The following is a 46671-nucleotide window of genomic DNA, read 5'->3' on the forward strand; positions in this document are numbered from 1 at the left end:
AGATTGCCTCCACTTCTTTGGTTGCTTTGCAATACAACATCCTTTCGGTTGTAAAGAGGTTTACAGCATACGAAACGATGGGCAAACTTTTTCAAGACATAACCAAAGACTCTTTGGAACTCTCGGTTACTGACAGAATATGGGGAGCCCTTCAGGAGATTGTTATAGCTATAGCGAACCTCTTCGGATTACTCGATGAGGAAATATACGATGCTATTATCAACAGATCTGAGGAGCTGGGCCATATATGCGATATTTACAAATTAAAACTGGCAAGTTGAACTTGCGAAACATGAACTGTTTACTATATCAACGCCACTCAGATTGCACAAGAAATTGGTTTGGGCAACCGTACGAATACCATTCTTCAGTCTGCTTTCTTCCGTATCACCGGTGTAATCCCTGTTGATCTGGCTATTGAGCAAATGAAGAAATTCATTGTGAAATCTTACGGAAAGAAAGGTGAAGATGTTGTTAACAAGAACTACGCAGCAGTAGATCGCGGTGGCGAATACAAACAACTTCCGGTTGATCCGTCATGGGCTAATCTTCCTGATGAAGATGCAGAAGTAAATACCGATCCGGCATTCATCAATCAAGTTGTTCGTCCTATCAATGCTCAAGATGGTGACTTGTTACCAGTTTCAGCATTCAAAGGAATTGAAGACGGAACATGGCAACAAAGCACTGCTAAATACGAAAAACGTGGTGTTGCAGCATTTGTACCTGAATGGGAACCTGAAAACTGTATACAGTGTAACAAATGTGCATACGTTTGTCCTCACGCTTGTATTCGTCCGTTCGTTTTGGATCAGGAAGAACAAAAAGAAGCCAGCTTCACTACTTTGAAAGCTGTAGGTAAACAATTTGCCGACATGACTTTCCGTATTCAGGTAGGTGTACTCGACTGTTTGGGTTGCGGTAACTGTGCAGATGTTTGTCCGGGTAATCCTAAGAAGGGTGGTAAAGCTCTTGTTATGAAATCTTTGGAATCTCAATTGGCAGAAGCTCCAAACTGGGAATACTGTGTTGACAGCGTAAAAACCAAACAACATTTGGTAGACGTTAAGGCAAACGTGAAAAACTCTCAGTTTGCAACTCCGTTGTTCGAGTTCTCAGGTGCATGTTCGGGTTGCGGTGAAACTCCATACGTTAAACTGATTACTCAGTTATTTGGTGACCGCGAAATAGTAGCTAATGCTACCGGATGTTCATCAATCTACTCTGGTTCAGTTCCATCAACTCCTTATACAACAAACGACAAAGGACAAGGTCCTGCATGGGCTAACTCATTATTCGAAGACTTCTGTGAATTCGGTATGGGTATGGAATTAGCTAACGAGAAAATGCGCGCACGTATTGCACGTATCATGACTGAAGCTCAGGATTCTGACTGCTGTTCTGATGAGCTGAAAGCATTATTCAAAGAATGGATTGAGAATATGCTTGATGCTGATAAGACTAAAGAACTCACAGAAAAAATTACTCCTCTTGTTGAAGGATGTGATTGCAAATACTGCAAAGAAATCGCTTCATTGAAACACTTCCTGGTAAAACGTTCACAATGGATTATTGGTGGTGATGGCGCTTCTTACGATATCGGCTTTGGTGGTCTTGACCATGTAATTGCCAGCGGTAAAGACGTGAATATTTTAGTACTCGATACAGAGGTTTACTCTAACACCGGCGGACAGTCTTCAAAATCAACACCAGTAGGTGCTATTGCTAAGTTTGCCGCTTCAGGTAAGAGAATCCGTAAGAAAGATCTTGGTATGATGGCTACAACATACGGTTACGTATATGTTGCTCAGATTGCGATGGGTGCTGACCAAGCTCAAGCTCTGAAAGCAATCCGTGAAGCAGAAGCATATCCCGGACCATCTTTGATTATCGCTTACTCACCTTGTATCAGTCATGGTTTGAAAGCTGGTATGGGTAAAGCTCAACAAGAACAAGAAGATGCTGTAAAATGCGGCTACTGGCACTTGTGGCGTTACAACCCTGCTTTGGAAAATGAAGGAAAAAACCCATTCTTACTTGATTCAAAAGAACCAAACTGGGATGATTTCCAAAACTTCCTGAAAGGCGAAGTACGTTATATGTCATTAATGAAGCAATATCCTGCTGAAGCTACTGAATTATTCAACGCAGCACAGGAAAATGCAAAATGGAGATATAATAACTACAAGCGTTTGGCTAACCAAGCTTGGGGAACTGAAGCATAATAGTTCTATAAATAAAAAAACCGGCTTCTAAGCCGGTTTTTTTATTTATTCAATTTTAAAAAAGCCTCTGCACAGCGATAGCCTTCATCATAAAAAGTCGTCAGCTTGTTTACATTCCGTTCTATGCGATCAACATTCACCGGTTCGAGAGGACGAATTACTTGAACGCGACCTTCTTTCTCTAAGGCTTCAACCATCTCAAGTTGTTTATTATAACAAAGCGAACGATTATTGAGAGCCTCACGAATTCTAGGATATTTTCGATAAATAAACGAAGGCACCCTTATGTCTTTGGTTTCTTTACGATACCCTTTATTACGTGTTAAAACAACAACATGAGATGCATACCCTTCATCCATGGCGCGTTGCAAAGGGATGGAATCTACAATTCCTCCATCCAGCATGGGAATTTCATCAACATACGTAATGGGGCAAACAAAAGGCAGACTGCTTGACGCACGAACAATGTCTATCAATCTCTTCTTATCACTTTTTTCCTCAAAATAATTGGCCTCACCTGTCAGGCAATTCGTAGTAACCATTTCATAACGTTCGGGTGATGAAAAGTAAGCATCGTAGTCATACGGCAAAATGTGTTCGGGAAACTCAGTAAACAACAAATCAAAATCCATTATATTACGTTTCCTCAGTAAATGTCGCAAACCGATGTAATTGTATTTATCGAGCAAATCGATGTTACTATATTTGGCTCTACCCCTTTGGCGAGATATATACGATAACCCGTTACATGCTCCGGCAGACACACCTATCGTGTATGGGAAACGAATCTGATGATCCATGAAACAATCCAGAACGCCGCATGTAAATACTCCACGCATACCACCACCCTCAAGAACCAGAGCAGTGTCATTGTTTATTGTCATAGTGTTATTTGTCTATTTTATCTCTTATGATAAGCATTGAAGGAGTTTCTCTAAGTGAATTTTCCTCCTCAACCAGTTTATTATATACTTCATGGCTTACCACCAATAAGCCTTCATCGCTGAACAACAATTCATTAGTACTACTAAATTGATGTTCAACAATGGTTTCAGCGTATGAAGAAGTGAGCGTCTTTGTTTGCTCAATAAAGCTATCATCATGCGTATTGAAAAGATATAAATGAATAGGAATGCCGCGTTGCGCAACTGTTTTCACAAAAGGCAGCATAAACAAATCCATTGTTCCTCCCAGAATGAACGAAACAGGACCGTCTGTTTTATCCTTATTAATAAAGATGGCAACCGGACAATCCACACTGCCTAATACATCTTCTATCTTATCTCGAAAGAGGGAGAACCAATAAACCCCTCTCCCTGTTGGAGAATCTGCCCGATAGCGCGTTCCGGCGCCCAATAGCAACATATCCGGATTTTCATCTTTTACAAATTGAGTGATTTCCTGCACTAATTTATCGGTTACCCTGTAGCGGTTATCAATATTCAGATTCAACTCTTCCGCCCTGACATTAACCAAAGCGAAGCTATCTTTTTCATATTGCTCGGCATTTAAGGGATTTACATCAGTACCCACCGTATAATGCGCGGCTATAATCTGATGCTTTTGAAGTCTGTCACCAAACAAAAGAGCAAAAACAGATAACAGATTCCGACCTGACTCGGGATGCCCAAAGCAAAAAATAAGCTTTCGTTTTTGACTGAGTTTTTCTTCTCTGCGCGAGAAATAATTTTCTACCAAATGCAACAGAGGAGTGGTCATAAATGTAGTTACCAATGCCATAATAACCAGAATAACAAAAATAGAGGGCGGCAACACTCCCATTTCATAACCAATATTGAGAGCTACTAATTCCATCAATCCGCGCGTGTTCATCAGCGTACCGATTGTAAGACTATTCTTCCATGATTCGCCAACCAGACGCGAAGCAATAGCACAACCTCCTAGCTTACCCACAATAGCCACCGCAATTAACAGAATGCATACACCCCACAAAGCCGGACTATTAATCAAACCGATTTCCGTACGCAAACCTGTAAATGCAAAAAACAAAGGTAAGAAAAAGACCAATGCAATATCTTCCACCTTTTCCATCATCACTTTACGGAAACCCATATTGGGAGGCATAACCACGCCTGCCATAAAAGCACCGAACAAAGCATGAATACCCAAGATTTCTGTCAACGTTGCCGAGATAATAAGTACCAATAATATAAAGCTCACGAACGGCTTAGTTATAACTTCCTGACTGGCATAGGCCACGCCCAACTTCCTCAAAAACGGTCGGACTACAAAGAACATAATGACAATATACAAAAGGGTAAGACCTACCGTGTAAAGAGCACCAACAAATGTTCCGGCTTTAGCAATGGCAATGACCACAGCCAACAAACACCAAGCCGTTACATCATCGTTTGCAGCCGAGGCGATAGATAAAATCCCCACAGGTGTTTTCGTCATGTTCCTCTCTTGCAGTATTCTTGCCATAACAGGAAAAGCCGTTATGCTCATGGATATACCTATAAATAAAGAAAAGGGCAGAAAATCTGTTTGATTGGCTGCATATTCTTCATAAATCCAGAAAGAGGCAACAGTCCCTAAAAAGAAAGGAACCAAAATACCGGCATGGCTTATCACAAGGGTTTCATTAATCTTATTTTTTAATATAGAAAAATCAAGTTCCAGACCGATAACAAACATGAATAGAATCAACCCAATTTGGCTCAGCAACTCCAGATTAGTTAAAGATTCACTTGGAAAAAGAAATTGATACGCTTCGGGAAAGAAATAACCTAATAAAGAAGGGCCCAATACGATACCCGCAACAATTTCGCCTATTACGCCCGGTTGATGAATGTGTTTAAACAAGTAACTAAAGAAGCGCACGGCTAGTAACACCACAATGATCTGTAAAAGTAAAACTGCCAGCGGATGATGCAAGTTCTCTTGCATAAATTGCAGAAAAAGGTCAAAAGGTGAATCCGTTCTATCAGGAACATGATGAGACGAATGACTGGCAAATGCCATTCCTTCTCCAACAGAAAGATAAATTAAAGTACCGAAAAGCAGTAACATCAAAGCGTATATAATATAATTCCTTTGGGCCTTTTGCATACGAATAACTTTTTAAGTTTACTTTTGGTAACAAAATAACTAAATAATTAGTTTGCTTTCACCTAATAATGCAATAAATATTTCATAAAAAACAAGTTTACCAATAATGAAGAAGCCATATCTTTCCCCCAAAGAAAGATATGGCTAACATACGAAAATGAAATCTATTAATAACTCACGGATAAATTAAGTTCCTGAATCTCTTTCGCAGAGACTGAAAAACCATATCCGCTCTCTAGTTTATTTCTAACCAACTGAGCCACTTTTATTGCATCCTCTTTGCTTACAAAAGGTTTGTTGTGGCCAACAGCCGGAACAAAAGGTTGATAAATAAGCATCTCATCTTGATGAAGAATCTTATAGCCGAATCCGCCTTCATGAAGTTCAACCACTTCAATTGTATAATAGTGATCCGGACCGTTCTTACTAAACTTCCACCAACAAAACATGCCTACAACCATAGTGAGCAAGATGAGGGTAAAAGCCAATCCTTTTTTAGTCTTCACGATTTTCATAAGGTGAAAGTTCATACATATCATCTAACCGATAGCTGCCCGATGCTCCGGCAACTACAAAGCCTCTGTTATTTAGCGTGAAAGCAGTAGCACCTGAACGTGAGGAACCTTGAGAGCCGGAATTTAGTAAGGCGAAAGGAGTATAACCATCATCACTATCACCCGACCAAAGATCCGTATCGGGATCATAAACCCAATAATCACTTTTCAAACTTCCTGTGGTTCCTGTAGTGACATATCCTTTGCTATCAATAACAAAAGCCACTGCCCCCGATCTGACTATAGCATAATCGTCATCATAATCTTCATCCGTATTGGTGTCGGCAATGTCTCTCAAGCGAGTAAAAGTAGAGCCGTCAAAAGACCAAAAATCGTCGGGATAACTACCATTGTTAGTACCAAAGCCGAAGTATGCTTTATTGTTGATGACAAAAGCCGTACCGTACTGGCGCTTATCACCGCCAAATCCCGTCACAACCGTCCATTGCGAGCCACTAGCTGCATTCGGATCGAACTTATAAAAGTCCTTGTACCAGTTGCTTGTGTCATAACCGGTACCTAAGTATCCATAATTACCTAAAGCAAATCCCAATGCACCGTAACGTGCTTCTTTAATGAAGTCATCTTTTTGAGTCCACGAATCAGAATCCGGATTATATTCCCATGTATCTGCCAAAGGCCTAGAGTCAATATCAATTCCCGTAGAAACATACCCCTTTCCGTTTACGGCAAAACCAACAGCTGCACTTCTGTAACCTGCTTCAGTTGGCATATCGGCACATTGTGTCCAATAACCATTGCCGCCCTCAACAGGTGTATATTTCCATAAATCCCTTAATTTGGTTGGGCTCGACCCTCCTTTATATCCACAACAAATATAACCTTCATTGTTAATAACAAAACTGGCAGCCTCCGTACGAGCCGGACCGTCTAATGCCGAACGGCGGTACCAAACACCTACCGTATACTCATCATCTTCTGTACATGAGCTAACCAAAGAAGTGCCGATACAAGCGAAGAGCACAAAAAGTATCGTTTTTGAAGTTGCATTCCAAATACTTACATTCATCTTTTAATGCGGTTTAATAGTTAATTATTGAGCGGCAAATGTAAGAGTCAAAGGTGCAGATAAAAAAAAGAATCGACGAACAGTGTTTTTTCATCTACTAAAAAAATACAGTCGATAAAATAGGGTGATTTGTCGATAGTATTTTGTCACCATACAACAAATAGCTTCTTTTGCCGCACTAAAACCTCAACTAAAATTAGAATGAAGCCAGGAATTTGGATTATTACATATTTGTTTTGTTTACTATTAGCCTCCTGCAGAGATGAAGCGTCTTCTGCAGGAGGAAAATGGGTAGAAAGTTCTTTTTATAATATACAGACCGACACGTGTACTGTGTTGCTCAGCACCATTCTTGCCGATTCGGTTGCTACATCGGGCGACTCGATTTGTCAGATAGGCCATTACAGGGGTACAACATGGGGGGATATTCAAGCATCATTCTATGCTGAATATAGCGCACCTTCGGTCAGCCTCAACGAAGAAACGACTTATCGGTTTGACTCCATCACCATCATTATGAATCCGAGCGGAAGCTATCTGGGCGACACAATCAGTACGCCACAACACATATATATGCACAAGTTAACGTCAAACATGGCGCTTGATAAAGACGGATACCTATACAACACAACCAGCTATCCGTACGAAGCAACTCCTTTTGCTACTCTCACCTTCAAAAATCAACCGGTGAAGAAGAAAAAACTGGAGCTGCGACTTCCCGATGAATTTGGGCAGGAATTGCTGGGCTTAATGAAAGACCAGTCCATTTACTTCAGGTCGCAAGATTACTTCAGAAGTTACTTGAAAGGAATTGCATTTGTTCCCGATAAAGCCGACAAGTGCATCAGCGGATTTGGTGTAAGCGATTCGAGCATGTATATTAAATTGTATTACAGCCAAATAACGTCTTCGATAACAAACATGAGTACGGTGTTCACTCCCAGTTCAACATTGAAATACAATAAGACCGTACAAGATCGCAGCAACAGTATCTTGGCAGACATCGTGCCGGGATCCAACAATGCTTTATCATCCAATAAAACCGAGCATCAGGCTGTTGTTCAAGGCTTGGTAGGTAATTATATTAAAATAGAATTTCCCCACCTCAACAATCTGTTATTGCAAGGTGATATGGTGACGATAGAAAGTGCCATGCTGTACCTGTATCCCATTGACGGGACGTATGATACTGAAATGCCACTGCCTTCCTCGCTCAGCATGTATACCCTTGATGATAGCAACGTGGCACAAGAAGCGATAACCGATTCGTATGGAACAAGTGTGCAAGACGGAAGCCTGGTTTCCGACAAAAGTGTTGCCAACGGAACCTATTATACATTTGACATCACCTCATTCCTGCAAGATAATCTGGGAACATTCGGCATGAACCGACAAAACCTGATGCTGATGCTTCCCAACAGTGAATTCAGTACCACACTAAACGGCGTAACTTTTGGCGACCAAAACCGTGAGCACAATAAGTTGAAATTAGTGGTATTATATAAAATATACAACGAATAATGAAGTACATATTATTTTTATTGACTTGGTGTGTTCCCACACTAATGGTAGCCCAAAATACAACTAATTCGCCTACATCGATGTTCGGTATCGGCGAGGTAACCACTGGTGATGGCGGACAATATGCCGGTATGGGGGGAGTAGGCATTGCACTTCGGGGCAACAGCTTTCTCAACTTAACCAATCCGGCTGCCCTGACAGAAATCGACAGCTTGAAATTCACCATTGAAGCCGGCGTAATGGGAGCATACAAAAAATATACTCAATCAGGAATAGGCAATAATTCAACAGTAGGTAATCTCAATAATCTGGCTGTAGGCTTTCGGATTTTACCCCGTTGGTACGGAGCTTTATCCATATCGCCTATTAGCAGTGTGGGTTATGCTATTACATTGGATCAACAAGTGGAAGGAACCAACGGTGGCATTATCTCTTCTTACTTTGAAGGTGACGGCGGACTATCCAGAATAAACCTAAGCAATGCTTTCTTAATCGGCAAGAATCTTTCGTTGGGAGCCAACCTCTCGTATATAACCGGTACCATTACCCAAACAGAAACTCAAGGGAGCGCTACCCGGGAAGAGACTTCGCGGAAGACAGCCTGCTATGCCGATTTAGGAATGCAATATAAATACAACCTGAATAAGAACAACGCATTCATATTGGGTGCTACCTACGGATTTAAGCAACAATTATCTCAAAAGAATGAACTGTCGGTTAGCAGCACCAGTGATGATACAACGATTGATAAGTCCGAGCATTCCGTTAAGCAGTACATGCCTCAATTCATCGGGATCGGCTTGAGTTATAACACACCCAAGTGGACTCTCTCGGGTGACTACAAATGGATACAATGGGATAAAATGGAATCATCGCAAAGCATTGTAAGCTATGCCAACCAAAACCTCCTTAAGCTTGGTTTGGCATACACATTGGGAAATCCTTACCGAACTCCCATTAAGTTGATGCTAGGAGCAGGCACCAGCAATTCATACGTTGTTATAAAGAAAAACGAACCGCAGAATTATTATATCAGTACAGGAGCGGCTTTTACGCTTAAAAACAAAAACATCTTTTCCTTTGGGGCTAAATACAGCGACCAAACCAAAGTCAACACAGGCATGCCACGCGAGCAAAGTTTATCATTCTACCTGAACATCTCTTTTAGCGAACGTGCATACCGTGGTAAACTGCAATAAAAATGTAGTTTTCTCTTCATTTTTATGTAAAAAAGACAGGATTAAAAGAATTTCCGTGTATCTTTGTCGCATAAATAAACATAATATATCAAGAGAGAATGAAGAATATAGTATTAATTGCAACACTGGGCTTGTTAAGCCTCAACACAGTTGCACAAGAGCCTAAAAAAGAAGAAGGTTTTGTTTTCAGCACAGTAAAAGAGAATCCAATTACATCCATCAAAAACCAGAACAGATCGAGTACTTGCTGGAGTTTCTCGAGCCTTGCATTCTTGGAATCAGAGCTTCTCAGACAAGGTAAAGGTGAGTATGATTTATCAGAAATGTTCGTTGTACACCACACCATGGCCGATCGTGCAGAACGATACGTGCGTCTTCACGGTGACAACTCTTTCTCTCCGGGCGGTAGCTTTTATGATGTTGTTTATTGCATGAATAACTACGGACTGGTTCCTCAGGAAGCCATGAACGGAATTATGTATGGTGATACTCTTCCCGTGCACAATGAACTTGATGCTGTTGCCGAAGCTTACGTTAATGCTATTGCCAAAGGCAAACTTACCAAGCTTACTCCGGTATGGATGAATGGTTTGAATGCTATTTATGATACTTATCTGGGCAAATGTCCCGAGAAGTTCTCTTATAAAGGAAAAGAATACACGCCGCTTACTTTCGCTAAATCATTGGGATTGAATGCTGATGATTATGTATCCCTGACTTCATACACCCATCATCCTTTCTATAAAAAGTTCGCCATTGAAATTCAGGACAACTGGAGAAACGCAGAATCGTGGAACTTGCCCATCGATGAGTTTATGACGGTTATTGAGAATGCGGTAAACAATGGTTATACGGTAGCTTGGGGAAGTGATGTGAGCGAAGATGGTTTTACACGTGACGGCATTGCGGTTGTTCCTCAGATGAACCGCACAGACCTCACCGGTTCTGACATGGCTCGCTGGACAGGACTTACCATGGCCGACAAACGCAAGGAGTTAACCTCTAAGCCCATGCCTGAAATGGAAATTACTCAGGAAATGCGTCAAAAGGCATTCAACAACTGGGAAACAACAGATGATCACGGCATGCTCATTTATGGCATGGCCAAAGATCAAAACGGAAAAGAATACTATATGGTTAAAAACTCTTGGGGAACCAATAACAAATACAAAGGAACCTGGTATGCTTCCAAAGCATTCGTAAAGTATAAAACAATGAATATATTAGTTCACAAAGATGCTTTACCCAAAGAAATTGCAAAGAAATTAGGTTTCAAATAAGGCATAACCACCTTTCCGGAAAACCTCGTTATCTTTTTAAAAAACCTCTTTATGTTTTTGAAAAACATAAAGAGGTTTTTTCTTATTTGCCTAAGCACATTTTACTAATGTAATCGTTGAACTTTTCTTTGTAGTTATCGCCCACCGGAATATAAACATTCCCCTCAAAAATAATCCTTAATCGTGATATTTCCTGAATCTTGTGCAGGTTAACAATATAAGAACGATGCACCCTCATAAACATGCTGGCAGGTAATCGCTCTTCCAGTTTGCGCATGCTCAGTAAGGTCATCAGCGGTTTGTCCTCGCCTTCCAGATAGATGCGCACATACTCACTCATGCACTCAATGTATTTTATTTGGTTGACGTTGATTCTGATAATTTTATAATCAGACTTTACAAACAACGTACCGTCAGGATTAATCACGTTTGAATCATTATCGGCTGCTCCTCCACCCGAACGGTATTCCAACTGTTTACGAGCCTTGTCGACCGACTTCAGGAAATCCTTAAAACTGACAGGTTTTAAGAGGTAATCAACCGCATCAAGTTTGAATCCTTCAACGGCATATTCAGAGTATGCCGTAGTAAACACCACCAAAGGACTGCTTACTAAAGAACGCACAAAATCAAGCCCGTTTAAATCGGGCATGTTGATATCGACAAAAATAAGATCCACATCTTCCGATGCAATTAATTGCATGGCTTCAAAAGCATCCTGACAGGCACCTACCTGGTGCAGAAACGGAACATTAGATATATAGCCGGCTATTTGTGCCAATGCCAGCGGTTCATCATCAATGGCAATACATTTTATCATGCTGTGATAGGTATTATCAATAGTACATTATAACAATCGGCTACTTCTTCGATAGACAAAACATAATCTTCACCATAAAGCAGGCGTAACCTTTTTCTAATATTCTCAAGTCCAATGCCACAGTGCTTCCCGTCGCCCTTCTTCCAGTTGCTGTTTGAACATTGAAACAGGAGTTGCTGATCTTCCACTTGCATGCAAACATGAATAAAGGAATCTTTTTGGTAACTCACTCCATGTTTAAACGCATTTTCAATAAAAGAGATAAAAAGCAAAGGAGGCACTTCAATATTGGGCAGCTCACCCGGCATACTTACTTCAATACTCACTTTGTCAGTATACCGAAGGCGCATCAGTTCTATGTAATTTATCAGGAATTTAATTTCCCTGGAAAGGCTGACTGTTTTATTGCTGGATTCATAAAGCACGTAACGCATCATTTTAGAAAGTTCCAGAATACTAGTCTTTGCCTTCTCTGAATCAAGATCAACCAATGCATGAATATTATTGAGCGTATTCATAAAAAAGTGAGGATTGATTTGATACTTCAGATACTCCAGTTCCGACTGTAGATTATGTCTTTCCAACTCTTTCATCATTTCCTCGTCACGCAGAGATTTAAACATAAGCTTTACGGCTATATTAAACCCTACAATTAAAATGGAAAGAATAAAATGACTGTAGAAAGGACCCGGAAAGAAAGGAAAAATGAAAAACCTCTTTCTCAAGTCTTTCTCACCTTTACGGTCCGGTCCGGGTAAAAGCTTACGAGGTCCTTCGGGGTGTTGGTCTTTCATTTCATCCGGTGCGGGTTCGTCCATCTTATCGGGCATGGGCATTTGCGTAGCCTTTTCGCCCCCCATGCGTTGCCAACTTCGCTCGGCACGAGGATGAAATCGGTCTTCGGGTGTCTCTATAAACCTTCTGCCTACAAAGTTCAATCCCAGCATGGCAACAATTACCGCTACGACTAACACGGTATATGTTACGTATTTTTTTCGTAACAGATAACGCGCCAGAAACCAGTTATTGATGACAAACACGCCAAATAACGGTAAGATTCCCAGCCATATGGAAGAAATCATGCGCCAATTTAGTGATGATTCCTTGCCCGAATAAAGGGAAAAATAATTCCCGATAATGGGCAAAAGAAAAATCAAAAACCAAATCACCGCATAGATCAGGTTCTCTAAAAAAAGCCTTTTCCTAAACTTCATAACTACATAAACCAATGTACAAAAGTAATTCTACCCCGTGAAGCTCACAAAAGGAATCGACAAACCGAATGTTTTTATCGTCAGACTGATTAAACATACCTCAGAACAACTATCGCCAACCGGGCTGTCCGCCGCCACCTGTGCTCACATTGCCCACCTGCGTTACCATAGAGCTGCTGGTAAAAGTAGACAATTGAGTTCCCGCTGTGTAAGTTCCGGCAGTGTAAAGTCCGTGAAAATCTGTTCCGCCGGAAACTGTACCTCCCGAATAAATGGTATAACTAGTACCGGCAGTGAGAGAAGGACTGCTAAACAGCAAAGTCATTTGTGAATAAGTTCGGGGAATTTTGCACACTAAAACAGTCTCGCCTGTTGAAGAAACTACGCTGAAATATTGATTCGAAGTGCCGGAACCTCCATATATTAAGGAACGCTGCGTGCTGGCCGACGAAGTAGGCGTACTAGTTGCTCCACCGAACCCCACCAAAGTTCCTCCGGTTATTTTAAATGTGTTTTGATCGCAATCAATGCCTTCTTCTGGACTAGTAGTACCCGAAGACACAATCAATCCGCCCGATATGGTTAATGGCCCGTTAGAGTCAATACCGTCATTATTGGAACTATAGCAATAAACCGAGCCACCCGTTATAACAATACCACTTGCCGCATTGATGCAATCGTCATAAGCAGTAACCTCCACCGTTCCGTCGTTAATAGTCAATACACTTTTACTCTCAATGCCTTCGCTGGAGTCTCCTCCTTTGGCTGTTACATTAATAGTACCCCCGTTAATAGTCACATTACCATATCCCTTAATACCTTTGGCCGATGCCGCTTTGGTCGTTACAGTAACCGTACCGTCGTTAATAACCACAGCACCTTCGTCGCAGTTTATACCTTCGTCAGTAGACGTAACCTGAACCGTGCCACCCTCAATTAATATAGCCTCGTTGGTATGGATGCCATCGGTTGCAGCTGCGGCAACCGTTAATTGCACCCCCTGACGAATCAATATATAATCATCGCTACACACAGCGTGTTTGTATTTACCGGATACGGTGAGACTACCGCTCCCACTGAAGATAAGCTGCCCTTCACTAAAAAAACATCCTTTCTGGTCTTCCGTGCTGGTAGGGTAAGACGAGCTGTCGGTCAACTTATTAACAGTTCCTTCCGTAAGTACGGCAAAAACCCTCTTGTGCGATTGAATGTTTATAGCCGGTCCCGAAGTAGAGGTTATATCCACGCCGTTAAAGTTCAACTTAAACTTATAATCGCTATAAATTTTCAAAGAACCGGCCGTTGTGGTACCACTCAATACGTATTCAACCCCTTCAATAGTCGAAGTGATCACCACATTGGCACCCGATTGTGATACCGTGACCCCACTCGCAGTATTCGTTACGCTGGCAGTGGTGCCCGAATAAACAATACCAACCACCGTGCTGAATGTAGCATTCTCAACCAAATCATCATCCGAAGGTTCTGTTATCACTTCACCCGAAGTGTCGCCGTTTTCATCCGTCATCTCATCGGTATCACTGGTACAACCTAAGCAAAGAGCGCCTGCCAGCGTCATCATGTAGCATACAATTACATATCTTTTCATCATACTGAGCTTTAAAATTTTAGTGAATAACCTAGTCCCAAAACATGTCCGTCATCTTCATCATCATCCGTTTCCGACTGGTATCGGTAAAACAAATCGAGCTTACTACGTTTATTAATCTTGTATTCAGTACCCAACGTATACCTTGTTTTTTCCAGATCATTACCCTGCGGATTATTCAAGGTGTGATAAAACTCCACCGAAGTATATGGAGTCAGTTTTGATTTGGGCAGATTATAAGCAAGCTGTAACCGTGATCGCATAATCTTCTTGGGATTTGCCCGAGAGGCGGTTTCAGACACCCCCACCCGATAGGTTTGCTGGTATTTTTCGCGCAAAGAAAGTTCTATTCTATTCCATACATAACTGCCGGTTGCATAGAAGCTATACCGATGTCCTACCTCCCATTCTCTTTTCGGATGATTATAGTTAATCAAGTTATAAGCACCGCCCAGCTTCAAATAAGAGTTAACTGAATATGAAAGATCAACGCCTGCCGACCATCGGTCAATGGTTCCTACATCGTTTCGCGTTCTGAACTCCCCTTCAAAAGAAGCGTCGAAGCCCGGAAATATTTTCTTTTTCACCTCCAGACTTGTCCATATACCAAAGTCACTATCCTGAGCACTTACCATGGGAGCAACGAACCAAAGCAAGCCCGATAAAATCAAAAGAAACTTATTCATTTTCACGTGGTATTCTAGTTACTGTATCAATGGTATTTATCTCATCACAAAGCGGTTCATAGTATATTTTTACCATGGCACTGTCACGCAAGAAATCAATATGCCCCACTTCAACTTTCAGGATCGGGAGTCCCGTTCGTTGCTTCAAGTCATCTAACAACAAAGCTGCATTCTCCGGTTTAATAAGTTCAATGCGGTCATATTGAATCAGTTTGCAGGAGATGTGTTTTAGCCATCGATTGCTTTCACTCACCCAAATGCTGAGAATAAAAATTAAATTCGTAGCAACCAACTCGGTATAACTTATTTCCACAGCCAAAGCGTTGATGACTGAAATGGCAATAATCACAAATAAGTAAGTCATCTCCCTGATGGGAACCGATTCCGTTCGGTATCTGATGATGCCGAAGATGGCAAACAGCCCTAGTGCAAAGCCTATTTTCAGTTTAACGCTGCCAAGCAAAAAAATTAAAAAGAATACGCTGATGCTTATTAACGTAAAGGTGAAGTAATAGTCGCGTCTTTTGCTTTTCGAGTAATAAAAGAACTGAATGATACCAAATATCACCAGCATATTAAAGGCAAACCTCAACAGCAGTTGCATGAATCCCGCACCATCGAGCAGCGGTGCCTCCAGCAAAGTTATATCCGTAAAATCTTCCATGGTCTAAATTGTTATTTGATTTTGTATTTGTTCTATTTTCCTTATTCTGGGTTTAAAGCGATTATACTTCAAAGCCGGGTTAGTGAGCACAGAGCCCAAACAATACTTACTGATGCTCACCGGCAGCACATGCATTTGATGCAGAATCTCTTTTACCGGAGAGAAATGATTGCCATCTCTTTTTAACTCAATGATAGCTACCTGATCCATCGCGGCCTGTTGTCCGGTAAGCAAGTCTTGAAAGCACACGTTCGTGTCAATGGTTAAACGCTCTGTCATTTGTTTGTTAACAAGCGTTATGCGGTTGAAGGAATTCTGCAATTTACCAGAGAGTTGCGATAAGCTGTACCAAGCATATTTCTGCAGGAAATCCTCGGCGCCTTCTTCCCGCATGTTAAGCAAGCTACTTACGAGTATTCGTTTCTTGTCCGTGCGTCCTTTGTTATTCTTATTTTTCACTTCGAGGAAAGTCAGTCCGGAATCTTTATAGGTGCGTACCCGTATCTTTTCACGAACGGTTCTTCCATTTTGATGAGCCATAAACATGTCTCTCCCTTCAGTGTCCAAGTACGTTGTTTCATAAGGCATGTTCCGTCGACACGTTATTTCCTGAATCCTATAATCTTTCTGCAATGAAAGAAGGATAGCAGGCAACAAATCAATGGAAGTAGTGTACTTCGTATCAATGCGGTTCATTAAGCGAACGGCATTCATCTCTTCAAGTGACACCGGTTCAAAGTGAGTAAGCAAAGGATTTAAGTAGTCTAAATGCATAAGTTCCATATTACAATCGTGTTACGAAACTATGGAGAATAGTTCTGATTAAAAAAACGAATCAATCAACTGCTCTATTTTATAAACGAGTTGGTTGTTTTATCCGCTAAATGTCGCGGCAGCAGCAGAATAAAAAGATGTTGAGGAACATGGTTCTTGCTCATAACAGACCCATTTGTGCATTTTTAAAGCATATTTCTTTGCAGAATCAACTGATTGCGTAAATTTGCAGGATAATACTAATACTTATAACATGAGTTTGAAAATTGTTGTACTGGCAAAACAAGTTCCCGACACACGAAATGTAGGGAAGGATGCCATGAAAGCCGACGGAACTATTAATCGCGCGGCACTTCCTGCTATCTTCAATCCGGAAGATCTCAATGCATTAGAGCAGGCTCTCCGTTTAAAAGATGCCCATCCGGGGTCAACTGTTACTATCCTCACCATGGGTCCGGGCCGGGCCGCCGATATAATTCGTGAAGGATTATTCAGAGGAGCAGATAATGGTTATTTGCTAACCGACAGGGCATTTGCCGGTGCCGATACCTTAGCCACATCTTATGCATTGGCTACAGCTATCAAGAAGATCGGTACCTGTGACATTATCATCGGTGGACGCCAGGCGATTGATGGTGACACGGCACAAGTTGGGCCCCAAGTAGCTGAGAAGCTGGGAATGCCCCAAATAACTTATGCAGAAGAGATTTTAAAAGTGACCGACAAAACAATCACAGTAAAACGACACATTGATGGTGGAGTAGAAACCGTAACAGGCCCTCTGCCAATGGTTATAACCGTAACAGGATCGGCAGCTCCTTGTCGCCCCCGAAATGCCAGACTCGTGCAAAAGTATAAACATGCCAAAACAATTACCGAGAAACAACAAGGTAATTTGGACTACACAGAATTGTATGACAAACGCGACTATCTAAACTTGGTTGAGTGGAGCGTTGCCGATGTACAAGGTGATTTGGCACAGTGCGGACTCTCCGGTTCACCCACCAAGGTGAAAGCTATTCAGAACATTGTATTCCAGGCCAAAGAGAATAAAACGATTGGTAGCAATGACCGCGAAATTGAAGAACTAATTGTTGAACTGTTAGCTAACCATACCATTGGCTAAACTCCTAATTACTGAGAAATATGAATAACTTATTTGTATATTGCGAAATAGAAGACGGAAATGTAGCCGATGTAAGCTTGGAACTCCTTACCAAAGGTCGTTCGCTAGCTAACGAATTGAAATGTCAGCTGGAAGCTGTTGTAGCCGGAACTAATTTAAAGAACATTGAAAAGCAAATCATTCCTTATGGTGTTGACAAACTACATGTTTTTGACGCCAAAGGTTTGTACCCTTATACTTCATTGCCCCATACCTCTATATTGGTCAACTTATTTAAGGAAGAACAACCTCAAGTTTGTTTGATGGGTGCTACGGTTATCGGTCGTGACTTAGGCCCTCGTGTATCGTCGGCCCTAACCAGCGGATTGACAGCCGACTGTACCGCTCTGGAAATTGGTGATCACGAAGATAAAAAAGAAGGAAAGACTTATAAGAACCTACTTTATCAAATTCGTCCCGCATTTGGCGGCAACATTGTAGCAACCATTGTCAACCCCGAACATCGTCCGCAAATGGCTACTGTTCGCGAAGGTGTGATGAAAAAACAAATCCTTTCTGACACTTACAAAGGAGAAGTCATCAAACACGACGTGAGTAAGTATGTTGCTCCGACCGACTTCATCGTTGAAGTGATAGAACGCCACGTAGAAAAAGCAAAAAATAACTTGAAAGGATCACCTATCATCATTTCGGGCGGATACGGCGTTGGCTCTAAAGAGAATTTTGACTTGCTGTTTGAATTGGCCAAAGTGCTGAATGCAGAAGTTGGTGCCAGCCGTGCTGCTGTGGATGCAGGTTTTGCCGAACACGACAGGCAGATTGGACAAACCGGAGTCACTGTTCGTCCTAAGTTATATATTGCCTGTGGCATTTCGGGACAGATTCAACACATTGCCGGTATGCAGGAAAGTTCAATGATTATCTCCATTAATAACGATGAAGATGCACCGATCAATACCATAGCCGATTACGTAATCAATGGTACGGTGGAAGAAGTTATACCGAAGATGATCAAGTTTTACAAACAAAATTCTAAGTAATCATGGCTAATTTTTATATCGATACACCGGAACTCAAGCACCACTTGAATCATCCGTTAATGAAAAGAATCGTAGATCTGAAAGAAAGAAACTACGCAGACAGAGAAAATTACGAATACGCTCCTGTTGACTTCGAAGATGCAATGGACAGCTATGATAAGGTTCTCGAAATTGTGGGTGAAATTTGTGGTGATATCATTGCGCCCAACGCCGAAGGTGTTGATCACGAAGGCCCTTCCGTTGCCGACGGTCGGGTGACGTATGCAAACGGAACTTTTGCTAACCTGGAAGCTTGCCGCAAGGCCGGTTTAATGGGTATGGCTATGCCCCGACGTTTTGGCGGACTTAACTTCCCCGTTGTGCCTTACATCATGGCGGCAGATATTGTGAGCCGCAGTGACGCAGGTTTTGAAAACTTGTGGGGACTTCAGGATTGTGCCGAAACGATTTATGAATTCGCTAACGAAGATCAGAAGAAACGCTATATAACCCGTGTTTGTCAGGGAGAAACCATGTCAATGGACCTGACGGAACCCGATGCCGGTTCCGACCTGCAATCGGTTATGCTCAAAGCTACTTACAGTGAGAAAGACGAATGCTGGTATCTGAACGGAGTGAAACGTTTCATTACCAACGGTGACGCCGACATTCACCTTGTATTGGCACGCTCGGAAGAAGGTACTCATGACGGTCGCGGCTTGTCTATGTTCATTTACGACAAACGAAACGGCGGAGTGAACGTGCGTAGAATTGAAAACAAGATGGGTATCAAAGGATCACCTACTTGCGAGCTGGTTTACAAAAACGCAAAAGCAGAACTTTGCGGTGATCGTAAACTGGGTCTTATTAAATACGTTATGGCGCTGATGAACGGTGCCCGTCTGGGTATTGCCGCTCAATCGGTGGGATTATCGCAGGCCGCTTACAACGAAGCATTGGCTTATGCCAAAGACCGCAAACAGTTTGGAAAAGCAATTATTGAATTCCCGGCTGTTGCTGAAATATTGTCTTTGATGAAAGCTAAACTCGATGCGTCACGCACCTTGTTATATGAAACAGCTCGTTATGTAGATGTTTATAAAGCTCTCGACGATATTGCCAAAGAACGTAAACTAACTCCAGAAGAACGTCAGGAACAGAAAACATTCTCTAAGTTAGCCGATAGCTTTACTCCTCTTGCCAAAGGAATAGGCAGTGAGTTTGCAAACCAAAATGCATACGACTGTATTCAGATTCACGGTGGTTCGGGTTTCATGAAAGATTATGCTTGTGAGAGAATTTACCGTGACTCACGCATCACTTCCATTTACGAAGGTACTACGCAATTGCAGGTGGTTGCAGCCATCAGATACGTTACGACCGGTGCTTATTTAGCTAAAATCCGCGAATATGAAACGGCACAGGTAGCTCCTGAGTTTGAAGGATTAAAGAATAGATTGAAAGAGCTGGCAAATAAATACGAGGCTATTGTGACTAAAATCACTGAAGAGAAAGATCAGGAACTGATTGATTTCGCCGCTCGCCGTTTAGTAGAAATGTCGGCCCATCTTATCATGTCTCACCTAATGGTTCAAGATGCAAGCAAGAACGATTTGTTTACTGAATCGGCTCATGTTTACGTAAGATTCGCTGAATCTGAAATAGACAAGCATGTTACTTTCCTTAGCAAATTCGACAAAGATGATTTAGCTTACTATAGAAAGTAAGCTTCTAATCACCGCTATATAAGGGCACTCTCTTCTGTTTTTGAAGAGGGTGCCCTTTCTTTTATAATTAAACATATACAAACAACCCATAATAACAGTTAATTTATAGTCGCACATATATCAATACTGAATTTAATACGCTTTATTTGCATACAACTTAACACAAGTTGAACCTTAAACATTACGCAATTATGAAGAGTAAAGGTTGGCTATTTGCCATTTCACTCTCTGTTATGTCGTTAAACGTATGCGCAGAGCAGTGGATAAGAATTAACCAACTCGGCTACTTGCCTCAATCCAGAAAAGTTGCAGTCTTTATGAGTGAAGAGAAAATTGAAATTAAAGAGTATGCTTTAATTGATGCATTCACCGGAAAAGTTGCAAGAACATTTGCCACCCCCCTGGCAAAAGGGAAAAACGGAAAGATGGAGAGCACGTACCGATTGGATTTCAGCGACTTTAATCAAACCGGAACCTATTATCTGAAAGCAGGGACAACTCAATCTCCCCGCTTCAGTATAGATCCGGGCGTTTACAATGGAACTGCCGATTTTTTGCTGAACTATATGCGTCAGCAAAGATGCGGCTATAATCCGTTTCTAAAAGACAGTTGTCATGTACATGACGGCTACATTGTTCATCACCCAACGAAGACCGGTCAACACATTGATGTACGCGGGGGTTGGCATGATGCAACCGACTATCTGCAATACACCACCACTTCTGCAAACGCTATTTATCAAATGATGTTTGCGTACCAACAAAACCCCGAGGCATTTGCCGATGCATATAATGAAGCGGGACTAAAAGGGAGCAACGGTATACCGGATATTGTAGACGAAATCAGGTGGGGGCTCGACTGGTTAAACAGAATGAATCCTGAAAAGGGGGAATTTTATAATCAGATTGCCGACGATAGAGATCATACCGGCATGCGTTTACCCAACAAAGACTTGGTTGATTACGGTTATGGCCCGGGAAAAGGACGTCCTGTGTACTATTGCAGCGGAGAGAAACAAGTTCGGGGTAAATTCACCAACGCAACGACCGGTATTGCAAGCACAACCGGGAAGTTTGCCTCTTGTTTTGCGTTAGGAGCAACCATCATGCGGAAGTATGACCCTGCCTTTGCCGATGCATTGGCAATCAAAGCTCACGACGCATATCAAAGTGGAATGGAAAAGCCGGGCGCCTGCCAAACGGCTTCCGTGCTATCTCCTTATATTTACGAAGAAGACAACTGGACGGACGACATGGAACTGGCTGCTGCCGAGTTGTTCCTGACTACAAAACACAATCAATTTCTGGAACAGGCCATTGAGTACGGAAGAAAAGAGCCTGTTACGCCGTGGATGGGTGCAGACAGTGCCAAGCATTACCAATGGTATCCTTTTATGAATATGGGACATTACCGATTGGCGAGCACAGCAAACCAACGTGTAAGCAACGAATTTATCAGGAACATGCGCTCGGGCATACAGCGAGTGTACGAAAAAGCCAAAGAAGATCCTTTCCTGTTTGGCATTCCCGGCGTATGGTGTTCCAATAACCTGACCGCCGCCATGCTTACTCAGTGCCGGTTGTACAGGGAGGTAACAGGTGATTTAACCTATGAGGAGATGGAAGCCTCCCTGCGCGACTGGCTGTTTGGCTGTAATCCGTGGGGCACAAGTATGATAGCCGACCTGCCTCTTTGGGGTGATTACCCCAGCCAACCGCACTCGTCGTACTATACCGCCCGGTTAGGAAACACGTCGGGAGGACTGGTTGACGGTCCGGTGTACGCAACTATATTCAAAGGTTTAAGAGGGGTGCATTTGGATGGCGGAGAATCATACGAACGCTTCCAGCCCGAGAGCTTGGTTTACCACGATGACACGCACGACTATTCAACCAATGAACCCACGATGGACGGTACTGCTTCGTTAACCTATTACTTGTCGGCCTTGCAGAAAGACGGAATTAAGAGCGGTCATACATTAAGCAATAAGAATACGTTCATCAACGGAGGAATCATTCGTACGGATACAACCAGCAAACAAATCACATTGATCTTTACCGCAGACGACAAAGCAGACGGAGCGGCAGATATCAGAGAGATTCTTCGCAAAGAGAAAATAAAAGGAAGTTTCTTCTTCACCGGACGGTTTTACAGAACATTTCCGGAGGTTGTCTCTCTTTTAAGAAACGACGGTCACTATCTAGGCGCTCACAGCAACGCACACCCTCTTTATTGCTCTTGGGAAAAAAGAGACTCCACCTTAATCAGCAGGGAGGAGTTTGAAAAGGACTTATTGGCTAACTACGAATTAATGAATCAGGCAGGCATTGCATACACGGACGCTCCTTATTTTGTTCCTCCTTACGAACACTATAATGCAGAAATTGCGTCGTGGGCCAAGAGTATGGGTATACAACTGATTAACTTCACACCGGGCAGCGGAACAAATGCCGACTATACCACCCCGGAAATGAAGAACTACAAAAGCAGTGAAACCATCTATAAACAAGTGCTATCCAAAGAAAAAGAAAAGGGACTGAACGGTTACATCATACTGATTCATTTAGGAACCGATGACAAACGTACCGACAAGTTCTATAAAAACGGCATGAGGAAAATGATTTCGAAGCTAAGAAAAGAAGGGTATGTTTTTACCGGACTAGCAGAAGCTTTAAACAGATAATGTTTGTTCACCAAGATACTAGTCTGTATTTATTCCCCCAAAAATACAGATAATAGAAGAGGTTCGGGCTTGTGAAAGTCCGAACCTCATTGCATTTACCTTTATTATATAGCGTACGAGGAAGTTATTGATGCAGCAGACTGATAAAGTTATCAATATCCTCGTCCGTCGTATCAAAAGAAGTAACCAGTCGGATTTCATTGTTCGCTTCATTCCAGAAATAGAAATAATAGCTTTGCAATAACCGGTCAATCGTTGCACGAGGCATGGTCAGAAACAGCTGGTTGCTTTCAACCTTTTGTGTAAAGCACACACCCGGGTATTGCTTCAATGCATCGCACAACCGCTGAGCCATTGCATTGGCATGCTCTGCGTTCTTCAACCACAGGTGGTCCGTTAAGTAAGCCGTAAACTGACAGGATAAATAGCGCATTTTCGATGCCAGCTGAGCCGATTGCTTACGAACGAACGCAGCACTAGCTTTTAGCTCTTCGTTGAAGATCACAACGCACTCACCCATCATCAAGCCATTTTTGGTACCACCGAAACTCAGTACATCAATGCCGCAGTCGGCTGTGATTTCCTTTAGCGAAGTCTTTAAATAAGCACATGCATTGGCAATGCGGGCACCATCCATGTGAACATACATTCCATGTTCATGGGCAAGAGACGTAAGCGCCTTCAATTCGACGGGCGTATATACAGTACCTAACTCAGTACACTGAGACAAGTAAATAGCACCGGGTTGCGAATGATGCTGATCGCCAAAACCATGCAAATAAGGACGTATTAATTCGGGGGTAAGCTTACCGTCGGGTGTGAGCACCGGACGAATTTGTGCGCCTGTGTTTTTTACCGGTGACCCGCATTCATCAACATAAATATGCGCCGTTTCGGCACATATAATGGAGTGAAACGGTCTAACCATAAGCTGTAAAGCAACAATATTGCTACCCGTACCGTTAAAAACAAACAGGGATTCACACGCTGGTGTGAATGATTCTTTTAGCATGGCAACCGCCTCATCGGTCCACTTGTCACTACCGTATCCCAACGCATGGTCCTCATTGGCACGTTGCAAAGCATCCATCACTAAAGGATGCACTCCCGAATTATTATCAGATGCGAAACTTCTCATACTCTTTCTTTAAATTTAGTGCAAAGAAAGAGATTTGTTCTCAGAAAAGGAAAACTTTAACCGATATATACGTTAACACATAAGTAAACACATACGTCTTCGCCCTCTTCTTTGAATTCGATCTTATTCTCACGGGCCAACCAACCAATTGCAGCTCCCAGTTCTTTATCACTTAAACCTGATTTTTCTTGTAAGGCAGCACAACTCCAACACGTGTTATCACTGAGCAGTTTCCAGATTTTGCCTGCATTATGACCAATATCATTCTTATTCATTTCCGAGATTATTATTAGGTTAAACATGTAGTTAGTTAATTCTCGCACTGTAAAAATAACAATAATAGATCAGAAATGTTATTACAATAAAGCTAAAAAAGCATTTCAATAGAAAAGATTAACAGTATAACACATTTCATTAAAAAAGCCGCTCCCTGAAATCAAGGAGCGGCTTTTATTAAATATGGTCGGGAAGATTACATCATACCGCCCATGCCTCCCATACCGGGAGCACCCATAGGCATATCTGCTTTATCTTCTTTCTTTTCAACAATGACACATTCGGTAGTTAAGAACATTCCTGCAATTGAAGCCGCATTTTCCAAAGCAACACGAGTCACTTTCGCTGGATCAACAACACCGGCAGCATACATATTTTCATAAACATCTGTACGAGCATTGTAACCGAAATCACCTTTGCCTTCGCGTACTTTCTGTACCACTACAGCACCTTCTTTACCTGCATTGGCCACAATCTGACGAAGAGGTTCTTCGATGGCACGCTTAATAATTTCAACTCCGGTTGTTTCGTCGGCGTTGTCACCTTTAAGACCTTCCAAAGCATCAATAGCACGGATGTAAGTTACACCACCACCAGGAACAATACCTTCTTCAATAGCTGCACGAGTAGCACACAGAGCATCGTCAACACGGTCTTTCTTCTCTTTCATTTCAACCTCAGAAGCAGCTCCTACATAAAGTACCGCTACACCGCCCGACAATTTAGCCAAACGTTCTTGCAGTTTTTCTTTATCATAATCAGAAGTTGTTGTTTTGATCTGAGCTTTGATTTGGTTGATACGTGTTTCGATATTTTCTTTAGCTCCTGCACCGTTTACAATAGTGGTATTGTCTTTAGAAACAGTGATCTTATCACAAGTTCCCAACATTTCAAGCGTTGCTTGTTCAAGCTTCAACCCTTTTTCTTCGCTAATTACCAATCCGCCGGTAAGCACTGCAATGTCTTCAAGCATTTCTTTTCTGCGATCACCAAATCCGGGAGCTTTCACTGCACAGATTTTCAATTGAGAGCGCAAACGGTTAACTACCAATGTAGTAAGAGCTTCGCTGTCAACATCTTCAGCAATGATCAAAAGCGGACGGCCAGTTTGTACTGCCGGTTCCAAGATAGGAAGCATGTCTTTCAAGTTAGAGATCTTCTTGTCGTATATAAGAATATACGGTTTCTCCATTTCACACTCCATTTTCTCTGTATTAGTAACAAAGTAAGCAGACAAATAACCGCGATCGAACTGCATACCTTCTACTACACCAATTGTAGTATCAGTACCTTTAGCTTCTTCAATCGTGATAACACCGTCTTTTGATACCTTACGCATAGCATCGGCAATGAGCTTTCCAATAGTAGGATCATTGTTGGCCGATACAGTTGCTACTTGCTCTATCTTATCATAATTGTCACCAACCTTTTCTGATTGAGATTTGATAGATTCAACCACTTTAGCTACAGCCTTGTCGATACCGCGTTTCAAGTCCATTGGGTTTGCACCGGCAGTAACGTTCTTCAAGCCTTCGGCTACAATTGACTGAGCAAGTACTGTTGCCGTTGTTGTTCCGTCGCCGGCATCGTCACCGGTTTTTGAAGCAACTTCTTTCACCAACTGAGCACCTGTATTTTGGAATGCGTCAGATAATTCAATTTCTTTGGCTACTGTAACACCATCTTTGGTAATGTGTGGTGCACCAAACTTTTTCTCAATGATAACGTTACGTCCCTTAGGACCTAAAGTTACTTTTACTGCGTTTGCTAGTTCATCAACTCCTTTTTTCAAGTGATCACGAGCTTCCAGATTGAATAATATTTCTTTTGCCATAATATCTTTATACTTTTATAATTTACATTTCTGATGATTAACCCAAAACCGCGAGTACATCGCTTTGACGCATAATGAGGTATTTTGTGCCATCAACTTCAAGTTCTGTTCCGGCGTATTTACCATAAAGAACAGTGTTACCTTCTTTTAAGACCATTTCTTCATCTTTTGTACCGTGACCTACCGCCACTACTTCACCTTTCAAAGGTTTCTCTTTTGCTGTATCAGGAATAATGATACCACCAATTGTTTTTTCTTCTGCAGGTGCAGGAAGTATAAGCACTCTGTCTGCTAATGGTTTAATGTTCATAGTTGTACCTTTTTATATTAAAATTAAAACTACTATTATTTTATAATTTCTGCCGTGTGAGACAGACAAAACATATTAAGCGAAAACTATGCCAGAGGCGAATGTCAGTCCGTTTTGGGGTATTAAACTGACAATTTGACGGTATGATGGTAGGAAACAATTTGTTTCGCACGAAGAAACTCAGAGTTTGCAACGATGAAACTATTGGAACTTGACTTACTCCTCTTTATCTTTGCTTTTGGTAATCCAAGACGGAATAACTAAAAATCCCAGCAAAAGATACAAATAGTAAGTGATGATTCTCCATACAAAAGCCACAATCAGGGCAACTCCCGCAATAGGAAAGAAACTTTCATAGTATTCTTTAAACATGTATTCGCTCACGCCGCTTCCGCCGGGAGTGGGCGCAACGGTCATCACAATCCAGAGTATCAATTGACGGGCAAACGCAAGCAGATGTCCGTTTTGCTCACTAAAGGCAAACAAAAGAGCATTGACCACCGCAAACCGGCAAATCCATGCCAAACAAGTACTGCCCATTGCTTTGAACCAAAAGCACATTGATTGATTGCTCAATTCGCCTGAACTTAAAGCTAAGTCAGTGGCAAACACTTCTATTTTGTCTTTCCACCTGCGCAAAACAGGCAGTTTAGCAATAAGCTGCAAGAGGGACTTCACGTAATTAGGACGTTTAAATAGGGCCACGAACAGAACGACTGTCCACAAAAGAACCACGGAATAAGTGGCAATAAAAAGTAATTTAATGCTCGACGAGAACAAGTTGGACGCTCCAAAAAGCTCGTCGGCCGAGAAGAAAAGAAAGATTAGCGGACAGAGAAGAACTAAAAAAAGCTCGTCGAGGAACAAACAGGCAACCATTATGGCCGAAGCCCGCCCCATTTCAACACCTTCTTTTTTCAGGAAGAGAACAATCAAACTACTTCCGCCAACGGAAGAAGGGGTAATCGCAGAGGTGAACTCACAAAGTACATTCACATTAAAAACCTGCCGCCACGAAAGGGCGTAAGCGCTCATCTGCCTGAATCTTAACATCAAGCCCGCATCCCGCATCAGGATGAGTATAACCGCCAGCACAACACCTGCAATCATTTTGGCATCGACCGTCAGTCCCCTGAAAAGTGAAGAATCATACTCTTTATAAAAGATTCCAAAAAAAACGGCCATACCTATAACTACAGGTAGTCCGATTGAATATCTACTAAACCCTTTCATACATCACTCCACCGGTAAAACAACGTGGTGAGTTGTAGCGACTCTTGTGAATCAACCTCTGGTATCTGTCGTACACTTCGTCGGCAATGTCTTCCCAAGAACGTACGATGGTGGAAGAAGCGCGTAAGCCTACATCGCCAACCAACTTCGGATTCATCATCAGTTCCTGCAAGCGGTCGGCAAAGAAGTCAACAGAATGATCGCTTAAAAATCCGTTATAGTTATCCACAATCTCATCGGCACAAGTAGCACCTCGCAACAACAACGAAGGGGTGTGCAGGCCCGCTGCCTCACGAACAACCAGCGGTGCATTGTCATACAATGACGGAAAGAGGAAAAGATCGGCAGCGGTGTAGTAGCTTTTCAGCACATTTCTGTCGGCCACATTTCCCAGAAAATGAATCTTATGCGACAGGTTACGCTCTGCCACCCTATCTACCATCTCTTGATAGGCATAACCCGAACCCACAAAAAACATCTGAAAAGGAAGATCACGAATCAAGGCCAAAGAGTCGAGAATGAAACCTATATTTTTCTCCCAAATGTGCTGCCCAACAAATAGAAACATCGATTCTCCTTCACGAATACCCAACCGGCGGCGCGTTTCTATTCTTAATAGAGCCGACGAAGCATCCAACGTCAAGTCACTTCCATTGTTAACCACTTCAACCTTTCCTTTATAACCGTATTCGCGCAAGGTTTCTTCTACGGAGGCTTGTGGTATCCAGACCTCATCGGCCATCTCATAAAATCGCACAATTTTCTTTATCAGTAAATCGACCAGGTATTTATTGGAAATGATACGCTCTATATCCGTACGATATTTGGAGTGAAAGGTGGCAATCAACGGTATATTTTGTGAACGAGCTACTTGTACAGCCAGTTTACCCGAAGAAAAAGGGCAGTGTGCATGAGCCAACTCAAAAGAGAGACGAGACAATTTGAGCTGAAAGGGCCAGTCAATGCCCGGGAAGCCCAAACGATAGGGCTTCCGCATAGGAATTGGTGCTGATGAATATCTAAACACAGGATAGCCTGTACAATCTTCCGCCTCTGGATTTTTGGGAGTAACAACACATACATTCTGAGTTTTCTTGTGCAACCAAAATGCATAGTTCTGCATGGTTAAAGATACCCCGTCCATGATCGGGGGAAAGCAATCATTAAATAATCCTATCATCCTTTTCTTTGTTTAGCGCAAAGAAATACAAACGATATTACAATGCGTTTAAGAAACGATGACAGGAATAGAAAATATCACATGCTTCAAGGACGAATGGCAGCAATTAGCTCGTCCGAGCCAAGAAGGGTCTGCTCGCCTGATAACATATTCTTCAATAAGACTTTGTTTTCTTTCATCTCATTCTCGCCAACAATGGCAACGAAAGGTATGTTCTTGGCGTTTGCATACGTCATCTGCTTTTTCATTTTTGCAGAATCAGGATACATTTCGGCACGGATACCGGCAGCACGTACTTTAGTTAATACGGATAAAGAGTAATCGGCCTCATCTTCGCCAAAGTTAACAAACAGCAATTCGGTGCCGTTCACTGCTTCCTTTGGATAAAGTTCTAATTGATTGAGTACATCAAAAATACGATCGGCTCCAAATGAAATACCCACTCCGGATACGCCGGGCATACCAAATACACCTGTCAGATTGTCATAACGACCTCCTCCGGTAATACTTCCAATCTGCACATCCAGCGCTTTCACTTCAAAGATGGCACCGGTGTAATAGTTCAATCCGCGAGCCAGGGTTAAATCCAACTCTATCTGATTGGTCTTATCATCGAAAAGATCGGGCATTTCTGTTTTACGCAACGAGGCAAACTTCTTCAGAATGAACTCACATTCTTCTACTCCTTTTAAGCCTGTTTCACTTGAAGCTAAAACTTGTTTCAACGTTTCAAGCTTCTCAGAGTTGCTTCCCTGCAACAAAATAATAGGCTGCAACTTGTCAATGGCTTCTGCGCTGATGCCTTTCTCTGCCAATTCTTTATTCACATTCTCCAGACCAATTTTGTCCAGCTTGTCAATTGCAACGGTAATGTCTACAATCTTATCGGCTTCATTGATAATCTCGGCAATACCGGTTAGGATCTTTCGGTTGTTTATCTTAATACAAACCCGAATTCCGAAACGGGTGAATACTTCATCTACAATTTGCATAAGCTCCACCTCGTTAAGAAGCGAGTCACTTCCTACCACATCGGCATCGCACTGGTAAAATTCACGATAACGCCCTTTCTGAGGACGGTCGGCACGCCATACCGGCTGAATTTGGTATCTCTTAAAAGGAAAGGATATTTCGTCACGATGCATCACTACGTAACGGGCAAAAGGAACGGTTAAGTCATATCGCAGCCCTTTCTCACAAAACTTGCTTGCCAGCTTTGCAGCATCTCTGCTCAACAGTTCTTCATCTGTCAAGCCCGAGAAGTAATCTCCTGAGTTTTGTATCTTAAAAAGGAGTTTATCACCCTCATCACCATACTTCCCCATTAATGTAGAAAGCATTTCCATGGAAGGAGTTTCAATCTGTTGGAAACCATAAAGATGATAAACGTCGCGAATAGTATTAAATATATAGTTTCTTTTTGCCATTTCTACTGGCGAAAAATCACGTGTTCCTTTGGGTATTCCCGGTTTAGCTGCCATAACTTAAACTATTTATTTTTTAATTGAATGGCAAAGTTACACGAAATTAATGAGTTAAGCAGAGTGAATTATAAAAAAAAAACGCACACCCGGAATTTCCTGATGTGCGTTTCGTATTTTAAAACAAGATTTAATCCCGTCTACCCATATAAATCATAATATAATAAATTAATGTCGCCAAAGAACCAAGCGCTGCAACAACATAAGTATAAGCTGCTGATTTCAGAGCGTCTTCCGCTTGCGCGTGGTTATAAGAATTGGTAATGCCCGCACTACTTAACCATACCAACGCACGCTTACTTGCATCAATTTCTACAGGAAGCGTAATAAAGCTGAATAGAGTTGTCATAGCAAACAAGATAATACCACCTAGCAATAATTGGGGGAAATAATTTAATAGAAGGATTCCTCCAAGTATGAGCCAGCTAACCCATTGAGAAGCGAATGTAACAACGGGGACCAGTTTGCTACGCATAGTTAACGGTGCATAAGCCCGTGCATGTTGCACTGCATGACCACATTCATGTGCGGCAACTGCTGCTGCCATAACACTGTTGCTGGCATATACTCCTTCACTTAAGTTAACTGTCTTATTGGCAGGGTTATAATGGTCGGTCAACATACCTTGGGTACTAGTAACCTGCACATCATAGATGCCATTATCTTGCAGCATTTTAATGGCTACATCACGTCCCGTCATTCCAGAGGGCAAAGCCATCTTGGAATACTTTTTAAACTTGCTTTTAAGGTTCAACTGAACCAAATAGCTCACTAAAGCAATTCCAATAAATATAATCCACGAACTTGATATCATCATATCTTTATTTCTTTTTAGTTACTACAAAAAGAAGAAGCAAATAGTTTGCCAAAACTATATAAAAAAACAAGAGACTGTACGCAGCCTCTTGTTTTTTTAATGAGAATTAGTATTTTACTTATTCTTCAGTATATCGTTCAATGGTTTGTTCTCTGTCAGGACCAACTGAAACAATCTTAATTTCAACGCCGAGCTGCTCTTCCAGAAATGATAAATATGCATTGAATTCTTCAGGGAATTCGTCTTCGCTCTGCATTTTCGTCATATCGGTTTGCCAACCGGGAATATCTACATAAACCGGTTCCACTTTCTCATTAATGTCGTATGGGAAATAATCAATCTCCTCACCATTCACGTTGTAGGCAACGCAGGCTCTGATTGTTTCAAATCCGTCGAGCACATCGCTTTTCATCATAATTAGTTTGGTAACTCCATTAATCATAATGGAATATTTTAAAGCAACCAAATCAATCCATCCACAACGACGCTTACGTCCGGTTACTGATCCGAATTCGTGCCCTAAAGTACAAATTTCATCTCCTGTCTTATCAAATAATTCAGTCGGGAAAGGACCGGAACCAACGCGCGTGCAATAGGCTTTAAAGATACCATATACTTCACCGATCTTATTAGGAGCAACTCCCAGACCTGTACAAGCACCCGCGCAAACCGTATTTGAGGAAGTAACAAAAGGATAAGAACCAAAATCAATATCCAACATGGTTCCTTGTGCTCCTTCGCACAATATACTTTTGCCTTGAATCAGTAAATTGTTGATTTCGTGTTCGCTATCCACAAACTTAAATTGCTTCAGATATTCAATTCCTTCGAGCCAGGCTTGTTCCAACTCGGTGAGGTCATATTTATAATTTAAGCTTTCTAAGGTTCGTTCGTGTTTAGCTTTCGCTGATTCATATTTTTGTTTAAAGTCACATAAAATGTCTCCTACGCGAACGCCATTACGACTAACCTTGTCGGTGTAAGTAGGGCCTATACCTTTTCCGGTAGTTCCAACTTTAGCATCACCTTTAGCAGCCTCATAAGCCTGATCAAGAATACGATGTGTGGGCAATATTAAATGTGCTTTTTTAGAAATGTGCAATCTGTCTTTTAAATTATGACCGGAAGCTTCCAAAGCTTCTGCTTCTGCTTTGAATAAAGCAGGATCAAGCACAACTCCATTGCCTATGATATTGACTTTATCACCTTGAAAAATTCCGGAAGGGATTGAACGGAGCACGTATTTCTGGCCTTCGAACTCAAGCGTGTGACCGGCATTCGGACCACCCTGAAAACGCGCTACTACATCATACTTGGGAGTTAAGACATCTACAACCTTCCCTTTTCCTTCGTCACCCCACTGCAAACCTAATAGAACATCTACTTTCATTTCTCTTTCTTATTATTACTTGTTTTTTTTCTTTTATTACGCCTGTCACAATTGGCACAAAGACCATATATATATAAGGAATAATGTGACAGGTGGAAACGGTTCATTTTAGTACTCTCAATCGCATTTTGAAGCGTATCGTTTTTCATTTCTGAAACTTTTCCACACTGAGTACATATCAAATGATGATGTGTTTCACGATTATAAGACTTTTCATATTGCGAAGAGGTACCGAACTGATGCTTAATGACTAAGCGAGCATTTATCAAAAGTATAATCGTATTATACAGTGTAGCTCTGCTAACACGGAAATTCTCTTGATTCATCATTTGTGAATACAAAGAATCAATATCAAAATGTCCATCTATGGAATAAATGGTTTCTAGAATTGCATAACGTTCGGGGGTCTTACGATGTCCGTTCGCATTCAGATATTCGGTAAATATCTGCTTTACAGTATCCTTTACATTTTGATTCTCCATATAATAGACACAAACTTAATGCCAACAAAGTTAATTGTTTTTTTATAGAAAGTAAGTTATAAAAAGAAGTTTTTTAGAAAGTCGATGCCACATCTCTTACTAATGTATAAAGATACTGTTCCCTTTCATCCTTTGAAATTTCAAGCTCTTCAACTAAACGGCAAACCTGGAAACATTGTTCTTCACTATGTTCCATAAACTTTCTGATTGCCAGTCCGGCAGCGTTACGCACATTGTAGCTGCCGGCAAGGACGGCCGTCATCGCCTGGTCTAACAATTCATTTGCAGCAGAATCATCCATAGTTCCTTTCTTCATAAGTAAACGAGCAATAGTTAAGTAACCGCATATCTGCGTAAATTCATCCTCACTCGCAATCCAGTTCATAGATTTAGCAGGAGCATAGGGTAAATGCTGAAATAAGTTCATGCATGTGTGCTCGGCTATTTCAATATTATTAATATCATCAATCCAGATGTCTGCAATTTCAGGGAAGAAAGTATCGACCGGTTGTAATAAGCCGGCAAGGATTTTACACTCCCGAATATTTTCTTTCCATAAAGCTTGCGCTAGTTCGTGATTTTTGGTATAGTTTGAAGCTATAGATTTCAAACGAGGAAGTTCCACACCAAAGTTCAATTTATAACTCAAACCTTTTTCACGCATGCTTGCAGACGCAACTCCGTTCATTGATAAACGGAGTTGTGTCTTTATATTTTTCAGTTCTTCTGCTAATTCCATGTATTTATTCATTTATCGCCGGCAAAGTAGAATAATCTCTGCTGTAGCGCAACATTTGTTCTGTATATCCTTCATTATAAGAGACCTGCACATCCTTTATTTTACCTTCTTTATCATATACGGGTAAATACTCCGGATTTACGAATCCTTTATAAGGTGCTAAGTTTAACGCTTTATACCTTTTAAGAACCTCATTATGAAGTACTGGGTCAACTTTAACAGCATAATTTTCAACCAACACTCTGGCCGCTTCAAAGTCGCCGGTAGATTTTATCCTCTGTATTTCTTTAAGTAATGCCCCAAAAAGATCACGCAACTTAGTATAGTCGTTGATTACAACATACGTCTTACCACTCTTGTTTACCAATTCAACAACTTTATTCGAAGCCCCTTTATCAAACACCCAACGTGCTATTAATTGCCTATTTCTCATATGAGACTCTTCAATATCTTTTCCGGGCACTATCCGTACCAATTGAGTCATCAAACCATTCATTAAGTAAGTATAGTATTCGGCCTTATATGCTTCTTCATCAGGAAGTAAACCGAGCTCAACCAATTTTTTATCAGCCATGTAATAAAGGCCAAACAGATCGGCACGGGCCTCTTCTATTGTTGAACCATAGGCTTTCAGCGCATCAGGATCCACCCCTGGCAATAATTTACCAGACCCATGTCCTAAACATTCATGCAAATCAGTATGCAGATTACCCGTCATATCGCCATACTTATCAATCAACTCCTTCTCCAAATTACTGAAAACAAACTCTTCATTAAAACCATTGCCGTGAGCAGCCTTATTATAAGCATCTGTAATATTACCTATAGTAACAGATTTGGAACCATGGTGATTTCTAATCCAGTTAGAATTAGGCAAATTAATGCCAATCGCAGTCGACGGATATAAATCACCCGCTAAAATGGCAGCTGTGATAACCTTAGCTGTTACTCCTTTTACTTCCTTCTTCTTATATTCTTGATTTACAGGAGAGTGATCTTCAAACCACTGTGCATTATTGCTGATAAGCTCTGTCCTACGGGTAGCCTCCAAATCTTTGAAATTAACAAGAGACTCCCAACTTGCTTTCATACCAAGAGGATCACCGTAAGTTTCAGTAAAACCGTTAACAAAATCAATGCGTGATTTTAAATCTTTAACCCATAATATGGCATACTCATCAAAAGTCTTTAAATCGCCCGATTGATAAAACTCTATTAGTTTTGAGATGACTGCACTTTGCTCCTCATTCTCAGCTACAGATTTTGCTTTATCCAACCAGAATATGATTTTTTCAATAGCTTCATGATACAAACCACCCAACTTCCAGACTTTTTCAGTTATTACACCGTTATTCTTAACCAAACGACTATTCAAGCCATAAGCTACAGGATACTCGTCTTTTGGATCTTTCATCTTTGCATAAAATTCTTCCGCTTCCGTCTGGGTAACTCCTTCATAGTAGTTACATGCCGATGTTAAAATGAGGTCTTCTCCATCTGACTGATTTACACGTTTCGACATTACATTTGGATCAAATATAATAGGGCGCAGCATAGCATATAAATCTTCTGCAGTTTGTCCGATAGCTAAAGGCAGTTTGTCGGGTTCCAAACTCAACATCTCCTTTTTCAAGAAGTCTTCAGAAAATTCAGGGGAAAACTTTTCTGAACCATAATGATGATGTATTCCATTAGAGAACCAAACTCTTTTCAGATAAACTTCCATGTTCTTAAAGTTCTTATCTGACTTATCACCTTTATAATTCACATATATGGCCTCAAGCGTTTTACGAATAGTCAGATTATACTTTCCATTTTGGTCAAAAAGTATATCTCGCCCTTGAAGTGCAGCTTGAGTAAGATAATACACCAACTCTTTTTGTTTCAACGATAATTTTTCAAAGCCAGGTACATCGTACCTCAATATTTGTAAATCAGCAAATTGTTCCACAGTATATTCTATTTTATCAGCTTCACTAATAGTACTCTTTGAACCGCCACAAGAAGCCAACATTGCGACAGCTGCCACAGAGATCAGATAATTCTTCATTTCCAAAATTAAACTAGGGTTATTAAACACGAAAAAGGAAATATCTCAAATTTATTGAGATAATTCCTTTTCATTAAGTTTTTTAGGATCCGCTTCTATTTATTCTTTTCCATAAATTTTCTACGGTAACCATTAGGCGTTTCACCTACATTCTTGTAGAATGCAGCATAAAAAGACTGACGATTTGCGAAGCCAACCAACGCACTGATTTCTTCTACGTTTTTATCAGCATATCTTTTATCAGTCAGTAGATGCATAGCATCTTTTACTCTATACTCGTTAAGCAAACAAGAATAGTTCATGCCAAAACGAGAATTTACAACCGCCGAAAGATAACGAGTGTTTGTCTGCAATTCTTTTGCTAAATCCTTTGCAGAGAAATCCGGATCTTTATACTTTTTCTGTACTACCACGATATTCAATATCTTGTCGTACAATTCATCTGCCAATTCAGGTCTGATCAAAGATCTGTAAGCAGCTTTTTTTTCTTTTTTCTCCCTTAAGTTATAAGGGCGCTTTTTAGGAGATTGCTCCTGTTTTTTGTTTTCTAAATCACTCATTGAATTAACTGGTTAGGTTTGTTTCTAAATAATACATTATCTAATGCATCTATTTGCTGTCACAAATTTCATACAATTATTTTAAATACACAACTTTATCGTATATATTTTTTCTAAAAAAAAGGTCAAAAACCTTGATTTATATCTTTATTCGATAAATAATAATACAAATTAACTTTTACCATTAAAATTTCACAGTCTGAAGAATATCAGGAACCATTTCTGATTATCAGGGAATAAACGTAACTTTGGCACATAAAACATACAAATTATACATGAACTCTATTTTAAAGACATATTTCGGATATGACAACTTCCGTCCGCTACAAAAAGAAATTATTCAAAACATCGTTTCGAAAAAGGATGTTCTTGTTCTTATGCCTACAGGCGGCGGAAAATCGATATGCTATCAAATACCGGCATTAATGATGAATGGAACTGCCGTTGTGGTATCTCCACTTATCTCTTTAATGAAAGACCAGGTCAGAGCCTTACAAGCCAATGGAATAAAAGCAGGTGCATTAAATAGCAGTAACAATGAAACCGAAAACATCCAAATCCGAAGAGCATGTATTACCGGAGAATTAAAACTCTTATATATATCACCCGAAAGGTTAATTTATGAATTAGACTCATTATTAAGAGACATACAAATTTCTCTTTTTGCAATAGATGAAGCTCACTGTATATCACAATGGGGACATGACTTTCGCCCTGAATACACTCAATTAGATCTTTTAAAAAAGAATTATCCCAATATACCTATAATAGCGCTTACAGCGACAGCTGATAAAATAACTCAAGAAGACATTACGCGACAATTGAATTTAAATCATCCGAAAATATTTATTTCATCTTTTGATCGACCTAACCTTAGTTTAACAGTTAAAAGAGGATATCAGCAAAAAGAAAAAAATAAGTGCATCCTAGAATTTATTAATGAACACCCAAAAGAAAGTGGCATTATTTATTGCATGAGTAGGAGTAAAACTGAATCTGTTGCACAATTATTAATCAAACAAGGTCTTAACTGCGGAGTATACCACGCCGGACTATCTGCTGAACAGCGAAACAAAGCGCAAGAAGACTTTATAACAGATAAAACGCAGATAATCTGTGCAACAATTGCCTTTGGTATGGGAATAGATAAATCTAACGTCAGGTGGATAATACATTATAATATGCCTAAAAGCATAGAGAGCTTTTACCAGGAAATTGGTAGAGCCGGAAGAGACGGACTTCCCGGAGACACATTGTTATTTTACGCATTGGGTGATCTTATTTTGCTAAGCAAATTTGCAAATGAGAGTGGACAACAACAGATTAATCAGGAGAAGCTTGTACGAATGCAACAATATGCAGAATCTGACATTTGTCGCAGAAGAATTTTACTAAGTTATTTTGGAGAAACAACACAGAAAGATTGTGGGAATTGTGATGTTTGCAAAAATCGCCCTGAAAAATTCGATGGAACTATCATAGTACAAAAAGCATTAAGTGCCATCATACGAACAGACCAAAAAATAAGAATTAAAACTTTAGTTGATATTTTGAGAGGAAACTACACTACAGAAATCGTTGAGAACAAATATAATGAGCTAAAAACATTCGCTGCAGGAAGAGATGTGCCTGCAAGAGATTGGCAAGATTATCTACTTCAAATGTTACATTTAGGATATTATGAAATAGCATATAATCAAAACAATGTATTAAAGATAACACAGAGTGGATGCAATGTGGTATATGGGAAAGAAAAGGCAAGCTTAATAGTGATTAACAATCGTAGCAACGAACATACAGCAAAAAGGAAAAAAGAAGTAATAAATAAAAAAGAAATTAGCTATGACAGAGAGACAGAAGACTCATCTTTATTCGAGACTTTACGGGCATTACGCAGAAAATTAGCTGACCAACAAGCCATACCTCCCTATATCGTTGTTTCAGACAAAGTTCTCAATAATATCTGCCAAATAAAACCTACTACATTAGAATCATTTGGAGCTATTAACGGAATTGGAGAATACAAAAAGGAAAGATACGGAAATGATTTTATTAATGCCATTAAACAGTTTATGAAATAAGTCCTATTTACATTCTTTGATTAAATCCTGTAAATCAGAGGCTGATATTCCTAATGATATAGCTTTATCAAAGCTTAATTTTGCCAAATATTTCTTCTTCTGAGATAAAAAGATTTGCCCTCGGAGCAAATAGGCTTCACTAGCAGAATCATTTAGCCGTAAAGCTTCATCAAGATCAATTAATGCCATATCTTTTTTATCCAAATCACATTCGATATCTGCACGAGCTATATACAAAGTTGCATCTTTAGGGTTTTCTGTTATCATCATCGTTATACCTTCTAAAGCCTCATTGAGTTTGCCATCTTTCTGATTCAACGTGATAAGGCCTAAACGAGCAGTATAATTTGTAGGCTCTATCTTTAATAATTTCTCATAATCAGCACGACCAGCTTTAAAGTCCTTGCGTTGAGTATAAATGTAAGCTCTCATTAATAATGCCTCAATGTTATCTTTATCAACATCTAAGACCTGACAATAATCTAGGTAAGCATTATCATTTTGCCCTATATTCATGTAAGCAGAACCTCTATTAAGCAGAATTGGTACTGCTATTGGCGCAAAATTCAATGCATATGAATATGATTCTACAGCCTCTGCATGCTTGTTCATTTTTTGTTGAACCATGCCTAAATTAGAAAACAAAAGTGCATTATGAGCATTTGTTGGATCTAATTTAAGAGCTTGACGAAAATAGTTTTCAGCCTGCTCCAAACTATCTTTTTCAAAACAGCTCACTCCTTTTTCAGATAAATCATAATACGATTGTCCATTAGCATTTAGTATGCCGACAATAGTCAAAATACAGAAAGAGAGTCCATATTTAATGGAATATGCAGAAAGTTCCATCAACGGAGTATTACCTATAAGATCTAAAATTTGTTTGGCTATTTTTGGCATATCACATCTTTTTATGACAAAGATATAGAAATAAAACCGATATAATAAAAACGCAGGAAAAAACATTAAATGTTTAATCCTGCGTTTAACAAACCTAAAGTTAATTCAGAAAACAGTTATGCTTTATTAATAAAATCAACAATCCAATTGCCCACTTCCGATGTAGAAAAAGATTTTTCACCATCAATCTGAATATCAGCAGTTCTAACATTCGCATTCATTGATGCATCAACAGCCCCTCTAATTAAGGATGCTTCATCTTTCAAATTAAAAGCATATTCAAACATCATAGCTGCAGACAAAACAGTAGCAAGAGGATTTGCAATATTTTGCCCCGCTGCTTGTGGCCATGAACCATGTATGGGTTCAAATACAGAAGTGTAAGTACCTATTGAGGCTGAAGGTAGTAATCCCATTGAGCCTGTTATAACAGAACCTTCGTCAGTTAGAATATCGCCAAACATATTCTCAGTAACAATAACATCAAAAGAAGTGGGCCATTGAATCATCCTCATAGCAGCATTATCTACAAACATAAATTCAGTTTCAACCTCTGGAAACTTAGGTGCTATTTCTTTAGAAACTTCACGCCATAAACGAGAAGTAGCTAAAACATTCGCTTTATCAACAATAGTTAACTTTTTACGCCTTTTCATAGCATATTCATATGCCAGAGTCACAATTCGGACAACCTCATCACGACTATATACACAAGTATCATATGCCACGTTACCATCTTCCGACCGACCTTGAGGACGGCCAAAATAAAGTCCTCCCGTTAATTCACGAATACACATAAAATCTGCACCTTTTACTAAATCTGCACGTAATGGTGATTTATGAATTAAAGTTTCAAAAGTTACTACCGGACGAATGTTTGCATATAATCCTAATTTCTTACGCATAGCTAAGAGCCCCTGCTCAGGACGAACCTTAGCCGATGGATCATTATCAAACCTAGGGTGACCTACTGCACCAAAGAGTACAGCATCACTTCTCATGCATAATTCATGAGTTTCGTCTGGATAAGGATTTCCTACTTTATCAATAGCATCAGCTCCACAAATTCCATACTCGAAGCTTAAGTTATGCTTAAATTTATCACATATTGCTTTCGTTACATCCAAAGCCACACTTATAATTTCAGGACCAATTCCATCACCTGGCAAAACCGCTATATTCAGTTTCATAATTATTAAAATATTTTAGTAGTTTCTATTATTAATATTCTTCTATAATATTGAGCATTTTAATTGTAGCTTTAATAGCAGCTTCCGTTTGATCTGCATCAAGCCCACGTGTACGGAATACCTTGTCATTGTAATTCCATGTTATGACAGTTTGCACAAACGCATCTGTTCTTCCTCCTGGTGGAATGCTTACTGCATAATTCAGTAACATTGGGAATTTACGCCCCAAAGTAATTTTATAAATCTTTCGCAATGCTCTCACAAAGGCATCATATTGACCATCTCCAGAAGAACTTTCTTCATAAGTCTTACCTTCAATTTCAATACTCAAGCTTGCCATTGGTTTCAATCCATGAGCCAAGGTCACAAAATAGGTTTTAAGTTTTACTTTGTTACTAGCCCCTTCATGTTTCAGTACATCAGAGATAATATAAGGCAAATCCTCTTTGGTAACCAACTCCTTTTTATCTCCTAGTTCAATAATTCTTTCAGTCACCTTACGCATAGAGTCTTCATCAAGTTCTAAGCCTAAAGATTCTAAATTCTTTCTTATATTAGCTTTTCCTGAGGTTTTACCTAATGCATATTCTCTTTCACGTCCAAATCGTTCAGGCAATAGGTCATTACAATACAAATTATTCTTATTATCCCCGTCAGCATGTACGCCAGCAACCTGAGTAAAAACATTTTCACCAACAATCGGCTTATTTGCAGGAATAATCACGCCAGAATACGATTCTACAACACGACTAACATCATTCAGTCGGCTCTCGTCAATATTCGTTATCGCATTAAAATGATCTTTTAAAATAGCTTGAACACTTGCCAACGGCGCATTTCCCGCCCTTTCCCCTAAGCCATTAATGGTGGTATGCAGTCCTTTAGCGCCACTTAAAACTGCCGCTAAAACATTGCTTACAGCCAAATCATAATCATTATGGGCGTGAAAATCAAAATGAAGATTAGGATAACGCTTCACCATTTTACGCATAAACTCAATGACCTGAAGAGGATTTAGAACACCCAGCGTATCAGGAAGCATAAATCTCTTTATTGTAGTATGCTGTAAGGCATCGACTAAAGCAAAGACATAATCTGGAGAATCCTTCATTCCATTGCTCCAGTCTTCTAAATAAGCATTCACTTCAATACCTTGTTCTGAAGCATACGCAACCACATCTGATATTTCTTGAATGTGCTCATCTGGACTTTTTTTCAATTGATGGGTACAATGCTTTAAAGAGCCTTTGCAAAGAAGGTTCAACACTCTACATCCAGTATTTTTGATCCAATCCACTGAAGTGTGTCCATCAACAAAACCCAATACTTCTACTTTATGAAGCAAACTTCTACGGGCGGCCCAATCACATATCATCTTAACAGCATCGAATTCACCATCAGAAACTCTTGCTGAAGCAACTTCTACTCTATCAACCTTGAGTTCCTCCAAGAGCAGACGAGCTATCATTAACTTTTCATGAGGTACAAAAGACACTCCGCTAGTTTGTTCACCGTCGCGGAGTGTTGTATCCATGATTTCTATTTTCACTTGTTTTCCCATGCTTCAATCTTATCCTTATTGGACAGCAAGAAGTCTATATCATCTAAGCCATTTTCTAAGCAATGCTTCTTATATGAATTTATTTCAAAGTATTCAAACGAACCAGTCGCTACATTTTTTATAGTCTGATCTGGCAAGTTAACCTCTAATACCGTATTAGGATCTTTATTTATTGAGTCGAATAACTCGGCCAAAAAAGATTCACTTACAACTACTGGCAAAACAAAATTATTCAAAGCATTATTCCTGAATATATCAGCAAAAAAACTTGAAACAACAACACGAAATCCATATCCAGCAATAGCCCATGCTGCATGCTCACGACTTGATCCTGAACCAAAATTCTTTCCTGCTACTAAAATTTTCCCGTTATAAGTGGGATCATTTAAAACAAAAGACTCTATTTTATTGCCTTGCTTGTCATAGCGCCAATCACAAAATAAGTTATCACCAAAACCTTCTTTCGTAGTGGCTTTCAAAAAACGAGCAGGAATAATTTGATCAGTATCCACATTCTCCAAAGGGAGAGGGACACAAGTAGAAGTTAGTATATTAAATTTTTCTTTCATCACAATTATATTTTTGGAAACAGAGATTAAATTATAATAAAGTTCTAGGATCAGTAATTACGCCAGTTACAGCTGCAGCTGCAGCAACTAGCGGACTTGCTAATAATGTTCGAGCACCAGGTCCTTGGCGTCCTTCAAAATTTCTATTTGAAGTAGATACCGCATATTTTCCTGCAGGAACCTTATCATCATTCATAGCCAGACATGCAGAACACCCTGGTTGACGAATAGCAAAGCCTGCCTCTTCAAAGATTTTATCTAATCCCTCCTTACGCATTTGCTTGTCAACTTCCCAAGAACCAGGAACCAACCATGCTATAACATTATCAGCTTTTTTTCTACCTTTTACAATAGACGCAAAATCGCGGAAATCTTCTATACGACCGTTTGTGCATGAGCCAATAAAAACATAGTCAATCTTCTTCCCTATCAAATTCTCTTCAGGTTTCAAGCCCATGTATTCAAGCGATTTAGAAAAAGAAGTTCTCCCTGCTTCTGGTACACTATCAAGCGAAGGAATTTGGTGAGTTATTCCCATACCCATGCCAGGATTGGTACCGTAGGTAATCATTGGTTCAATATCTTCAGCACGATAAGAAACTTCCTTATCAAAAACAGCATCATCAGCACTCTTCAAAGTTTTCCAATAAGCAACAGCATGATCCCATTCTTCACCTTTAGGGGCATACTCTCTATTACGAATATAATCAATAGTAACTTCGTCCGGAGCTATCATTCCTCCACGCGCACCCATTTCAATACTCAAATTACATAAAGTAAGACGCCCTTCCATACTCAAACCAGTAATAGCTTCACCGGCATATTCAACAAAATAGCCTGTAGCACCACCAGTAGTCATTTTTGATATAATATACAATGCAATATCTTTTGCAGTGACACCTTTTGCTAATTTACCATCAACTGAAATACGCATCGTTTTAGGCCTAGACTGCAAAATACATTGAGATGCAAGTACCATTTCAACCTCACTTGTACCAATACCAAAAGCAACAGCCCCTAATGCACCATGCGTAGAAGTATGAGAGTCTCCACACACGATTGTCATTCCAGGCAACGTCAATCCCCTTTCAGGACCAACAACATGAATAATCCCATTTTTGGGACTCATCATTCCAAAATGTTCTAAACCAAAATCAGATGCATTCTTTGCTAGTGTATCGACCTGAGTTCTTGAAATAGGATCTTCAATCGGCTTATCTTGGTCATGAGTAGGAGTATTATGATCAGGCATACAAAACACCTTTTCAGGACGCATAACTTTAATGCCACGAGCACGTAACCCAGAAAATGCTTGTGGACTTGTTACTTCATGACAAAATAATCTATCTATATAAAGCTGAGTGGGACCATCTTCTACCTTCGTAACTAAATGAGCATCCCAAATTTTATCAAATAATGTATTCATCTCTATCTTTTTACTTTAACTAATGATTATCTTACTCTTATTATAACTACTTTGTTACAAATTTATTAATGCAATCTATGTAAGCTTCAACTGATGCTGCAACAATATCTGTATTCGCACCAAAGCCATAATACACATTTCCATCATATTCTACCTGCATATGTACTTTCCCTACATCATCACTGCCTTTACTAATTGCCTGAATCGTAAACTCTTTTAAAATCATTTTACGATCAATAATCTTTTTCAAGGCCTTAATTGCAGCATCAACAGGTCCGTTACCACTGGCAGCACCTTCAAATTTCTCTCCGGCAATATTCAGTCCTACACTTGCAACAGCTCGCACTCCAACCCCACTAGTCACTTGAAGATATTCTAATTTTATACGGTGGTTTACACTGCGATCAGCGCCGGCTAAAACTAAAATATCATCATCATGAATATCCTTCTTACGATCCGCCAATTTTAGAAATTCATCATATACCTTATCTAATTTCTCCTGAGTTAAATCAACTCCTAAAGAAGATAATCGATGCTTTAATGCAGCCCGTCCGCTACGTGCAGTCAATACAATAGAATTATCATCAATACCAACATCACGTGGATTAATTATTTCATAAGTTTGCATATTCTTTAGTACTCCATCTTGATGTATGCCTGATGAATGAGCGAATGCATTTCTACCAACAATTGCTTTATTAGGCTGAACCGGCATGTTCATCAAACTAGAAACCATTCTACTCGTTGGATATATTTTTTGAGTATTTATATTAGTATCAATATTGATTTCATGATGGCTCTTTAAAATCATAGTAATTTCTTCCAATGCAGTATTACCGGCACGCTCACCAATACCATTAATTGTGACTTCCACTTGTCTAGCACCATTAATCACTCCACTTATAGTATTAGCTGTAGCCATACCTAAATCATTATGGCAATGAGTCGAGATAATAGCCTTATCAATTCCATCAACATGATCAACTAAATATTTAATTTTAGCACCGTACTCAGAAGGAAGACAATATCCTGTCGTATCGGGGATATTAACAACTGTTGCCCCTGCCTTAATTACTGCTTCAATCACTTTAGCTAGATACTCATTATCAGTTCTACCAGCATCCTCAGCATAAAATTCCACATCATCAACAAAACGACGAGCATATTTCACTGCAGCAACTGCACGCTCGATAATTTCTTCTCTATTAGAGTTGAACTTATATTTTATATGAGAGTCAGAAGTTCCTATACCTGTATGAATACGTTTCCGCTTTGCATATTTCAAAGCTTCAACAGCTACATCAATATCTTTTTCTACAGCCCTAGTTAGCGCACAAATTGTAGGCCAAGTAACTGCTTTAGAGATTTCAATAACGGAATTAAAATCTCCAGGGCTAGAAACGGGGAAACCCGCTTCAATAACATCGACTCCCAATGCTTCCAAAGCTCTGGCTACCTGAATCTTTTCAACTGTATTTAATTGGCAACCAGGAACCTGTTCTCCATCACGAAGAGTCGTATCAAAAATAAATAATCTATCACTCATATATTTCTATTTTTATTTTCTGTATTATAAAAAAAGCCTTTCACACAAGGAAGTGAGAAAGGCTTTTATATTTCTAATTTAATATATTCACGCATAGCACTCACTTCCACTAAACTTCGCCAGCAGAATAATAATACCACACAGTAGAATATATATAAATGATTGGTTCATTGTTATCTTCATTTCTATTAACGGCACAAAGATAGATATAATTCCGTATATAGCAAATGAAACGTTACTTTTTTATCTAAAAAAACATCATTTCATAAGAGATTAAATCATAAAACAGCTAATATATAACTAAAATAGACGGTTTTAATAATGGAATATATTTCATTATTATAGGCTATCCTGTGTTTCAAATGGATATCTCCGGTAGGCTTTAAACGCAAAAAGTCCCACAGCTTTGAGCTGCAGGACTTCTTCAAAAAACGGCGACTACCTACTCTCCCACTGTTACGCAGTACCATCGGCGTGACAAGGCTTAACTTCTCTGTTCGGAATGGGAAGAGGTGGAACCCTTGTGCTATAGTCACCTTAATAAGATAGACATAATGTACACAAAAAATAAATCAATCAATCAGCTAAACGTATATAAAAACCATACTGACAAGAAGAAAGTGAACGGGCAATTAGTATTGCTCGGCTGTGATATTTCTATCTATACACCTGCAACCTATCAACGTCATCGTCTTTGACGACCC

The 46671-nt window shown here is 40.1% G+C and carries 37 protein-coding genes, 2 rRNA genes and 2 pseudogenes; 10 read left to right on the top strand and 31 right to left on the bottom strand.

Annotated features, from left to right (window positions below):
- Both C511_RS0111030 and nifJ read left to right on the top strand, forming a co-directional pair.
- A pseudogene (locus tag C511_RS0111030) lies at positions 1-281 on the top strand (IS4-like element ISUnCu6 family transposase); the annotation flags it as partial.
- A gap of 15 nt (positions 282-296) precedes the next feature.
- A pseudogene (nifJ, locus tag C511_RS16725) lies at positions 297-2225 on the top strand (pyruvate:ferredoxin (flavodoxin) oxidoreductase); the annotation flags it as partial.
- 41 nt (positions 2226-2266) lie between these two features.
- On the opposite strand, the gene C511_RS0111040 reads toward nifJ, so the two are convergent.
- The 4 genes from C511_RS0111040 to C511_RS0111055 form a co-directional block, all read right to left on the bottom strand.
- Entirely contained in the window at positions 2267-3109 is an 843-nt protein-coding gene (locus C511_RS0111040) for a patatin-like phospholipase family protein (RefSeq protein WP_024997225.1), read from the bottom strand.
- Positions 3110-3113: 4 nt separating this feature from the next.
- Positions 3114-5297, bottom strand: coding sequence for a cation:proton antiporter (locus C511_RS0111045; protein WP_024997226.1), 2184 nt, complete (start codon positions 5295-5297; stop codon positions 3114-3116).
- 167 nt (positions 5298-5464) lie between these two features.
- Positions 5465-5812 (bottom strand): DUF4907 domain-containing protein, encoded by a 348-nt coding sequence (locus C511_RS17295; RefSeq protein WP_158332565.1) that lies wholly within the window; start codon positions 5810-5812, stop codon positions 5465-5467.
- Positions 5793-6881, bottom strand: coding sequence for a Kelch repeat-containing protein (locus tag C511_RS0111055; RefSeq protein ID WP_024997228.1), 1089 nt, complete (start codon positions 6879-6881; stop codon positions 5793-5795). The genes C511_RS17295 and C511_RS0111055 overlap by 20 nt, the downstream gene beginning before the upstream one ends.
- A gap of 201 nt (positions 6882-7082) precedes the next feature.
- Here C511_RS0111055 and C511_RS0111060 point away from each other — a divergent pair, with 201 nt between their 5' ends.
- The 3 genes from C511_RS0111060 (at position 7083) to C511_RS0111070 (ending at position 10881) form a co-directional block, all read left to right on the top strand.
- Positions 7083-8402 (top strand): DUF4270 family protein, encoded by a 1320-nt coding sequence (locus C511_RS0111060; RefSeq protein ID WP_027318145.1) that lies wholly within the window; start codon positions 7083-7085, stop codon positions 8400-8402.
- Positions 8402-9601, top strand: a complete 1200-nt coding sequence (locus tag C511_RS0111065; protein ID WP_034782284.1) for an OmpP1/FadL family transporter — start codon at positions 8402-8404, stop codon at positions 9599-9601. Before C511_RS0111060 ends, C511_RS0111065 begins: the two co-directional genes overlap by 1 nt.
- 98 nt (positions 9602-9699) lie before the next feature.
- Entirely contained in the window at positions 9700-10881 is a 1182-nt protein-coding gene (locus tag C511_RS0111070; RefSeq protein WP_027318146.1) for a C1 family peptidase, read from the top strand.
- An 82-nt stretch (positions 10882-10963) separates the two neighbouring features.
- Here the strand turns inward: C511_RS0111070 and C511_RS0111075 are convergent, their stop codons facing one another.
- The 6 genes from C511_RS0111075 to C511_RS0111100 all read right to left on the bottom strand — a co-directional run bounded on the left by C511_RS0111075 (position 10964) and on the right by C511_RS0111100 (position 16657).
- Positions 10964-11701: a LytR/AlgR family response regulator transcription factor gene (locus C511_RS0111075; RefSeq protein ID WP_024997230.1), complete on the bottom strand. Its 738-nt coding sequence runs from the start codon at positions 11699-11701 to the stop codon at positions 10964-10966.
- Positions 11698-12783: a sensor histidine kinase gene (locus C511_RS0111080; RefSeq protein WP_394356854.1), complete on the bottom strand. Its 1086-nt coding sequence runs from the start codon at positions 12781-12783 to the stop codon at positions 11698-11700. Before C511_RS0111080 ends, C511_RS0111075 begins: the two co-directional genes overlap by 4 nt.
- A 241-nt stretch (positions 12784-13024) precedes the next feature.
- Positions 13025-14527: a carbohydrate-binding domain-containing protein gene (locus C511_RS0111085; RefSeq protein ID WP_394356855.1), complete on the bottom strand. Its 1503-nt coding sequence runs from the start codon at positions 14525-14527 to the stop codon at positions 13025-13027.
- A gap of 8 nt (positions 14528-14535) precedes the next feature.
- Complete coding sequence (locus C511_RS0111090) at positions 14536-15210, bottom strand: DUF2490 domain-containing protein (protein ID WP_027318149.1); 675 nt, start codon at positions 15208-15210, stop codon at positions 14536-14538.
- Positions 15203-15874, bottom strand: coding sequence for a DUF4956 domain-containing protein (locus C511_RS0111095; protein WP_024997232.1), 672 nt, complete (start codon positions 15872-15874; stop codon positions 15203-15205). Before C511_RS0111095 ends, C511_RS0111090 begins: the two co-directional genes overlap by 8 nt.
- A 3-nt stretch (positions 15875-15877) precedes the next feature.
- A complete protein-coding gene (locus C511_RS0111100) occupies positions 15878-16657 on the bottom strand; it encodes a polyphosphate polymerase domain-containing protein (RefSeq protein WP_024997233.1) in 780 nt (259 codons plus the stop codon).
- A gap of 244 nt (positions 16658-16901) precedes the next feature.
- Between C511_RS0111100 and C511_RS0111105 the strand changes: the two genes are divergently transcribed.
- From C511_RS0111105 to C511_RS0111120, 4 genes are all read left to right on the top strand, one after another.
- Positions 16902-17774, top strand: coding sequence for an electron transfer flavoprotein subunit beta/FixA family protein (locus tag C511_RS0111105; RefSeq protein ID WP_024997234.1), 873 nt, complete (start codon positions 16902-16904; stop codon positions 17772-17774).
- A 20-nt stretch (positions 17775-17794) separates the two neighbouring features.
- Positions 17795-18814, top strand: a complete 1020-nt coding sequence (locus tag C511_RS0111110) for an electron transfer flavoprotein subunit alpha/FixB family protein (protein WP_024997235.1) — start codon at positions 17795-17797, stop codon at positions 18812-18814.
- 2 nt (positions 18815-18816) lie between these two features.
- Positions 18817-20520 carry an acyl-CoA dehydrogenase family protein gene (locus C511_RS0111115; RefSeq protein WP_024997236.1) on the top strand — a complete coding sequence of 568 codons (1704 nt, stop codon included), beginning with the start codon at positions 18817-18819 and terminating at the stop codon, positions 20518-20520.
- Positions 20521-20711: 191 nt separating this feature from the next.
- Entirely contained in the window at positions 20712-23204 is a 2493-nt protein-coding gene (locus C511_RS0111120; protein ID WP_027318151.1) for a glycoside hydrolase family 9 protein, read from the top strand.
- A 124-nt stretch (positions 23205-23328) separates the two neighbouring features.
- Here C511_RS0111120 and C511_RS0111125 read toward each other — a convergent pair whose 3' ends face one another.
- From C511_RS0111125 to C511_RS0111185, 13 genes are all read right to left on the bottom strand, one after another.
- Positions 23329-24342 carry a threonine aldolase family protein gene (locus C511_RS0111125; RefSeq protein ID WP_024997237.1) on the bottom strand — a complete coding sequence of 338 codons (1014 nt, stop codon included), beginning with the start codon at positions 24340-24342 and terminating at the stop codon, positions 23329-23331.
- A 56-nt stretch (positions 24343-24398) separates the two neighbouring features.
- A complete protein-coding gene (locus C511_RS0111130; protein ID WP_024997238.1) occupies positions 24399-24617 on the bottom strand; it encodes a winged helix-turn-helix domain-containing protein in 219 nt (72 codons plus the stop codon).
- 197 nt (positions 24618-24814) lie between these two features.
- Positions 24815-26452 (bottom strand): chaperonin GroEL, encoded by a 1638-nt coding sequence (groL, locus tag C511_RS0111135; protein ID WP_024997239.1) that lies wholly within the window; start codon positions 26450-26452, stop codon positions 24815-24817.
- A 37-nt stretch (positions 26453-26489) separates the two neighbouring features.
- Complete coding sequence (locus C511_RS0111140; protein ID WP_024997240.1) at positions 26490-26762, bottom strand: co-chaperone GroES; 273 nt, start codon at positions 26760-26762, stop codon at positions 26490-26492.
- Between the two features lie 216 nt (positions 26763-26978).
- Entirely contained in the window at positions 26979-27995 is a 1017-nt protein-coding gene (locus C511_RS0111145; RefSeq protein WP_024997241.1) for a lysylphosphatidylglycerol synthase transmembrane domain-containing protein, read from the bottom strand.
- Positions 27982-29175: a glycosyltransferase gene (locus tag C511_RS16735; RefSeq protein WP_024997242.1), complete on the bottom strand. Its 1194-nt coding sequence runs from the start codon at positions 29173-29175 to the stop codon at positions 27982-27984. Before C511_RS16735 ends, C511_RS0111145 begins: the two co-directional genes overlap by 14 nt.
- A gap of 86 nt (positions 29176-29261) precedes the next feature.
- The gene (gene hisS / locus C511_RS0111155; RefSeq protein WP_024997243.1) at positions 29262-30656 is read right to left on the bottom strand and encodes a histidine--tRNA ligase; all 1395 of its coding nucleotides are present in this window, start codon (positions 30654-30656) and stop codon (positions 29262-29264) included.
- Between the two features lie 130 nt (positions 30657-30786).
- The gene (locus C511_RS0111160) at positions 30787-31473 is read right to left on the bottom strand and encodes a zinc metallopeptidase (RefSeq protein WP_034782291.1); all 687 of its coding nucleotides are present in this window, start codon (positions 31471-31473) and stop codon (positions 30787-30789) included.
- A 118-nt stretch (positions 31474-31591) separates the two neighbouring features.
- Positions 31592-32863: an adenylosuccinate synthase gene (locus C511_RS0111165; protein ID WP_024997244.1), complete on the bottom strand. Its 1272-nt coding sequence runs from the start codon at positions 32861-32863 to the stop codon at positions 31592-31594.
- Positions 32860-33345, bottom strand: a complete 486-nt coding sequence (locus C511_RS0111170; RefSeq protein WP_024997245.1) for a Fur family transcriptional regulator — start codon at positions 33343-33345, stop codon at positions 32860-32862. Before C511_RS0111170 ends, C511_RS0111165 begins: the two co-directional genes overlap by 4 nt.
- A 73-nt stretch (positions 33346-33418) precedes the next feature.
- The gene (locus C511_RS0111175; protein ID WP_024997246.1) at positions 33419-34084 is read right to left on the bottom strand and encodes a DNA alkylation repair protein; all 666 of its coding nucleotides are present in this window, start codon (positions 34082-34084) and stop codon (positions 33419-33421) included.
- 4 nt (positions 34085-34088) lie between these two features.
- Positions 34089-36134 (bottom strand): dipeptidyl-peptidase 3 family protein, encoded by a 2046-nt coding sequence (locus C511_RS0111180; RefSeq protein WP_024997247.1) that lies wholly within the window; start codon positions 36132-36134, stop codon positions 34089-34091.
- Positions 36135-36229: 95 nt separating this feature from the next.
- Positions 36230-36694 carry a helix-turn-helix domain-containing protein gene (locus C511_RS0111185; RefSeq protein WP_024997248.1) on the bottom strand — a complete coding sequence of 155 codons (465 nt, stop codon included), beginning with the start codon at positions 36692-36694 and terminating at the stop codon, positions 36230-36232.
- A 275-nt stretch (positions 36695-36969) separates the two neighbouring features.
- On the opposite strand from C511_RS0111185, the gene recQ reads away from it, so the two are divergent.
- Positions 36970-38775 (top strand): DNA helicase RecQ, encoded by a 1806-nt coding sequence (recQ, locus tag C511_RS0111190; protein WP_024997249.1) that lies wholly within the window; start codon positions 36970-36972, stop codon positions 38773-38775.
- Positions 38776-38778: 3 nt separating this feature from the next.
- Here the strand turns inward: recQ and C511_RS0111195 are convergent, their stop codons facing one another.
- From C511_RS0111195 to C511_RS0111230, 8 genes are all read right to left on the bottom strand, one after another.
- Positions 38779-39624 (bottom strand): tetratricopeptide repeat protein, encoded by an 846-nt coding sequence (locus tag C511_RS0111195; RefSeq protein WP_081698307.1) that lies wholly within the window; start codon positions 39622-39624, stop codon positions 38779-38781.
- Between the two features lie 167 nt (positions 39625-39791).
- The gene (leuB, locus tag C511_RS0111200) at positions 39792-40865 is read right to left on the bottom strand and encodes a 3-isopropylmalate dehydrogenase (protein ID WP_024997251.1); all 1074 of its coding nucleotides are present in this window, start codon (positions 40863-40865) and stop codon (positions 39792-39794) included.
- Positions 40866-40896: 31 nt separating this feature from the next.
- Positions 40897-42426 carry an alpha-isopropylmalate synthase regulatory domain-containing protein gene (locus C511_RS0111205; RefSeq protein WP_024997252.1) on the bottom strand — a complete coding sequence of 510 codons (1530 nt, stop codon included), beginning with the start codon at positions 42424-42426 and terminating at the stop codon, positions 40897-40899.
- Positions 42411-42995: a 3-isopropylmalate dehydratase small subunit gene (leuD, locus tag C511_RS0111210; RefSeq protein ID WP_027318154.1), complete on the bottom strand. Its 585-nt coding sequence runs from the start codon at positions 42993-42995 to the stop codon at positions 42411-42413. Before leuD ends, C511_RS0111205 begins: the two co-directional genes overlap by 16 nt.
- Before the next feature lie 31 nt (positions 42996-43026).
- Positions 43027-44421: a 3-isopropylmalate dehydratase large subunit gene (leuC, locus tag C511_RS0111215; protein WP_024997253.1), complete on the bottom strand. Its 1395-nt coding sequence runs from the start codon at positions 44419-44421 to the stop codon at positions 43027-43029.
- Positions 44422-44467: 46 nt separating this feature from the next.
- Positions 44468-45967, bottom strand: coding sequence for a 2-isopropylmalate synthase (locus C511_RS0111220; RefSeq protein WP_024997254.1), 1500 nt, complete (start codon positions 45965-45967; stop codon positions 44468-44470).
- A gap of 429 nt (positions 45968-46396) precedes the next feature.
- Positions 46397-46507 (bottom strand): 5S ribosomal RNA (rrf, locus tag C511_RS0111225).
- 71 nt (positions 46508-46578) lie between these two features.
- Positions 46579-46671, bottom strand: a 23S ribosomal RNA gene (locus C511_RS0111230); the annotation flags it as partial.

Origin of the sequence: Bacteroides graminisolvens DSM 19988 = JCM 15093, assembly GCF_000428125.1 — a bacterium.
In the GTDB taxonomy this organism is placed as follows: domain Bacteria; phylum Bacteroidota; class Bacteroidia; order Bacteroidales; family Bacteroidaceae; genus Bacteroides; species Bacteroides graminisolvens.

What these genes read in the sequence shown, in the direction of transcription:
- C511_RS0111040 (WP_024997225.1), bottom strand. Translation starts at nt 3,109, where the DNA reads ATGACAATAAACAATGACACTGCTCTGGTTCTTGAGGGTGGTGGTATG.
- C511_RS0111045 (WP_024997226.1), bottom strand. Translation starts at nt 5,297, where the DNA reads ATGCAAAAGGCCCAAAGGAATTATATTATATACGCTTTGATGTTACTG.
- C511_RS17295 (WP_158332565.1), bottom strand. Translation starts at nt 5,812, where the DNA reads ATGAAAATCGTGAAGACTAAAAAAGGATTGGCTTTTACCCTCATCTTG.
- C511_RS0111055 (WP_024997228.1), bottom strand. Translation starts at nt 6,881, where the DNA reads ATGAATGTAAGTATTTGGAATGCAACTTCAAAAACGATACTTTTTGTG.
- C511_RS0111060 (WP_027318145.1), top strand. Translation starts at nt 7,083, where the DNA reads ATGAAGCCAGGAATTTGGATTATTACATATTTGTTTTGTTTACTATTA.
- C511_RS0111065 (WP_034782284.1), top strand. Translation starts at nt 8,402, where the DNA reads ATGAAGTACATATTATTTTTATTGACTTGGTGTGTTCCCACACTAATG.
- C511_RS0111070 (WP_027318146.1), top strand. Translation starts at nt 9,700, where the DNA reads ATGAAGAATATAGTATTAATTGCAACACTGGGCTTGTTAAGCCTCAAC.
- C511_RS0111075 (WP_024997230.1), bottom strand. Translation starts at nt 11,701, where the DNA reads ATGATAAAATGTATTGCCATTGATGATGAACCGCTGGCATTGGCACAA.
- C511_RS0111080 (WP_394356854.1), bottom strand. Translation starts at nt 12,783, where the DNA reads ATGATTTCTTCCATATGGCTGGGAATCTTACCGTTATTTGGCGTGTTT.
- C511_RS0111085 (WP_394356855.1), bottom strand. Translation starts at nt 14,527, where the DNA reads ATGATGAAAAGATATGTAATTGTATGCTACATGATGACGCTGGCAGGC.
- C511_RS0111090 (WP_027318149.1), bottom strand. Translation starts at nt 15,210, where the DNA reads ATGAATAAGTTTCTTTTGATTTTATCGGGCTTGCTTTGGTTCGTTGCT.
- C511_RS0111095 (WP_024997232.1), bottom strand. Translation starts at nt 15,874, where the DNA reads ATGGAAGATTTTACGGATATAACTTTGCTGGAGGCACCGCTGCTCGAT.
- C511_RS0111100 (WP_024997233.1), bottom strand. Translation starts at nt 16,657, where the DNA reads ATGGAACTTATGCATTTAGACTACTTAAATCCTTTGCTTACTCACTTT.
- C511_RS0111105 (WP_024997234.1), top strand. Translation starts at nt 16,902, where the DNA reads ATGAGTTTGAAAATTGTTGTACTGGCAAAACAAGTTCCCGACACACGA.
- C511_RS0111110 (WP_024997235.1), top strand. Translation starts at nt 17,795, where the DNA reads ATGAATAACTTATTTGTATATTGCGAAATAGAAGACGGAAATGTAGCC.
- C511_RS0111115 (WP_024997236.1), top strand. Translation starts at nt 18,817, where the DNA reads ATGGCTAATTTTTATATCGATACACCGGAACTCAAGCACCACTTGAAT.
- C511_RS0111120 (WP_027318151.1), top strand. Translation starts at nt 20,712, where the DNA reads ATGAAGAGTAAAGGTTGGCTATTTGCCATTTCACTCTCTGTTATGTCG.
- C511_RS0111125 (WP_024997237.1), bottom strand. Translation starts at nt 24,342, where the DNA reads ATGAGAAGTTTCGCATCTGATAATAATTCGGGAGTGCATCCTTTAGTG.
- C511_RS0111130 (WP_024997238.1), bottom strand. Translation starts at nt 24,617, where the DNA reads ATGAATAAGAATGATATTGGTCATAATGCAGGCAAAATCTGGAAACTG.
- groL (WP_024997239.1), bottom strand. Translation starts at nt 26,452, where the DNA reads ATGGCAAAAGAAATATTATTCAATCTGGAAGCTCGTGATCACTTGAAA.
- C511_RS0111140 (WP_024997240.1), bottom strand. Translation starts at nt 26,762, where the DNA reads ATGAACATTAAACCATTAGCAGACAGAGTGCTTATACTTCCTGCACCT.
- C511_RS0111145 (WP_024997241.1), bottom strand. Translation starts at nt 27,995, where the DNA reads ATGAAAGGGTTTAGTAGATATTCAATCGGACTACCTGTAGTTATAGGT.
- C511_RS16735 (WP_024997242.1), bottom strand. Translation starts at nt 29,175, where the DNA reads ATGATAGGATTATTTAATGATTGCTTTCCCCCGATCATGGACGGGGTA.
- hisS (WP_024997243.1), bottom strand. Translation starts at nt 30,656, where the DNA reads ATGGCAGCTAAACCGGGAATACCCAAAGGAACACGTGATTTTTCGCCA.
- C511_RS0111160 (WP_034782291.1), bottom strand. Translation starts at nt 31,473, where the DNA reads ATGATGATATCAAGTTCGTGGATTATATTTATTGGAATTGCTTTAGTG.
- C511_RS0111165 (WP_024997244.1), bottom strand. Translation starts at nt 32,863, where the DNA reads ATGAAAGTAGATGTTCTATTAGGTTTGCAGTGGGGTGACGAAGGAAAA.
- C511_RS0111170 (WP_024997245.1), bottom strand. Translation starts at nt 33,345, where the DNA reads ATGGAGAATCAAAATGTAAAGGATACTGTAAAGCAGATATTTACCGAA.
- C511_RS0111175 (WP_024997246.1), bottom strand. Translation starts at nt 34,084, where the DNA reads ATGGAATTAGCAGAAGAACTGAAAAATATAAAGACACAACTCCGTTTA.
- C511_RS0111180 (WP_024997247.1), bottom strand. Translation starts at nt 36,134, where the DNA reads ATGAAGAATTATCTGATCTCTGTGGCAGCTGTCGCAATGTTGGCTTCT.
- C511_RS0111185 (WP_024997248.1), bottom strand. Translation starts at nt 36,694, where the DNA reads ATGAGTGATTTAGAAAACAAAAAACAGGAGCAATCTCCTAAAAAGCGC.
- recQ (WP_024997249.1), top strand. Translation starts at nt 36,970, where the DNA reads ATGAACTCTATTTTAAAGACATATTTCGGATATGACAACTTCCGTCCG.
- C511_RS0111195 (WP_081698307.1), bottom strand. Translation starts at nt 39,624, where the DNA reads ATGGAACTTTCTGCATATTCCATTAAATATGGACTCTCTTTCTGTATT.
- leuB (WP_024997251.1), bottom strand. Translation starts at nt 40,865, where the DNA reads ATGAAACTGAATATAGCGGTTTTGCCAGGTGATGGAATTGGTCCTGAA.
- C511_RS0111205 (WP_024997252.1), bottom strand. Translation starts at nt 42,426, where the DNA reads ATGGGAAAACAAGTGAAAATAGAAATCATGGATACAACACTCCGCGAC.
- leuD (WP_027318154.1), bottom strand. Translation starts at nt 42,995, where the DNA reads ATGAAAGAAAAATTTAATATACTAACTTCTACTTGTGTCCCTCTCCCT.
- leuC (WP_024997253.1), bottom strand. Translation starts at nt 44,421, where the DNA reads ATGAATACATTATTTGATAAAATTTGGGATGCTCATTTAGTTACGAAG.
- C511_RS0111220 (WP_024997254.1), bottom strand. Translation starts at nt 45,967, where the DNA reads ATGAGTGATAGATTATTTATTTTTGATACGACTCTTCGTGATGGAGAA.